This window comes from Nostoc foliaceum FACHB-393 (assembly GCF_014698505.1).
GTDB lineage: Bacteria > Cyanobacteriota > Cyanobacteriia > Cyanobacteriales > Nostocaceae > Nostoc > Nostoc foliaceum_A.
Window position 1 is genome coordinate 115,344 of the sequence record NZ_JACJTD010000007.1, and the last position, 56,889, is coordinate 172,232.

The 56,889-nt window shown below is 42.6% G+C and carries 62 protein-coding genes (2 of these 62 running past the window's edge); 25 read left to right on the plus strand and 37 right to left on the minus strand.

From position 1 onward, the window contains the following. Positions 1–78, plus strand: the final stretch of a protein-coding gene (locus H6G92_RS08770) for an LON peptidase substrate-binding domain-containing protein (RefSeq protein ID WP_190892871.1). The gene continues 570 nt to the left of window position 1, outside the view; only the last 78 of its 648 coding nucleotides appear in the window; the start codon falls outside the window, past its left edge; the stop codon is at positions 76–78. Between the two features lie 106 nt (positions 79–184). On the opposite strand, the gene pheA is transcribed toward H6G92_RS08770, so the two are convergent. Beyond that, a complete protein-coding gene (pheA, locus tag H6G92_RS08775) occupies positions 185–1,060 on the minus strand; it encodes a prephenate dehydratase (protein WP_190892873.1) in 876 nt (291 codons plus the stop codon). A 467-nt stretch (positions 1,061–1,527) separates the two neighbouring features. On the opposite strand from pheA, the gene H6G92_RS08780 reads away from it, so the two are divergent. Next, entirely contained in the window at positions 1,528–2,118 is a 591-nt protein-coding gene (locus H6G92_RS08780; protein ID WP_190892875.1) for a DUF1997 domain-containing protein, read from the plus strand. 8 nt (positions 2,119–2,126) lie between these two features. Here the strand turns inward: H6G92_RS08780 and H6G92_RS08785 are convergent, their stop codons facing one another. The 4 genes from H6G92_RS08785 to H6G92_RS08800 form a co-directional block, all read right to left on the minus strand. Then, positions 2,127–2,783: a ribonuclease HII gene (locus H6G92_RS08785; protein ID WP_190892876.1), complete on the minus strand. Its 657-nt coding sequence runs from the start codon at positions 2,781–2,783 to the stop codon at positions 2,127–2,129. A gap of 8 nt (positions 2,784–2,791) precedes the next feature. Further along, positions 2,792–4,915, minus strand: a complete 2,124-nt coding sequence (locus H6G92_RS08790; protein WP_190892877.1) for an Rne/Rng family ribonuclease — start codon at positions 4,913–4,915, stop codon at positions 2,792–2,794. Positions 4,916–5,765: 850 nt separating this feature from the next. After that, positions 5,766–8,468 (minus strand): TIGR03960 family B12-binding radical SAM protein, encoded by a 2,703-nt coding sequence (locus H6G92_RS08795; protein WP_190892878.1) that lies wholly within the window; start codon positions 8,466–8,468, stop codon positions 5,766–5,768. A gap of 148 nt (positions 8,469–8,616) precedes the next feature. Next, positions 8,617–8,946, minus strand: coding sequence for an STAS domain-containing protein (locus H6G92_RS08800; RefSeq protein ID WP_190892879.1), 330 nt, complete (start codon positions 8,944–8,946; stop codon positions 8,617–8,619). A 472-nt stretch (positions 8,947–9,418) separates the two neighbouring features. On the opposite strand from H6G92_RS08800, the gene H6G92_RS08805 reads away from it, so the two are divergent. Next, the gene (locus H6G92_RS08805) at positions 9,419–9,622 is read left to right on the plus strand and encodes a hypothetical protein (RefSeq protein WP_190892880.1); all 204 of its coding nucleotides are present in this window, start codon (positions 9,419–9,421) and stop codon (positions 9,620–9,622) included. A gap of 253 nt (positions 9,623–9,875) precedes the next feature. On the opposite strand, the gene H6G92_RS08810 is transcribed toward H6G92_RS08805, so the two are convergent. Then, complete coding sequence (locus tag H6G92_RS08810) at positions 9,876–10,235, minus strand: hypothetical protein (protein ID WP_190893040.1); 360 nt, start codon at positions 10,233–10,235, stop codon at positions 9,876–9,878. A 300-nt stretch (positions 10,236–10,535) separates the two neighbouring features. Here H6G92_RS08810 and clpS point away from each other — a divergent pair, with 300 nt between their 5' ends. From clpS to H6G92_RS40230, 3 genes are all read left to right on the plus strand, one after another. Then, on the plus strand, positions 10,536–10,817 hold the full coding sequence (clpS, locus tag H6G92_RS08815) for an ATP-dependent Clp protease adapter ClpS (protein ID WP_114081141.1): 282 nt from the start codon (positions 10,536–10,538) through the stop codon (positions 10,815–10,817). A 71-nt stretch (positions 10,818–10,888) separates the two neighbouring features. Continuing rightward, a complete protein-coding gene (locus tag H6G92_RS08820; RefSeq protein WP_190892881.1) occupies positions 10,889–11,713 on the plus strand; it encodes a CPBP family intramembrane glutamic endopeptidase in 825 nt (274 codons plus the stop codon). 16 nt (positions 11,714–11,729) lie between these two features. Then, a complete protein-coding gene (locus H6G92_RS40230) occupies positions 11,730–11,858 on the plus strand; it encodes a hypothetical protein (protein WP_277926729.1) in 129 nt (42 codons plus the stop codon). Positions 11,859–11,887: 29 nt separating this feature from the next. Here the strand turns inward: H6G92_RS40230 and H6G92_RS08825 are convergent, their stop codons facing one another. The 3 genes from H6G92_RS08825 to H6G92_RS08835 all read right to left on the minus strand — a co-directional run bounded on the left by H6G92_RS08825 (position 11,888) and on the right by H6G92_RS08835 (position 15,603). Beyond that, a complete protein-coding gene (locus tag H6G92_RS08825; protein ID WP_190892882.1) occupies positions 11,888–12,526 on the minus strand; it encodes a pentapeptide repeat-containing protein in 639 nt (212 codons plus the stop codon). After that, positions 12,523–13,920, minus strand: coding sequence for a DICT sensory domain-containing protein (locus tag H6G92_RS08830; RefSeq protein WP_190892884.1), 1,398 nt, complete (start codon positions 13,918–13,920; stop codon positions 12,523–12,525). The genes H6G92_RS08825 and H6G92_RS08830 overlap by 4 nt, the downstream gene beginning before the upstream one ends. Positions 13,921–14,013: 93 nt before the next feature. After that, on the minus strand, positions 14,014–15,603 hold the full coding sequence (locus H6G92_RS08835; RefSeq protein ID WP_190892887.1) for a photosystem II high light acclimation radical SAM protein: 1,590 nt from the start codon (positions 15,601–15,603) through the stop codon (positions 14,014–14,016). Positions 15,604–16,188: 585 nt separating this feature from the next. On the opposite strand from H6G92_RS08835, the gene H6G92_RS08840 reads away from it, so the two are divergent. From H6G92_RS08840 to H6G92_RS08855, 4 genes are all read left to right on the plus strand, one after another. Continuing rightward, positions 16,189–16,584, plus strand: coding sequence for a DUF1830 domain-containing protein (locus H6G92_RS08840; protein ID WP_190892889.1), 396 nt, complete (start codon positions 16,189–16,191; stop codon positions 16,582–16,584). Between the two features lie 125 nt (positions 16,585–16,709). Next, positions 16,710–17,171, plus strand: a complete 462-nt coding sequence (locus tag H6G92_RS08845; RefSeq protein WP_190892891.1) for a DUF4079 domain-containing protein — start codon at positions 16,710–16,712, stop codon at positions 17,169–17,171. A 103-nt stretch (positions 17,172–17,274) separates the two neighbouring features. Then, positions 17,275–17,841 carry a hypothetical protein gene (locus H6G92_RS08850; RefSeq protein WP_190892893.1) on the plus strand — a complete coding sequence of 189 codons (567 nt, stop codon included), beginning with the start codon at positions 17,275–17,277 and terminating at the stop codon, positions 17,839–17,841. 76 nt (positions 17,842–17,917) lie between these two features. Continuing rightward, positions 17,918–18,697 (plus strand): ABC transporter ATP-binding protein, encoded by a 780-nt coding sequence (locus H6G92_RS08855; RefSeq protein ID WP_190892894.1) that lies wholly within the window; start codon positions 17,918–17,920, stop codon positions 18,695–18,697. A gap of 60 nt (positions 18,698–18,757) precedes the next feature. On the opposite strand, the gene H6G92_RS08860 is transcribed toward H6G92_RS08855, so the two are convergent. Continuing rightward, positions 18,758–19,531, minus strand: a complete 774-nt coding sequence (locus H6G92_RS08860; protein ID WP_190892895.1) for a response regulator transcription factor — start codon at positions 19,529–19,531, stop codon at positions 18,758–18,760. Positions 19,532–20,114: 583 nt separating this feature from the next. On the opposite strand from H6G92_RS08860, the gene H6G92_RS08865 reads away from it, so the two are divergent. Next, entirely contained in the window at positions 20,115–20,363 is a 249-nt protein-coding gene (locus tag H6G92_RS08865) for a DUF6761 family protein (protein WP_104907495.1), read from the plus strand. 354 nt (positions 20,364–20,717) lie between these two features. On the opposite strand, the gene grxD is transcribed toward H6G92_RS08865, so the two are convergent. The 8 genes from grxD to H6G92_RS08905 form a co-directional block, all read right to left on the minus strand. After that, positions 20,718–21,041 (minus strand): Grx4 family monothiol glutaredoxin, encoded by a 324-nt coding sequence (gene grxD, locus H6G92_RS08870; protein ID WP_190893041.1) that lies wholly within the window; start codon positions 21,039–21,041, stop codon positions 20,718–20,720. Positions 21,042–21,121: 80 nt separating this feature from the next. Next, positions 21,122–21,379, minus strand: a complete 258-nt coding sequence (locus H6G92_RS08875) for a BolA family protein (RefSeq protein ID WP_162396946.1) — start codon at positions 21,377–21,379, stop codon at positions 21,122–21,124. Positions 21,380–21,608: 229 nt separating this feature from the next. Next, entirely contained in the window at positions 21,609–22,214 is a 606-nt protein-coding gene (locus tag H6G92_RS08880; RefSeq protein ID WP_190892896.1) for a hypothetical protein, read from the minus strand. Between the two features lie 152 nt (positions 22,215–22,366). Further along, a complete protein-coding gene (locus H6G92_RS08885) occupies positions 22,367–22,513 on the minus strand; it encodes a hypothetical protein (protein WP_190892897.1) in 147 nt (48 codons plus the stop codon). Between the two features lie 517 nt (positions 22,514–23,030). Next, complete coding sequence (locus H6G92_RS08890; RefSeq protein WP_190892899.1) at positions 23,031–23,789, minus strand: lysophospholipid acyltransferase family protein; 759 nt, start codon at positions 23,787–23,789, stop codon at positions 23,031–23,033. 112 nt (positions 23,790–23,901) lie between these two features. Next, the gene (gene tadA / locus H6G92_RS08895) at positions 23,902–24,387 is read right to left on the minus strand and encodes a tRNA adenosine(34) deaminase TadA (protein WP_190892901.1); all 486 of its coding nucleotides are present in this window, start codon (positions 24,385–24,387) and stop codon (positions 23,902–23,904) included. A gap of 330 nt (positions 24,388–24,717) precedes the next feature. Continuing rightward, entirely contained in the window at positions 24,718–25,032 is a 315-nt protein-coding gene (grxC, locus tag H6G92_RS08900) for a glutaredoxin 3 (protein ID WP_190892904.1), read from the minus strand. Positions 25,033–25,166: 134 nt separating this feature from the next. Next, entirely contained in the window at positions 25,167–25,739 is a 573-nt protein-coding gene (locus tag H6G92_RS08905; RefSeq protein WP_190892906.1) for a DUF981 family protein, read from the minus strand. 352 nt (positions 25,740–26,091) lie between these two features. On the opposite strand from H6G92_RS08905, the gene glpX reads away from it, so the two are divergent. The 4 genes from glpX to H6G92_RS08925 all read left to right on the plus strand — a co-directional run bounded on the left by glpX (position 26,092) and on the right by H6G92_RS08925 (position 29,954). Continuing rightward, positions 26,092–27,129: a class II fructose-bisphosphatase gene (gene glpX, locus H6G92_RS08910; protein WP_190728269.1), complete on the plus strand. Its 1,038-nt coding sequence runs from the start codon at positions 26,092–26,094 to the stop codon at positions 27,127–27,129. 240 nt (positions 27,130–27,369) lie between these two features. Then, complete coding sequence (locus H6G92_RS08915; protein WP_190892908.1) at positions 27,370–28,656, plus strand: glutamyl-tRNA reductase; 1,287 nt, start codon at positions 27,370–27,372, stop codon at positions 28,654–28,656. A 103-nt stretch (positions 28,657–28,759) separates the two neighbouring features. Continuing rightward, positions 28,760–29,320 carry a DUF2087 domain-containing protein gene (locus H6G92_RS08920; RefSeq protein ID WP_190892909.1) on the plus strand — a complete coding sequence of 187 codons (561 nt, stop codon included), beginning with the start codon at positions 28,760–28,762 and terminating at the stop codon, positions 29,318–29,320. A gap of 43 nt (positions 29,321–29,363) precedes the next feature. Beyond that, positions 29,364–29,954, plus strand: coding sequence for a Uma2 family endonuclease (locus tag H6G92_RS08925; protein WP_190892910.1), 591 nt, complete (start codon positions 29,364–29,366; stop codon positions 29,952–29,954). Positions 29,955–29,990: 36 nt separating this feature from the next. On the opposite strand, the gene H6G92_RS40795 is transcribed toward H6G92_RS08925, so the two are convergent. From H6G92_RS40795 to H6G92_RS08950, 4 genes are all read right to left on the minus strand, one after another. Then, a complete protein-coding gene (locus tag H6G92_RS40795) occupies positions 29,991–30,188 on the minus strand; it encodes an ATP-binding protein (protein ID WP_313889947.1) in 198 nt (65 codons plus the stop codon). A gap of 51 nt (positions 30,189–30,239) precedes the next feature. Continuing rightward, on the minus strand, positions 30,240–30,488 hold the full coding sequence (locus H6G92_RS41080) for a hypothetical protein (protein WP_190892911.1): 249 nt from the start codon (positions 30,486–30,488) through the stop codon (positions 30,240–30,242). Between the two features lie 516 nt (positions 30,489–31,004). After that, the gene (locus tag H6G92_RS08945; RefSeq protein ID WP_190892912.1) at positions 31,005–31,787 is read right to left on the minus strand and encodes an ABC transporter ATP-binding protein; all 783 of its coding nucleotides are present in this window, start codon (positions 31,785–31,787) and stop codon (positions 31,005–31,007) included. After that, positions 31,777–32,910 (minus strand): branched-chain amino acid ABC transporter permease, encoded by a 1,134-nt coding sequence (locus H6G92_RS08950; protein WP_190892913.1) that lies wholly within the window; start codon positions 32,908–32,910, stop codon positions 31,777–31,779. The genes H6G92_RS08945 and H6G92_RS08950 overlap by 11 nt, the downstream gene beginning before the upstream one ends. A 315-nt stretch (positions 32,911–33,225) precedes the next feature. Here H6G92_RS08950 and H6G92_RS08955 point away from each other — a divergent pair, with 315 nt between their 5' ends. The 6 genes from H6G92_RS08955 to H6G92_RS08980 all read left to right on the plus strand — a co-directional run bounded on the left by H6G92_RS08955 (position 33,226) and on the right by H6G92_RS08980 (position 38,245). Next, positions 33,226–33,423: a hypothetical protein gene (locus H6G92_RS08955; RefSeq protein ID WP_069073153.1), complete on the plus strand. Its 198-nt coding sequence runs from the start codon at positions 33,226–33,228 to the stop codon at positions 33,421–33,423. 61 nt (positions 33,424–33,484) lie between these two features. Continuing rightward, positions 33,485–33,742 carry a cytotoxic translational repressor of toxin-antitoxin stability system gene (locus H6G92_RS08960; protein WP_099102182.1) on the plus strand — a complete coding sequence of 86 codons (258 nt, stop codon included), beginning with the start codon at positions 33,485–33,487 and terminating at the stop codon, positions 33,740–33,742. 112 nt (positions 33,743–33,854) lie between these two features. Continuing rightward, positions 33,855–35,441 (plus strand): glucose-6-phosphate isomerase, encoded by a 1,587-nt coding sequence (locus H6G92_RS08965; RefSeq protein ID WP_190892916.1) that lies wholly within the window; start codon positions 33,855–33,857, stop codon positions 35,439–35,441. Between the two features lie 325 nt (positions 35,442–35,766). Next, positions 35,767–36,669, plus strand: coding sequence for a cell division protein FtsX (locus H6G92_RS08970; protein ID WP_190892918.1), 903 nt, complete (start codon positions 35,767–35,769; stop codon positions 36,667–36,669). Positions 36,670–36,707: 38 nt separating this feature from the next. Continuing rightward, the gene (locus H6G92_RS08975; RefSeq protein WP_190892920.1) at positions 36,708–37,517 is read left to right on the plus strand and encodes a DUF3598 family protein; all 810 of its coding nucleotides are present in this window, start codon (positions 36,708–36,710) and stop codon (positions 37,515–37,517) included. A gap of 164 nt (positions 37,518–37,681) precedes the next feature. Further along, positions 37,682–38,245: a Uma2 family endonuclease gene (locus H6G92_RS08980; RefSeq protein ID WP_190892922.1), complete on the plus strand. Its 564-nt coding sequence runs from the start codon at positions 37,682–37,684 to the stop codon at positions 38,243–38,245. A gap of 189 nt (positions 38,246–38,434) precedes the next feature. On the opposite strand, the gene aat is transcribed toward H6G92_RS08980, so the two are convergent. After that, complete coding sequence (gene aat / locus H6G92_RS08985; RefSeq protein WP_190893042.1) at positions 38,435–39,013, minus strand: leucyl/phenylalanyl-tRNA--protein transferase; 579 nt, start codon at positions 39,011–39,013, stop codon at positions 38,435–38,437. 106 nt (positions 39,014–39,119) lie between these two features. Between aat and H6G92_RS08990 the strand changes: the two genes are divergently transcribed. Continuing rightward, positions 39,120–39,449 (plus strand): hypothetical protein, encoded by a 330-nt coding sequence (locus H6G92_RS08990; protein ID WP_012410384.1) that lies wholly within the window; start codon positions 39,120–39,122, stop codon positions 39,447–39,449. 78 nt (positions 39,450–39,527) lie between these two features. On the opposite strand, the gene rpsN is transcribed toward H6G92_RS08990, so the two are convergent. The 6 genes from rpsN to H6G92_RS09020 form a co-directional block, all read right to left on the minus strand. Continuing rightward, on the minus strand, positions 39,528–39,830 hold the full coding sequence (gene rpsN, locus H6G92_RS08995; protein ID WP_190892923.1) for a 30S ribosomal protein S14: 303 nt from the start codon (positions 39,828–39,830) through the stop codon (positions 39,528–39,530). Positions 39,831–40,017: 187 nt separating this feature from the next. Continuing rightward, complete coding sequence (gene nth, locus H6G92_RS09000; RefSeq protein ID WP_190892924.1) at positions 40,018–40,707, minus strand: endonuclease III; 690 nt, start codon at positions 40,705–40,707, stop codon at positions 40,018–40,020. Then, positions 40,683–41,783 (minus strand): RIP metalloprotease RseP, encoded by a 1,101-nt coding sequence (rseP, locus tag H6G92_RS09005; RefSeq protein WP_190892925.1) that lies wholly within the window; start codon positions 41,781–41,783, stop codon positions 40,683–40,685. The genes nth and rseP overlap by 25 nt, the downstream gene beginning before the upstream one ends. 131 nt (positions 41,784–41,914) lie before the next feature. Further along, positions 41,915–43,195, minus strand: coding sequence for a serine--tRNA ligase (gene serS / locus H6G92_RS09010; protein WP_190892926.1), 1,281 nt, complete (start codon positions 43,193–43,195; stop codon positions 41,915–41,917). 163 nt (positions 43,196–43,358) lie between these two features. After that, entirely contained in the window at positions 43,359–43,559 is a 201-nt protein-coding gene (locus tag H6G92_RS09015) for a hypothetical protein (RefSeq protein WP_190892927.1), read from the minus strand. 246 nt (positions 43,560–43,805) lie between these two features. After that, on the minus strand, positions 43,806–44,384 hold the full coding sequence (locus H6G92_RS09020; protein WP_190892930.1) for a DUF3611 family protein: 579 nt from the start codon (positions 44,382–44,384) through the stop codon (positions 43,806–43,808). Between the two features lie 633 nt (positions 44,385–45,017). Here H6G92_RS09020 and H6G92_RS09025 point away from each other — a divergent pair. Beyond that, positions 45,018–45,365 (plus strand): PadR family transcriptional regulator, encoded by a 348-nt coding sequence (locus H6G92_RS09025; protein WP_190892932.1) that lies wholly within the window; start codon positions 45,018–45,020, stop codon positions 45,363–45,365. A 58-nt stretch (positions 45,366–45,423) separates the two neighbouring features. Continuing rightward, entirely contained in the window at positions 45,424–45,954 is a 531-nt protein-coding gene (locus tag H6G92_RS09030) for a cofactor assembly of complex C subunit B (protein ID WP_190892934.1), read from the plus strand. 450 nt (positions 45,955–46,404) lie between these two features. Here the strand turns inward: H6G92_RS09030 and H6G92_RS09035 are convergent, their stop codons facing one another. Continuing rightward, on the minus strand, positions 46,405–46,722 hold the full coding sequence (locus H6G92_RS09035; protein WP_041566316.1) for a DUF3155 domain-containing protein: 318 nt from the start codon (positions 46,720–46,722) through the stop codon (positions 46,405–46,407). Positions 46,723–47,007: 285 nt separating this feature from the next. Between H6G92_RS09035 and H6G92_RS09040 the strand changes: the two genes are divergently transcribed. Then, the gene (locus H6G92_RS09040; RefSeq protein WP_190892937.1) at positions 47,008–48,363 is read left to right on the plus strand and encodes a GAF domain-containing sensor histidine kinase; all 1,356 of its coding nucleotides are present in this window, start codon (positions 47,008–47,010) and stop codon (positions 48,361–48,363) included. Positions 48,364–48,390: 27 nt separating this feature from the next. Here the strand turns inward: H6G92_RS09040 and H6G92_RS09045 are convergent, their stop codons facing one another. The 7 genes from H6G92_RS09045 to H6G92_RS09075 form a co-directional block, all read right to left on the minus strand. After that, on the minus strand, positions 48,391–49,632 hold the full coding sequence (locus tag H6G92_RS09045) for an S-layer homology domain-containing protein (protein WP_190892939.1): 1,242 nt from the start codon (positions 49,630–49,632) through the stop codon (positions 48,391–48,393). 373 nt (positions 49,633–50,005) lie between these two features. Continuing rightward, positions 50,006–50,719 carry a conjugal transfer protein TrbI gene (locus tag H6G92_RS09050; protein WP_190892941.1) on the minus strand — a complete coding sequence of 238 codons (714 nt, stop codon included), beginning with the start codon at positions 50,717–50,719 and terminating at the stop codon, positions 50,006–50,008. Between the two features lie 515 nt (positions 50,720–51,234). Beyond that, positions 51,235–53,448: a tetratricopeptide repeat protein gene (locus H6G92_RS09055; protein WP_190892943.1), complete on the minus strand. Its 2,214-nt coding sequence runs from the start codon at positions 53,446–53,448 to the stop codon at positions 51,235–51,237. A gap of 263 nt (positions 53,449–53,711) precedes the next feature. Continuing rightward, positions 53,712–53,891, minus strand: coding sequence for a photosystem II assembly protein Psb34 (psb34, locus tag H6G92_RS09060; RefSeq protein ID WP_190892946.1), 180 nt, complete (start codon positions 53,889–53,891; stop codon positions 53,712–53,714). A gap of 157 nt (positions 53,892–54,048) precedes the next feature. Further along, positions 54,049–56,067, minus strand: a complete 2,019-nt coding sequence (thiO, locus tag H6G92_RS09065; RefSeq protein ID WP_190892948.1) for a glycine oxidase ThiO — start codon at positions 56,065–56,067, stop codon at positions 54,049–54,051. A 119-nt stretch (positions 56,068–56,186) separates the two neighbouring features. Continuing rightward, complete coding sequence (locus H6G92_RS09070) at positions 56,187–56,561, minus strand: hypothetical protein (RefSeq protein WP_190892950.1); 375 nt, start codon at positions 56,559–56,561, stop codon at positions 56,187–56,189. Positions 56,562–56,577: 16 nt separating this feature from the next. Continuing rightward, on the minus strand, positions 56,578–56,889 hold the 3' portion of the coding sequence (locus tag H6G92_RS09075; protein ID WP_190892953.1) for a 2Fe-2S iron-sulfur cluster-binding protein. 27 nt of this gene lie beyond the right edge of the window; the window shows 312 of its 339 coding nt (coding positions 28–339); the start codon falls outside the window, past its right edge — the gene reads right to left on this strand; its stop codon occupies positions 56,578–56,580.

The window sequence follows — 56,889 nt, forward strand, 5'->3', positions numbered from 1 at the left end:
GAAGCAGAAATTTTAACTTCTACTCGAAATCACTTGGCAGCTCGCGCTGTTCTTAAAGACACGTTTAATGAAAAGTGATCAGTTAGGAGTGAGGAGTTAGGAGTTAGGAAGAAATAACAAAAAATAAAAGATTGACAACTTATAATTTATAGTCCCTAACTGATAACTGATAACTCCTAACTTCTCAAGTAACAGCGCTGATTGGCAAAACATTGTAAGCGCCAAGAATTTTTAAAACTTCTGTGTGGATAGTTAATTCTGCTAAAGCAGATTGCATTTGTGCTTCCTTAGCATCAGCTTCTAAATCCATAAAAAACAAGTATTCGCCTAGCGATCGCTTTGTCGGACGAGATTCAATCCGGCTAAGGTTGATTCCTAACTGAGCAAATATTTGCAAAGGCTTTACCAATGCTCCTGGTGTATTGGTAGGCATACTAAAAGCTAGCGATGTGTGGCTGGCAGACGCTTTTAATGTCTGGTATCCATCGTCTGCTTCACCCTGACTTACTACCCAAAAACGAGTAAAGTTTTCTGGATAGTCGTTGATGCCACTGGCAAGTATCGGCAATTTGTAGAGTTGAGCTGCTCTACTAGAAGCGATCGCTGCTGTTGTTGTCTCTTGCTCCAATCGCTGTAGTGCTTCGGTTGTAGAATTACTCGGAATAATCTGTACAGTCGGGAGAAACCGCTCTAACCATCCTTGACATTGTGCCAAAGCTTGCGGGTGAGAGTAAACAGTTTTAATTCTATCTAAGCTAGACGCACAAGAAATTAACATATGGGCAATGGGTAATACCAAAGCCAACTGAATTCGCAAACTGTCTAACTGCCAGAGTGTATCCAGTGTTGTAGTCACACTCCCTTCAATAGAATTTTCCACTGGCACAACAGCTAACTGGGCTTGACCATCAGCGACGGCGTGCAGTGATTGAGAAATGCTGGTATAAGGGCATAATATAGCTTCAATTCCTGTACTTTTGCTTAACCAGTTGACATAAAAAAAAGTTGCTTGTTCTGCGTAAGTGCCAGGAGGCCCTAAATGTGCGATCGATAAAGTCATACCTTTAGCCTTGAGTTGCGAGTTTAATCGTTAAACAGAGATTATGATATTTTGGTCTTGGCAAATATATCCAAATCTACTCTTACTAGATACTGTTATCTCTAAAATTTACGCACTAAACGAATAGACCGAAATATGTATCCAGGAAAACAAATTATGAAAAACAGCACTTCTACCAGATAGATTTCCTGGTAGTTTTATTGCTAAATTCCTCTGAAGATTTAAGAGCAATTATATTGGTTTCCGTCCATAGATAGATGCATATTATCATTTTTATGTCAATAGGTAAATCATTATCTATATTTCTTGAACTAAAGATAGTAATGAGCGTACCAACTTTTTGCTAATCATGTATAGCTGATAAGCAACAATCATTTTTATAGTCAATAAATTTTGTACTTTTCTAATAATCAGAACTAAGTTGTTAAAAAATATTAAAATTAAGAAACAGATATTTTTATCCGCTCATGGCTACCCGGTTTACTGCCTTCCAATCGGTTGAAATCGCTGTTCCAGAGCAGCCTATTCCCATTCAGCACTACTTACGTCAGCCTCAACGTCTAGTTAAGGCGTTGGTTGACAATAGCCGGATTCAGCAACTTTCTGAGGAAGTATTTCGCTTGAAAATGCGTCCGCTAACTTTTATGTCACTGAGTATTCAACCTACCGTAGACATGAGAGTTTGGGCAGAATCAAATGGAATAATTTATTTGCGATCGCTAGGCTGTGAAATCTTGGGTTTCGAGTATATTAACCAGCGCTTTACTCTCAATTTAAAAGGGCATTTATCTCCCAAAGAATTAAGCACTGGCACTCACCTCCAAGGAAAGGCTGATTTAGAAGTGTTGGTGGATTTACCACCACCATTTTCCTTCACTCCTAAGCCGATTTTAGAAGCTACTGGCAATGCTTTGCTCAAAAGCGTGCTGTTATCGGTCAAGCAACGATTATTAAATCAACTTTTGGCGGATTATCGCTACTGGGTGATATCACAAACCAAAGATAATAGAGGACTTGACGGTGACAGTGCTGAATTACCAATCCTGAATGCTGAGTAATTTTGTAATCACTCAACACTCAGTAATTTGATTTGGCAAGGACGAAAAGACAGACGATGTAGGGGTGAGGGTCCGTATTGTTGCAAAGCCAGCAAATGCCGCTGGCTACCATAACCCTTGTTACGCTCCAGGTTGTACATAGGGTATTTTAATGCTAGACGCATTACCAGATCGTCACGCCAGACCTTAGCGACAATACTAGCAGAGGCAATAACCAGTGATCGCTCGTCCCCCTTAACTATTGTTTGTTGTGGCAGTAGCAAGTCTTTGATTGACTGATTCCCATCAACCAAGCAGAGTGCAGGCTGTACTTTTAACTTCAGCACAGCCCGCTTCATAGCTAACAGTGTCGCTTGCAAAATATTTATCTTGTCAATTTCGGCAGTAGAAGCAAACCCAATTTTCCAGTCTATAGCCAGTCCACAAATTTGCTGTGCTAGCTGAGTTCTACGAAAACTAGACAACTTTTTACTGTCTTTAATTTTAGCTGCCATCAGTATTGGCAAGGCATGATTTGGTAGGATCACTGCCGCCGCTACCACAGGGCCAAATAGAGCACCTCGCCCTACTTCATCCACACCTGCAACCAATCCTGGAATCCCTGACAAGGTAGAAAACTCCAGCCAATTGGATTGTTCCAAGGGTGTTGGCGACGTTTCTACCATAAAGCAAATTAATTATCCTCGATCGCTGAGGAACGACGGCGGCGACGGCGGCTGGCAGTGGCGGCACTGTTTGCATCACTTTCGTCTGCGATCGCGTTTACCGCGGGAGGGGTCGTAGACAAGTGTCCCGAAGGGTTTGCAGTCAACTCTACTGGTTCAGTTGTCTCTTCTATCAAAGATTTTTGTTCTGGCTCAATAACTTTTGGTATTGGTAACTTGGTTGTAATTACTTCAGGTGTTACTTTTTGGGCAATACTTGATTCTGAGGTTGATTCAGTTGGGTTCGTTGGCAGCTGACCAGGCTGAATCACGTTAATAATCACAGACTTGGTATTTTTAACCTCTTGCTCTAACTTCACCAATGGAGAGATTCCCATCAAGGCAAACATGTCCTGTTCTTGGAGGCTCATTTCTACAGTTCTAATCTCCGGCGGTTCTACCACTGGTTTGACTGGCTCTGCCTTAGTAATTTTAGTGCGCTCTACAGTGCGCTCTACTCTTTCACTCCAACCTGGTTTACCAAGGGTGGGTGAGGGAATCTCTGGTGCAACTCCTAGTTCTGGTTCCACATCAAGGTCTAGGTCTGGCTCGTTGACAAAAGCCAGTGGATTGGGAACAATCCGAGCTTCATCTTTCCCATTTAACCCATTGATGCCAATTCGACTGCGGCGAGTGCGGGTACGACGCTTATTATCATTAAGTTCTTGATAACTAGGATGATTGATCAGATTTAGGTTACTCAATTCCGAGTCGCCGTCAAATGCTTCCCCAAACCCATCATAGGTTTCTCGTGGTTCCGGGACGCGGGCAGATGGCTGACGTGGTTCTCGGTGAGGTAGGGATACAAAACGTTCACGCTCTGGTGTTTCTGCCGGTATTGGTAATCGGTTTTCGATTTCTCCAGGCAGACGCACAGTATGTCCTAAACCGCCACAGGTGGGACAAGTTTCACCAAACAATTCGTAAATGTTTTGACCCTGACGTTTGCGGGTCAGTTCTACTAAACCCAGTTCGGTTAGTTGGGCAATTTGGGGACGAGCTTTGTCTGCTTTAAGTGCTTTATTAAAGTGTTCGAGAACTTGCAGTTGGTCACGTCGCGATTCCATATCAATAAAATCAACAACGATCACTCCAGCGATATTCCGCAGACGCAACTGGCGAGCAATTTCTGTTGCAGCTTCGCAGTTTGTCCACAAAACTGTTTCTCTAGCTGTTGCCGATCGCGTAAAGGAACCTGAGTTAACATCAATTACGGTTAATGCCTCCGTCGGCTCAATGATGATGTAACCTCCAGAAGGTAGGTCTACTCTGGGTTTGAGGGCTTCTCTGATGGCAGCACTGATGCGGAAGTACTCTAAAATTGGGGAGCGATCGCGATGATGGTCAATCAACAATCCCTGCGGTGTTTGACCTCCACTCCAGTTCTGTAAGTACTGCTTCACGCGCTTCAAACCAGTACTGGAATCCACGACAATCCGATTTACATCCGCGCCGTACATATCCCGCAATACGCGCTGGATGAAGTCATCGTCCCGATTGAGCAGTGCTGGCGCACGTGTGGAATGCGCTTCCTGCTGGATCGCCTCCCATTGCTTTTGCAGCACCTCCAAATCTTCCATAATCGCTTCTTCTGGTTTACCTTCGGCTTCTGTACGCACGAGCAAACCCATTCCCGCGGGTTTGACCAAAATTGCCAGTGCTCGCAAGCGGTTGCGTTCACTTTCACTTTTAATCCGTCGGGATAAATTTACGCCCCTACCATAGGGCATCAGTACTACATAGCGCCCGGGTAACGTGATATTACCCGTGAGCCTAGGCCCTTTTGTCCCCGTTGGCTCTTTCATTACTTGCACCAAAACTTTCTGCTGTGGTGCTAATAGTTCTGTAATTGCCGCTGCGGTACGCTTTAGCTTTAATGGTCCCAAGTCGGTAACGTGAATAAAACCGTTGCGCTCTGGGTCTCCGATATTGACAAAAGCCGCATCTATCCCAGGTAATACGTTTTCTACTACTCCTAAGTAGATATCACCTATTTGGTGATGACCGGTAGCAACAACGAGTTCCTGTATTTGATCTTCAGAAAAGACAGCAGCAATTTGGTGCTGCTCCGCGATGATAATTTGTTTTGGCATTCAATTTCCTCAAAAATTGGCAGCACCAATAGGTCTGGAGGTTTGTTATACCTTTGTTGCCCCTGCAACCCTCAAAAGGCGCTACTGATGATAAAAATCGCAAACCTGATGTTCTAAGTTAAATAGCTATTGGCGCTCTTAAGAGCGTTTTTACGGCGGATTATTCCAGAACGGCTGCATGTTTAAGCAATTAAATCAACCACGGATGGTTGATTTTTGATGCAATACTCTCAATAAAGAGAGTTCTGAGTTGAAAGTTCTGAATCCTGAGTGAGTTTTTAACTCAGGAAGCTTCATTTGAGAGTAATCTACTGAAGTCGTTAAGAAAAAGAAACTATTTCTATTTTCCATTCCCTGGATTTATCCTTAGGGTTATATTCAGCAATACCAGCTGCTACCCTACCTTAAGCCACGCTTTGCGCGTCTGTGAACGTTTGCAAATCGGCCTAACCGACGGCATTTGTTTACCCTACGGGAACGCCAAGGGCGAACAACTCTAGAAGAGTAACTCACTAGCTCTTGGACACTACTGTGGATTAGACATTCAGCAGTTGTTTAAAAAGCATGAATTTGGAGAAGCTAACCGAGCCTGCTGTTAGTTACTGATTCACAAGGTAGCTATAGAGAGAGTGTGTGTTCTTTAATCTGCCTCAGTTTGTCTGGGATAAAATCCTAGAATTTGCACTCTAATATCTTTGCTTTCGCCCCCTGAACACCAGGGTAGTGAACCAGCTAATTCAATGCAGCGCCAGAAAATTTCTCTTCACCCCATTCTAACGCAACCTTGCTAAAAATCAATTCCGACGATATGCCATGTTAGGACAACTACTAGCAAGTTGCCCTACAGGGATTATACCCCTAAAATTAGCCGATTGCGGTGGATGCGCAGGAGTTGAAATTCTCCACTAGCCACTGTTGCTAGCATAAATAGGATTTGTTCAGGACGCAATAGAAAACCATCTTGGCGATAGCTACCTACATAACGGATAACAGATATAGATTCTGCAATGCAATTGTAGTTTTCTACTAATTCCAGTTCAAATAAGCGCTCGCGCAGATTTATGAACTGGCTCTTGCCTGACTTTGTTGTATGCTCGTACCATAGCTCGTCTTTTGCTTTGATGGTATCAATCCATTCTTGCCATTGTATAGGTGTTACTTCTTCCAGTGCTGCTACGGTAATTAAATATTCTGCTGTTTCTAGCAGTTGAGTAGCTGCCGGAGTTTTTAAATCTATCTGCTCCACATTATATATAGGTATGTCTGTGGGCATTTCCTGAATCAACTGTTCTCGAAAAGTATCTACTGCCACTGGTGCAGTTAACTCAAAATCCGCAATTTCACCACTACTAGTGGCTCCTAAAGCCAAAGCAGTTGCTACAGAAATCCGCGGCATTGGATGAAATCCACCAGTAAAAGCGATTGGTAAGCTTGCTCGCCGTACAACTCGGTCAAACAGACGGATTAAATCCAGGTGGCTTACCAAAGCCATATTACCCTGTTTTCCAAACCAAACTCGCAGTCGTTGTGCCTTAGTTGTGTTGGGGACAAATTCGCCAGCGAACTTCGGGATAGCAGGTGATTCAATCACAATGTTATGGCCAAAGTCGGTTCCACATACGCCACAGTGAGAACAACCTTCAAAAGAGCAGTCGGGTACAATTGCAGCTTCTAAGGCACGTTGCAAGTCTTCTTTGAGCCAGTTTTTGTCAATCCCGGTATCAATATGATCCCAAGGGAGGGGAGTATCGAGGGAGTGGGGAGTTGGGAGTGGAGAGTTAGGAGTTAGGAGTTGGGTATTTTCCCTATCTCCCGATCTCTTCTGATCTTGTGCGTAAAACAAATTCCATTCGCCATTTTCTACTTGGCGGTATTTCCAATCTAGATCGGCTTGGGCGATCGCAGACCCCCAAGCGCTAAAAGCTTGATCTAAATTTTCATACCAGGAATCCATACCTGCACCCAATTCCCAGGCACGGCGGACTACTTTGCCCAAATTGCGATCGCCTCGTCCCACAAAATCTTCCATTGCCGAAATGCGGACATCGGTAAAATTTACCTTTACTCCCTTTATCCGGCGGAATTCTTGCCGCAACAGGTTTTGTTTGCGCTTAAATTCTGTGGTAGAAACTGAGTGCCACTGGAATGGAGTATGGGGCTTCGGCGTAAAGTTAGAAATTGTCAAGTTAAAGTTTAGGGCTTTTCTGCCCTTGCCCCGACATTCTCGCTGTAGCCAGCTGACTGTTTCCGCAATGCCCAAAACGTCAGCATCCGTTTCACCTGGTAAACCAATCATAAAATACAACTTGATTTTATCCCAGCCTTGCTCCCAAGCGGTTTTCACCCCCCGCAACAATTCTTCATTGGTCAAACCCTTATTCACGATGTCTCGCATCCGCTGAGTTCCAGCTTCTGGAGCAAAAGTCAGTCCACCTTGCCGTGTACCTCCAAGGATATTGGCAATATTCTCATCAAATCTGTCTACCCGTTGGCTTGGTAGAGTCAGAGAAATATTTTCATTTTTTAAGCGATTTTTGATTTCCATCCCCACTGCTGGTAGGGACAAATAATCAGAACAACTCAGAGATAGTAGGGAAAACTCATTGTAACCAGTTGCCCGCATCCCCTGTTCAATTGCTTCTACAACCTTATCGGGTTCTACATCCCGTGCTGGCCGAGTCAGCATTCCTGGTTGACAGAAACGACACCCACGAGTGCAACCACGCCGAATCTCAATCGTCAAGCGGTCATGTACCGTTTCTACGTAGGGAACTAACCCAATGGAATATGCTGGTATAGGAGTTGCAACCCGTCGCAGAATTCGTTTTGGTACGTCAGAGCGACGAGGATGAACTGAGCCATCCTCTGCCATGTCATAAAACTGAGGGACATATACGCCTGGTATCTGTGCCAAATCCAGTAATATCTCTTCCCTACTCAATCCTGCTTGTTTGCCTTCTTCTAATACCAAACCAATTTCTGGCAGCAGTTCCTCTCCATCCCCAAGGGCGATAAAGTCGAAAAAGTCAGCGTAAGGCTCAGGATTCGATGTTGCTGTTTGCCCACCAGCAAAAATCAACGGAAACTGGGACTGGAGATTAGTAATTTCTCCTTTGCCCACCTGCTGCTCTGCTGCTCTGCTTCTCTGCCTCTCTCGCCACGTCAATGGTATTCCAGCCAAATCCAACATTTCTAGGATATTAGTTGCACCCAGTTCGTAACTGAGGCTAAAACCTAAAATATCGAATTCAGTGAGCGATCGCTTTGACTCTACCGCAAACAATGGCGTATTAGTTTCGCGTAGTTTGGCTGCCAGGTCTTTTCCTGGGAGGTAGGCGCGATCGCACAATTGACGCGGTTGGGCATTCAAGATGTTATAGAGGATGATGTGCCCTAAATTAGATGCACCGACTTCATACACTTCTGGGTAAGTTAAAACCCAGCGTATTGCTGTCGTATCCCAGGCTTTATGTACTGCTAAACGCTCATTACCCAGGTAACGCCCTGGTTTTAAAATATCCGATGTTATTAATTTTTCAACTGCAACAGCCACTGTGCTATCTTCTAGCTACCTTAATTACAGCTACTCAAATCAAACCTTAGCATTGAATTCGGTCTTCTAACAAATTTTATCGTTGCAACTTATAACTCCTTTACATAAAGCCCACTCTTGACCCGAATATTTGTGCTTTTACATAAAGTTATGTTGCAGCTAACTCGGCTTCACTGTTTAATATTTCAAATACGCTATCTAGTTGCGTTAGTTCAAAAATCATTCTAATTGACGGAGCAACAGCGCAAAGTCGGAAACTTCGTCCTAAACTAAGAGCCAGCTTGTGTGTAGATAACAATGCCATCAACCCCGCGCTGTCTAACGATTCTACCGCTGCTAGGTCTACTACCAAGATGGAAATACCATTTTGTGCCAACGCTGTCGTCATATCTCGTTCAAATTCTAAGGCGTTTACAGCATTCAAACAGCCTTGGGGGCGAATAACTGCAATTTTGGGATAGTTAAGCACTGCTTGCATAGTTACATCCTATTGAGAATTGTTGAAGCGTCAAGCTAAGGATTATTTGAACATAAACTCTTTTTTGTTGCATCGACCATATGTCTTAGGTCTCTTTGCTGAATCTTTATGGCTTTAGTATCTCTGTTTAAAGATTGTCATAATTCCAGTTTAAAGTGTGTTTATATATACTTTTTTTTTATCCCAGTTCAAAAACAATCAACTATAGACAGCCCTAAAAAAGACAAATTATCAGTAACTATGCTGAGAAAATTTGCTTAGTCTATAACTAAAGCTAATTTAGCCAAGCCTTAACGGTAAGTTAAATCTCACTCTTTAGCGTTGCTGATGGCATAGGCCATAGTCATAGCAAATTTTCTATTTAACTAATTAAAAAGGTGATCTATATCACTAGTAAATTAGTACTTAGATCACTTTTTATACTTAGATAAATCTGGGAGAATTAGTATCATATAAAGTTTGGTTATTACTTATGAAAACTCAGTACGCTATTCGGAAACTAGTAGAAAAAGCTCTTGACATTAAAAAACTAACTCCTGAGATAGAAAATGAAATCAACTCAGAATTGACAGAACTGGGTTACATTTCTGATGTTGATTACGAAGCTCTGGAATTATTAATGTCAGAGATGGATGCTGGTAGAATTCAGTTAGTTCCTAGCTTGGGATATTTCTAATTGCTTAGGTCTAGAGGTTTATTGCCTATATCAAGTGAATCTGATGGTAAATGAAGAAATAAAACTTTAAAATAGGTAAAACAAGTATTAGTAAAGGCAGGGCTGAATAAAAAGATTGCTTTAACTATCCCTGATGAACGGTTACGAGAAGAGATTGAACGCATGAAAGATGGTGGTATATACTAAAATTAGTGCTGAGTAAAAAAATAACCCAATACTCTAAACGCCTCACTACTGTGCACTCACTCGTTACTCAGCACTCGGTACTATTTTGGTATGCTTGCCACAGTTGGTGAATAAACTGATTAAGTTGCTGCTTGGCGGCTGAGTCAGGTTCAGTTTTTGGTTCTTTTGCTAAAACTTGGCTCAAGAAGGTAATTACTTCTGTGTCTAATGCTGGCCGAAACAAATTGGCAGGCCAAAGCAAGTCAGACACATCTCGCAAATCGGTAATTAGCGGCGATTCCTGAATCAAAGTAACCATTAATAAAGGACGTACCCAGCACAACTGTCGGGAAACTACAAATTGAATGACTTCTGCATACAGATTCCTGTCGCCATGCTCTAAAGACACAATTTGTCCTGGTTGAAGAAAATCTAGGCTAATGTTCATCATTATGCAGTTTGGGCAGGGGCAAGAATTATTTTGTAACTTCCTTATTCTTAAAAATGGAAATGCGCTACGTTTAACGGAAGGTTATGTAACATTAGGTTAGCACTCTCACGGCAACGATGTCTAAGACATATGCCTCACAAGTGGCTACGCAAAACTAATAAAACCAATCCCTGAAAGCAAAGGGTTTTCCTAGCATAGTATCTCAACAGAAATACTATAGAATAGGTAAATAACTGTTAAGCGATCGCTACACAGACACTTTGTAGTAGTGAATCAACAAGAAAAGAGCAAAGAGCCGTGTCAGTTGAAACTATTGAAAAGCCTTCCACAATTCGTAAGCTAGCGCCTCGGTATCGCGTTTTGCTCCATAACGATGACTACAACTCTATGGAGCATGTTGTGCAGTCACTAATAGCCACTGTACCAAGCCTTACCCAACCCCAGGCTGTTAGCATCATGATGGAAGCCCATACTAACGGGCTAGCTTTAGTCATTACTTGCGCTCTGGAACACGCTGAATTCTATTGCGAAACCTTGATAAGTCATGGTTTAAGTAGCACGATTGAACCTGATGAATAGTTATTGGTCATTTGTCATTGGTCATTTGTCGAAATATAGAGTATTGACTAGTGATTGGTGACTTACTTGGTATGAAACAAAACTTTGTCCGTCTAGCTGAACGCCCTGCCCCTATCAGGCTGGGTTGTTTTATTTTGACTTTATTGCTGCTATGGTTGCCATTGGCTGCACCAATATACTTACTAGTGCATGATTCAAACTTAGAAAGTATATTGACATTGGTGTTGTTATATGCAATATTTATTTTTCTCCTGAGACTATGGGGTCAATATGTCTACCAACAGCCCCAAATTCTGCGGCATTATGGCTTAGAATTCACGCGGCAAAACGGAGTGGATTTATTGCGTGGCTTGGCTATGGGCATAATTAATACTCTGATACTTTTTGGATTACAAGGTGTTTTGGGTTGGCTAGTGTGGCAACAACCGAAAGTTTTTTTGCTGAAAATAATTGTAGAGGGTTTACTTGTTGGCTTAGGTATTGGATTTGCTGAGGAATTGTTATTCCGAGGCTGGTTGCTAGATGAATTACAACGAGATTACAGTCCTCGTGTGGCACTGTGGACAGATGCAACTGCGTTTGCTGCATTGCACTTTATTAAACCCTTAGAGGCAATTATTCATACACTGCCGCAATTTCCAGCTTTAGTACTACTGGGGTTAACGCAAGTATGGGGAAAGCGTTGGCGGAGGGGACGCTTGGGTTTACCAATTGGTCTGCATGGTGGTTTAGTCTGGGGCTACTACATTATTAATGTTGGGGAATTAGTGAAGTATTCTGGTCAAGTTCCTGATTGGGTAACTGGTGTGAATAATAATCCCCTACAAGGAGTGATGGGGGTGTTGTTAATGAGTGTACTAGCTTTGTGGATACGAGGGCGAACAGTGAAAAATTAAAAATGGGTAACATATTTTGAAGATAACTAATTTCTTTTTATCTAATTGCCGATTTGCGATCGCGGTCAATATGGGAATGATGGCGGTGATTGAGACTTGTGCAGCGACGGGTGTCATTCTGGGTAGTCCTCAAAAATACAAATAATCGGTATAGGTGGTTTTTTGGTGCAATCTTTACGCAAGCGTCTCAACCACTGTCCCCACCAAACACGCTTTATTCAAATTAACGCCGCTCAAATTTGCACCTTCTAACTCTGCACAAAGTAAATTTGCTCCTGAAAAATTCGCCCCCGCCAAATTCGCCCCCCGCAAGTCCGCTTCTTCCAGGTTTGCTTCACTCAATAAAGCCCCTTGCAAATCGGCGCGACTCAAGTCTGCACCTTTGAGATTTGCCCCAGTCAGGTTTGCACCGCGCAAGTCAGCACCGCGCAAGTCTACGCCTTGCAAGTTCACATTCATCAAATTGGCACCACTCAAGAAAGCACCTACCAATGAGACATCACTGAGTCTTGCTCCCATCAAGTTAGCACCACGCAAATTGCTACCCCGCAAGTCAGCACCCGTTAAATCTGCTTGCATGAGGTTCGCTCCCATCAAATTCGCCCGCAAGTCAGTTTCTTGGAGGTTGGCTCCCATCAAATTTGCCCCCTCCAAATGCCCACCTTCGAGTTTGGAAGCAGCGAAATTAGTGCCGACAAGGGTAGCGCCAGCAAGATTAATCCGGCTTAAATCTAGTCGGGAGAGTTCCTCGTCTTCTAAATTTGCCCCTGGGAGTTGTTTGAGTTTTCCTAATCTAATAGCTTCAATATTCATGTAAAGTAACTACCAATCTGCTCACTTATCTTGCTGTGGCTATCCCATTGGGAATCGAGTATCCAGATGCCGGCGCTGACTTTGGGTGTCATCAAGGGTAAGTCGAGTCCCTGTTGTAAACCCATAACTAATAAAGCTAGGGTATCTACAAGTTTAGGGTCAAAGCGGGTAGATTGTTGCTGTCTGCACTCATCTAAAGCTTGAGTAAATATCTGTTCCCGGCTTTGATTTGACGATTTTCGCTGATTAACTCGCCACTGAAAGTCTGCCAATAATGCCAAAATTCTTGACTCTAGGGGAATTTCATCTCCAGCTAAACCTGCTGGTTCTCCTGTGCCATTCCACCACTCGGTTTGGTGAGTGATAATTTGGGCAACTGCTCGCAGTCTTGGCATTGTTCGCAATACTTGCGCCCCCGGTACTAAGGGACAAGTTAAAGGACAACTGGGAGCATCTTCTTGGTAGCGTGTGGATATACCACCTGTGAGAACGCTTTCTGCTTTCTGTAATGGATCTATGCGATGTAACAAAGCCGCTAGCCGCAACCTTTTAATCTGCCATGCGGGAAGATCCAAAAGCTGGGCGATCGCTTCAGCAAGAACGACTATTTCCGCAGCTGCCATTGGATTGTTGACATCTGCCATATCCATCAGTTGCGCCATTCGCAAAAAGGCTTGGATTTCGTTAGAAACCAAGTTGCGATCTAGGGTTTGTTTTTGAAGGGCTGTGGGTATAGATAAATTCTCTTGCCCATTCTGGAGGTAATCTACTACACGGGAGACAACTGCACCTAAATTTTGGGATCTGTCCATTGACGGTACAATTTGCTGTTTATCGGCTGTGAGTTTTTCTGCCAGTTCTGGGTTGTATTTTTTGATGTGAGCGATCGCTATTTCTGCTGTATCTTGCACTAACTCTGGCTCAAATGTCCACAAGCCATAAAATTTACGCTCTAAGTCTGATGTCGGTACTCCAGCGCTGCCATAATCAGCCTCTGATAACTCTTGACAAATTACCATCGCCGTGTACTTTGGCGATAAAATAATTAAGTGCCACTCCTGCGCTACTGGATCAACTGGAGCTAATGCCACTAAGTCTACATTGGGTAGCTGGCTGGTAGGATGTTCAGCAAAGCCGGATTCAGAGGCAGCCATAATGGCAATTTGGCGACTGCGCTGGGCTATGTCTGCATATCGTTGAGCTTCTTGTAGATACCATTTACCCTGTTGGAAGGCTGTGATAACTAGGGGTGTACCGTCGTCGGTTAAGATATGGTCTTCAAGAGCATGGCACAGGGCAACCAAGGTATTCTTGTAGTAAACACCGAATCGAATTGGCCTAGTAGTGTGGCGATGGGCTGTTTCTAGCTGTTGTAGAATTGAACCTTCTAACATGGGATTGGGTGAAAATAACCGCAGAGGGTAAGTAGGGGGACAGGCGAGAGACAAGGAGATGAAATTTGCTCTTGTCTGATTCTGGGAAGTTTATCAAACAGCTGCTAACTGTTTGTCTTTTGTATCTATTGGGGCAGAAAGTGCTGCTTCTAAGTCGGCACAACCCAGCTTTTCTTCTAAAATTTTCATGACTTCGCGTCCGAAATCGTTAGGGTTTTGTTGCCAAGCTTGCAAGCAGACTTCTCCAAAGAATGAACCAAGAGGTTCGGGATTCCAGAGGAGTTTTTTGGCTGTCCACGGCATCAAGCTCATTGGATCATACCCTGGTTTAAGGATGCCTTCTTTGAATGCGTATTCTTCTAAATGGGTATGGGGTTGCAGCCCAATAAAGAAAATGGCAGGTTCGACTTTATCAGCACCAAAGATCCGTTCTAATTCCCGGTGGTACGCGATGGTTTGGCGGATGGTTTCGGGACGTTCGTCAATGACGTTAAAGGAGTAATTAACGGAAACTAAATCGTTAAAACCAGCTGCTTTTAAATCGCGGCAGTTTTGCAACACGGTTCGTAAGTTATACCCCATCCGCATTTTCCGCACAAGTTCTTGAGAACCACTGGTAATACCTATTTCAAAATAGTTCATCCCGGTTTTAGCCATCAAGTCGCACAACTCTGGTGTCAAATTGTCGGCTCTAATATATGCTGCCCAGTGGATATCTGTCATACCAGAATCGACGATTTTTTGCAACAGTTCTACTGCATCGTCGATAAATTTTCTTGCTGGGATGAATTGGGCATCGGTAAACCAGAAGTTGCGAATGCCGCGATTATACAATTGGCGCATCTCAGCAACTACTTCATCTGCTGGGTTGATGCGTACTTGTTTCCCTTCGACAACAGTGTAGACGCAATAGCAGCAGTTGTGAGGACAACCACGCTTAGTTTGTACACCTATATAAAAGTCTTCTTCTTGCAGGTAAAAGTTAAATTCCGGCCAGATGCTTTCGATATAGTCGTAGTTACAAGCTGTTTTTTCTAGCGGCGTGGGTTGTTCGTGAATTAGCCGTTCCCGTGGTTGAGTTTCTCCCGCAACGTAACAGCGTTCATCTCGAAAATCTCTGCCACTTAAAAGTTTTTCCAGCAGGGTTTCGCCTTCACCTACAGAAATAATTGTCCCTTGAGGTAAGCTTTTGCCCAACTGTTCGTAAAATACACTGACTGCACCACCACCTACAACTACACGGGCATTAGAATTATATTTTTGGGCACGCTTTAAACCGCGTTTGATTAAGCCCTGATTGCGCCATAATTCTACATAGTAAGCGATGAAGATTCGCAAACCGCCCAATCCTCCACGCAGTTTCAATAGAGGATTCTTTGCGTAATAAAATTCAAAAGCATTTTGTAGTGGGTTACCACCACGCCCGCCAACTGGAGCATAAATTTGAATATCCCGCCAGGAAAATACTAGTAGTGTCGGTTTAAAATCATCGATACAGCGATCCAGAGCAGAACTGTAGTCTAAAGGTGGCACTGTTCCCAAATCAAAAATGCGCTGTTCGATATCAGGAAACTGTTTGTGGACATGATCGCTCAAGTAGACAACCCCAATGGGAAAGATAGGGTTACAAGGAAGGCGAACGTAAAGAATTCGATTTTCCATCATGGGTGTTTTGACTTCCATCTTGCCAATCTTTGGGGAAAGCGAGATAAATTCCAGTTTTAAAGCGTGTTTTTGTTTTGGCTGCTCTTAATTTATGACAATCTTGCTTGACATTGAAGCTGATTATTGATACGTGTGAAACTTTTGCTCACAGATGTAGGAATCAATAAATTGCTTTGCATACCAAACGCAGGGGATCAAGAGAGGGTTTATGAAGACATTTTTCATATAGCTTTACGATAACATCGAGTTCATTCATTAAGCGATGATCCCAGGCTTTTAATCCTGCGATCGCTAAAACACAAAAATACACTTCTGAACTAGCTCAAGCTAAGGGGTTCTTCGCCATAGCTACCCTGTAATTATCCGCCTTCAGAAAGTTAAAGATTTTTTGCGGTAAATTAAGAACTTAAAAATGTTCACATAGTGTAAAATTACAAATAAAGCATAAATTTTTACAAAATTTTTACAACCTGGGTATATCTTTAGGTAGAAATAATCTACAAAGATTTAAGTTGGTAGTCGGAGCTACAGCAACTGGGGATCAGGCAATGCTAGGCTTGGCTGGTGTAATGTAAAATTGTGGCGTAAAGCTCCTCAGCAGTTATGGCTCAAATATTAGATCCTCTACCACCTGAGCAATCGGGAAAAATTCTCTGCTGCTACATTAATGCCACCAGCAAAATACAGGTAGCTCGCATCTCCAATATTCCCAACTGGTACTTTGAAAGGGTTGTTTTCCCTGGACAACGTTTAGTGTTTGAAGCTCCGCGAAAAGGTCAAATGGAGATTCATACAGGCATGATGGCAAGTGCAATTTTATCCGATAAAATTCCGTGCGATCGCCTGATGCTCGAAGAATCCAGCGCTTATGAGTTTGATACAGACTCATCAGATGGAAAAGACCTTATTAATACCAGACCTATGGTGCAGCAAATTAATACAAAAATCGGAGATACTACAAAACCCTTACAGATCGTTGGTTTAGCATCGGTTGATTAAAAAAAAATTTTACTAAATTTAAGGGTTGCTAATTCAGCAGCCTTTTTTGTTTATTATTTATTGGGCATTGAGCATGGGCATGGATTATTCTCCTCATCTCCCCCATCTCATCTACAATCATTCTTATGAATCTGCCTTCATTTCTTTGGTTGTGGAAAATAGCCGCTTGGTCAATGGGGTTGTCCCTGCTGGCATATCTGATGCTAGCAGTAACCGGCGTTTGGATGTTTCGGGCGAGAACTTCGCAGCAATTCCCTTTTATTACCCCATTTATGGGAGGGAATAGGACAGTGCGATCGCTCCACTATACAATGGGCATCAGCATGGTAAGTTTAGTGCTACTACTGCTAGCGATCGGCATTGTTGGTACTTTAGGGCACTTTGGTTCCTTGGGTCACTCATCACATTTAGTTGCTGGATTGATAGTGGTAGCATTAGTTTTACTATCTGCTTTCAGTGCAACGCAAATTAGTGCTAGACGACCTTGGGCTAGACCCTTACACATCGGCATAAATATTATTTTATTTCTAGGATTTGCCTGGGTATCCCTTACTGGTTGGATTGTGGTGCAAAAGTATTTACCCTAAAGAATTACGAATTATGAATTATTAAAGTGGTATAGCTTCTGTGTGACAGGCGAGGTAGGTCTATGTCCTACCTTACAATGAAGAAAAGCATTGTAATTTAGCCGTGACAGCAAACTCAGCCAATATTTCAGCTTCTGTTTTTCGTCTGTCTCCTTTGATTCGGATGACGCTGCTGAGTCTATATATAGCACTGACAGTTCCATTACCCTTCTTATCACAGGTAACTGCTGCACCCGTACCCCCAGGATTATTGTGGGTAGGCATTAGCATCGGCTTAGTTGCCTTGTATGCTGTATTGACTGAACGAGTAACGGTAGATGACCAGGGAATTCAGGTTACTTACCCCGCCTGGGTACCTAGCTTTTTTCGTAAAGGCTGGTTTTTACCTTGGTCAGAGGTGAAAGAGTTAAAACCCCGCACCACTGGTCAAGGAGGGCTAGTTTATTACTTCCTCAGCCAGGATGGGAAAGCTTATTTACTACCGATGCGTGTAGCTGGATTTGCCCGTTTCGTGCAAATTGTCCAAACAAAGACGGGCATTGATACCACAGATGTTCGCCCTTTAGCACAGCCGTGGATGTACTTGATTTTACTAGTATTCACACTGCTGTTACTATTAGTCGATGGCTGGGCGATCGCTACAGCGTTAACTACTACACAATTAACTTAAAATTGGCAATGGGGCATGGGGTATTGGTTATTTCTTCCCCATTTCCCTACTCTCTACTCCCTATTTTTCATTCACCTTGAATAATGTCACAGCAAAAGCCACACTCAGGCTAGAGCAAGTTAATCTATTTACAAGGCTGAAAACCCAACTTTCAGGCAATCAGCAAGGATACCCCATATTGCAAGATATTTCCTTAGAGGTATTCCAGGGCGAACGACTTGCGATTGTAGGCCCAGTAGGCGCTGGGAAAACTTCGTTATTACGTCTCCTTAACCGCCTCATAGAACCCACGAGTGGTAAACTCTATCTAGAAAACCAAGAATATCGCCAAATTCCCGTCATCCAGCTACGCCAGATGTTTGTACTTGTATTGCAAGAATCAAAACTATTGGGGATGACAGTTCAGCAAGCCTTGGCTTATCCTTTAGTTTTGCGCGGTTTGCCCAAACAGACTATTCAGCAACGAGTCAATCACTGGACAGAACAACTGCACATTCCCAATGAATGGTTGGGGCGAACAGAGGTGCAACTTTCTGCTGGACAACGACAACTAATAGCGATCGCACGTGCCTTAGTCATCCAGCCTAAAATATTATTATTAGACGAGCCAACCTCTGCCCTAGATGCTGGTACTGCTTCTCATCTAATGCAAGTCTTAACCCAGTTGAGTCAAACTCATCAAACTACGATTTTGATGGTAAATCACCAACTAGAACTAGCCCAGATGTTTTGTACTCGGTTGTTACATCTACAGCAAGGTCATTTATTGGCAAATCAAAGAGTCTCTGAAATAAACTGGGTTAAATTACGAGAAAGCTTAATTCAAGCAGAAGCTCAAGACGATTTTGGATTTTAAATTGCTCAGGAGACAGAAATCAGGAGTCGTTATCTTACTCCTTCTCTCACAAATGCCCCATCACACTGGACTACTACTAAGCGTTGAACGTTGATTATTAAATCTCTCTCTAGCTAACTTTGTTGTTTGTGACTGTGAAATATTGGTATTCAAAATTTCCATATTAAAACGGTATCCTACATTGCGGATAGTTTGAATCAAATTGGGTTGGCGGGGATCAAGTTCAACCTTTTTCCGCAGCGATAAAACGTGAGTATCAATAGTACGAGGGTTATCGATAGCGTCAGGCCAAGCACGACGCAGCAATTCTGATCTACTCAGAGGTACGCCCCCAGCTTGTGCTAAAACATACAGTAAACTGAATTCTTGGGGTGTTAAGTCGATGAACTCCCCCTGAAAGCGGACACGACGCTGAACTAAATCAATTTGCAAAGTGCCATAATCCAAATAAGCTGGTGCAGTCGGTGTGCGCTTCCGGCGAATCAGCGCCTCTACCCGTGCCAAAAACTCTTGCATTCCAAAAGGTTTGCTCAGATAATCATCTGCACCCGCTTTTAAACCTGCGACGATATCACCTTCACTATTACGGGCAGATAGCATTAAGATTAGAGGTTGCTGCTGACGATGCAACCAACGACAAAACTCGATGCCATCACCATCAGGTAGGTCTGCATCCAAGACCACCAGTGTTGGTTGATGACTTAAAAATACTTCCCTTGCTTGATAAATACTGGCAGCTTGATGCACACGGTATTCCAGTTGTTGCAAGTGCCAACCCAACAACGACCTCAGATGGGGATTCCCCTCAATGATTTCTATACAAACCGAACCCACGGTGGCAAGACCCCTTAGCGTCGATGACTTTCAAAGTAACAAGCCCATCTCTAAGGTTTTGTAGCCTTTGTTACTTCAATTGCTATTAACTTTACATTCCCTAATAAAAAGCGTGGCAATATCTTTAATTTTTGCTTTGCCGATAGGCGATTAGAAATATTCTTAAATTTTTATTAAATTTATCGAAAGTATTGTTAGACTTATCAAAAGTTCTTTTAGCTTAACATTCTGTTTTTAGAGGGGCGTAATATGGCAAAAATCTACAACCCAAGCAGCTAATAGCTACTACAACAGCTTTTCAACCTGATGGTGAAAGTGGATTTTTTCGCAAAATTTAGTGTCCCCATCCAGGAATATAACACCAATATAATTACGCTGTTGACCATGAAAATCAAAAAAATAACTTAGCAGCTAACTAGAATCGATGTTTTCTGGAATAGGATTAAAGTAGCTTGTAGCTGCTATGAAGGTATTGCCCAAAGTAGATGTGTTTACTTTGAGTTGATGCCAAAGTGAAATTACACTTCACATTTGAGCGTGAATCATTTACAATTCTCATTCCAAAGAGTTTAATACAGCAGTTATGCTCCAAGACACACAAACCATCCGCTATTACCAAAGACTCACCGACGCCTTCGTCGAGTTATGGAATCGCGGTTATCGCACGGATGATATGCGGATGTATTTGGATGGATATTTAGCCGCACTGCGACATAGCAACGTCATTGAACCTTTTCTAATTCATCGCCTAGAAGAGGAAGCCAGCCGCTACTTGTACGATGGATCAAACTTTGCGGTGCCGCAACCACAGCCACAACCCGATTACTACTAAGTACCATTTTCGTGGTCATTGATAGTAACCGTTAATTACCGCAGATAATTATAGCATATTATCTGTATTGGTCAACGGGTTGCCGTGGTGTGAAATTTTGGAGATATTGTATTGATTAAACGCATCCCCTCAGCCTTATATTGGTCTTGCCAATAAATACGACTGAGGGGATTGTTGACTACCTATAAAATCAAGCCCAACATAGGTAAAGTATTTTTGTCAAAAATACATTAAAAAACCCTTGAAAGGCGAGACACTATTTCTCTACCCTTTCAAGGAAATTTAAAATGGCACATTGCCTTAATTGGGAAGCGCAAATTCAGCAGCATACCCTTTAGTTTACGTAAAGAAAGATTAAGAAGCTAGTGCTACTTCTACCTTTTCCTGCAATTCACCTTTTTGGTACAGTTCAATCAAGATGTCAGAACCGCCAACGAATTCACCATTGATATACACTTGGGGAATTGTCGGCCAGTTAGAGTATTCTTTAATTCCTTGACGGATTTCAGAGTCTGATAGAACATCAACCGTCTCGAAGGGAACTCCCAAAGTATTGAGAATCTGCACAACGTTGTTGGAGAAACCACATTGGGGCATTAATTTGTTTCCCTTCATGAAAACTAAAATCTTGTTCTGTTGTAGCAAGTTATCAATTTTGTCTTTGAGTTCTGGTGTCATGGTTTTTGTGTTTCCTATGTTGGATTCAACAGTGAGGAGTGAGGAGTCAAAATTCATAACTCCTAACTTCTAACTCTTATTTACGAAGCTGCTGTTGCTTGCCAAGCTTCGGGAGTGTATGTTTTTACCGCCAAGGCATGAATCGCTTCAGTTGACATAGCTTGACCCAACGCACCATAAACCAACTGGTGCTGTTGCACTAGTCCTTTACCTGCAAAGTGCGATGAAACTACTGTCACCTGATAGTGGTCACCGCCACCAGTCAAGTCTTGCACCTGAACCTGGGCGTCTGGCAGTTCCGCCTTGATCATTGCCTCAACCTGCTGCGGACTAATCATCGCAATTCCTGAAAAAACTTACTTTTCTATTATTAACAGATATAGAGCAAATGACCGTGCCAACTTCAGGTTTTGGCAAGGCTGTAGATAAACGTGCCTCTGAGGTGTATTTTTGAGAACGCTCAGGTTTTGGCTACGGCGGATAGCTCTATCCTAGCACTGGGGCGTTCCCAAGCGAATCGTTAGGGAGATGGGGGAGATAGGGAAAAAGAGGCAACAAAAATTTAATTTATTTTTTTGGGGATGAGGAAGATGAACTACCACCTTCTCTAGGATAGGGAGAATCTACAAAACCTAATTCAAACAACTGTTTATAGGCTTTCTTGCCTAAATCCCGCGTCGGGTTTTGACTCTTAATAATTTGAACCAACAATGGCACAGCTAATTCTGGCTGATTTTGGGCCCGATGTACCAATGCTAGCTGAAAGGTGGCTTCATCTCTTTTTTGGGCTGTTAATAGAGCTTTTTGACGCTGAGAGTCAGAAACTCTATTGTCAATTCCCGAAAAGCTAGAATTTAACTCTTGATAAAAATTAGATAGCTGATTATAAACCTGACGTGCTTCTTGCAGTTTCTTAGCAGCTAAGGGGTAGTTTTGAGCAGAAACAGCTTGTTCTGCATCTTTCACAAGGCGATCGCCACCTTGAATACTCAAAAGACTGTTACTTTGGGTTATGGGGCGTAAATTATTGGGATCGTTGGGATCAATAGGTTGTGGGCTAGTAGTGCCTGGTGCCTGTGATACCTGAGCATTCACAGGTGATAGCAGGCTGAGGACTGCTATGACTGATAAAAGAGTACGGTGCATCAAGGTAACAGCGGCAGCAGTGTTCATGGGATCAATTAGTGCAATGACTATACAGAAAAGTTATGGAAACTTCGGGTATCTTAACTCTGTTTTGGTTTTGGACAAAGCAAAGCCGCATCCTAAGTTTCTTTGATTTAGACTGAAAATTGGTTTAATAGAGTTCCCATTGCTCCTGTATACTAATTAACTAAAATCGTTCCTATGAGCGATCGCATTAATTCCTCTGATTTTACAATCATCGGTTTACTAGCAAGCAGCTTGGGAGTAGTTTGACAAGGCGCTGGCGAAAAGTTGATTTGAGAAAAGAATTTAAACTGCTCCACCATCTATCTTGCTACCTACTTTCCTCCCCAATAATTATCTCAGGTTAAGTGGGATATTTGGCACGAGAATCTTACCAAAGCACTGCTTGAACTATTCGCGATCGCTTCCAGCGGGCGTGAAACGCCATCGCACCAACCAACCATTGAAACATGGCGATGTCCCTAGTCCGCGCTCCTCAAAATTTTGTTTTTACCAGTCGTGTTTACAAAATCATGGAAAATCTAAAGACTTTTATTTAACTATTTGACCAAATATAAGAATATTTATCATCAACCAATTCAGTAGTTCCGAAACAATTATTAGCTATTCGCTCAAAAAATGCCAATTTGGCTAAATATCCTGTTAATAGAGGGTAATCTATATATATACATCCTCAAAGGTTGCAAAATACCACTAATTCAGGATGAACATAGCACTTACAACTGGTGTCAAACCTTGACAATGTGCAGTTTCTTAATCATGCACGGTTAATGGTCAATAGCTAAGAGCCAGTCTTGGGACTCTTGACGGATGACAAGATTAAGAATTAGTAATTTCTGCAAATGCGTGATTAGTAATTTTTGTTTCTTGATGGCTTAATTGTTGCAGTGCCTTTGCTAAATCAGCTGTGATGCTTTTGGCATCTTGTTTTATACAGCCACTCATGTAATCCATTACTCTAATTGGGGAGCCAATGTCAATACTCACATCTGTACCCCAATTTGGATAAGGTTGGCTGTAATTAATAGCTATAGGTATAATTTTCACTCCCAGCCCCGAATGACTAGATTCAGCACTCAAAGCAAGACGAGCAATTCCGGGTTTCAACTGGTGAACTTGGCCATCACGAAAAATGTTACCTTCTGGAAAGATGACCAGGGTTTTTTTGTGCTGAAGTAGCTCAACTCCATGTCGCAGCGTGCGGATTGACGGATGCTTAGAATTTACAGGAAACCCCCCCAAACGTCTGACAAACCAGCCTTGCAAGCCTTGGCATTCGTCAATAGTCACCATAAACCGCAGGTCTTGTTCTCTCCGACAATCAGCGGTAGCGTAGGGTACGAGCAATGCATCCCAACGCGCCCGATGAGTAGGCGCGAAGATCACAGGCCCAGTTGTAGGGATATTTTTTTGTCCGGTTATTCTAATTTGCCCAAAGAATAATGGTAATAGGCAGTGACGCCCTAATAAATATGCCAGAGGACTTAACCAAGGAGAAACCCTTGAGGTAGTACGAGCCACCTGAGGATTTGCTGCTGTGTGCTGGCAGGTATCGGATGAAGAGTAAAATTCCATCATGACGGATGCAGCTGATTGACGGGTAAAAATTTAACGAAAAGCTGATTAGTTACACCGTAGATTCTCTTGCGTGACTTGTGTCGTAGTAGATGGACAGTTTTACCTCTGTCCGTTAGTTTACTGTACGCCGTCTAAGAGCAAACCAAGCCTGTAGTTGTTCACGACAAGCTGACTCTAGAACGCCTCCGATTACTTGTAAGCGGTGATTAGAAGCAGCGCTATGGGGTATGTTAATAGCTGTACGAATTGCGCCAGTTTTTGTATCGTCTACTCCATATACGAGTAGTCCTAGTCGCGCTTGGACGATCGCACCTGCACACATTGGGCAAGGTTCAAGAGTTACGTAGAGGGTACATTCATTAAGATGCCAATTTTGTAAAGTTGTTGCAGCTCTCTTGAGAGCCACAATTTCCGCATGAGCGGTAGGGTCTTTGTCGCGCTCCTTTCTGTTTTCTCCTTGTGCTAGCAATTTGCCTGTTGAATCAATGATAACAGCACCTACAGGGACTTCACCTGCATCACCTGCTGTTTGTGCTAATTCTAGAGCATAACTCATCCATTGTTTATGTATAAGATAATCTGCATACTTACTTAGCATATACTTATCAATACAAAAATTTTAAAATTCTAATCGCCTTTGGACGAGCTAGACACCGATCCTACAAAAAAGAAAAAGTATATAGCCCACAAACTATAAGTCTTGTGATTACCTACATTTGACAATCCCCGCTTCGTTGTTATCCCGCCTCGGAATAAATTCCAAGGCTAATAGCTAAAGTCTTCTTAAGAGGACTAAACAAGAATTTCAGTCCACTTGAGTGGACAGTAGCTCTTAGCCTAGAACTTAAGTTCTAGGCGGGATGTGCGTCACTGCAATAGTTTAACTGTTACAAAAATGGGGGTAATGACAAGGACTAGAAATCTGAAGCTAAATAGCAGCTTGGGCTAAAAGGGAATCGAGTTGATTTTGTGTGTCTAGTTGATAAAGATCATCGCAGCCGCCAATGTGCTGGTTATTGATAAATATTTGTGGTACGGTACGGCGTCCGTTAGCGCGTTCTGCCATTTTCGCTCTAGCTGCTTCGTCGCCGTCGATTTTATATTCAGTAAAATTTACACCTTTCCACCACAGCAGCATTTTGGCACGGATGCAGTAAGGACAAGTTTGCCACGTGTAAAGCTCGACGTTGGCTTTGACTCGCTCTGGATGGCGATTTAAGAGGGGATTAAGAAAGTCCAGCATATTTTCTTAAACAAGGTTCTAACTATGTCTCTAGCCTATAGCAATCCTATTTGAGTTGCGAAATTAGTCGTGGAGGTAGGGAATAGGGAACAGATTTTTTTCACGAATGATTTGAGATTGCTATAGATTATTGCTTACCGCATTGGCGCTGGAACCCACTTTTGAAAACCCTCTAAATGATTCCAGTAAGCTAAATATCCAATCAATGCCCAAATTAGAGCGGCTACTATCAGCACTGCTACGCCAATTAGCCGCCAGGTTCGGTTGGTTTTCCAATAGAGAGTTGGGGCTGCAAAAACACCACCTAATCCAGTTAAAATAAAGCCGATTCCTGATAAAAGTGGCTGGCGCGTCAAATTCAAGTTGATGATGCGAATACCGACTATGATCGCAACTACGCCAGCAAAGAAGCCGTAAATTGCTATTGTCAATAAATCCCAACCTTGAGCAAGAGCGATCGCAGCCGCAACAAACAAGATTCCAAATAAGACACTTGTCTCACCGAAGGCAATGTTAAAGCTACCAGTAACTGGCCAGGTGAAGCTCATGTGTAAACCAGTTGTAAGTGCGATCGCACCTGTAATTCCAAAACCTGGAATCCACTGTCTTTGATTAGAGCTATCTATACCACGATACACATAGTCAGCTAGTAGAAATAACCCAGCTACCATATTGATTAACATGAGCGTGATGTAGTCGATAAACACGATTAACCTCTGAATTTGACAAGCTTTTTACTCTGCGCCTCGTTTTTCAGTTTTTAGTGAATTCACCAGCTTTTTTTCTTTATTATTTTATACCTAAAGATAAACACTTAATAAAAGCAATGTTCTTATACACTGCTACCCATTTGTGCTAGTTCTTAACTTAATTGCTTTTGAACACGCTTTATACTGGAGTTGTAGGAGTGAAAAATTAGGATGTGTTAACTGGCACTTTTCTAACCAGTTAGCAGTAAAACTTAACTTTCTTCCACGTGTATCCGCCCTTTGGTAGACTTGAAAACTGAAATAGCCAGATGAAACGACGGAAATTCAAGCAGCTGAGAGGGCAGACTCTGTGGAAAATACACTTGGTTTAGAGATTATTGAAGTAGTAGAGCAAGCCGCGATCGCATCCGCAAAGTGGATGGGTAAAGGCGAAAAAAACATCGCTGACCAAGTAGCTGTGGAAGCTATGCGGGAGCGGATGAATAAAATCTATATGCGGGGTCGCATTGTGATTGGGGAAGGCGAACGCGATGACGCGCCTATGTTATACATCGGGGAAGAAGTTGGTATCTGTACCCAACCAAATGCCGAAGCTCTTTGTAACCCTGATGAACTAGTTGAAATTGATATCGCCGTTGACCCCTGTGAAGGTACGAACTTAGTAGCTTATGGACAACCTGGTTCGATGGCTGTCTTGGCAATTTCTGAAAAGGGTGGATTATTTGCTGCTCCTGACTTTTACATGAAGAAGTTAGCAGCACCTCCCGCAGCGAAGGGCAAGGTAGACATCAACAAGTCAGCAACAGAAAACCTCAAGATTCTCTCTGAGTGTCTAGAGCGCTCGATTGAAGAACTTGTAATCGTGGTCATGAAGCGCGAACGCCACAACGATTTAATTAAAGAAATCCGTGAGGCTGGAGCAAGAGTCGCCCTAATTTCAGACGGTGATGTGGGTGCAGCTATAAGCTGCGGTTTTGCTGGAACTAATATCCACGCGCTGATGGGTATCGGTGCGGCTCCTGAAGGTGTAATCTCAGCAGCAGCCATGCGTGCTTTAGGTGGACACTTCCAAGGTCAACTGATTTACGATCCAGCAGTCGTAAAAACAGGTCTGATTGGAGAAAGCAGAGAAGCCAACATCGATCGCTTAAAGTCTATGAATATCAATGACCCCGATAAGGTCTATGATGCTCATGAACTGGCATCTGGTAAAACTGTTCTGTTCGCTGCTTGCGGTATTACCAGTGGTAATCTGATGAATGGTGTACGTTTCTTCAACGGCGGAGCAAGAACTCAAAGCTTGGTAATTTCTAACCAGTCGAAAACTGCTCGATTTGTTGATACAATTCACATGTTTGGTGAACCCAAGACTCTCCAATTGAACTAATTTTTAGGGAATGGGGAATGGTAAAAGTAAGGGCGAAGCTTTTGGAAATAAATCTTTCTATAAAACGGAAAAATAGTCACCAAAATGCTTTACCCTTACAGTAGTTAGTAGTTAGTAGTTAGTGATTAATAGTTGTTTGTTGCTGGGAATAACTACCAACCAATAAACAAAAACTCCCCATTCCCTATTCTCACTCAATGCCCTATTTTCAACTACCAACTAGTAACTACGATTTAGCAAATGAATATAGCAGTGGTGGGGTTAAGCCATAAAACAGCCCCTGTAGAAGTCCGGGAAAAACTGAGCATTCCAGAACCACAAATTGAAAGTGCGATCGCTCAACTGACCAGCTATCCCCATATTGACGAAGTTGCAATTCTTAGTACTTGTAACCGCCTAGAAATTTACATTGTTACCAGTGAAGCAGACCAAGGTATTCGGGAAGTAACTCAGTTTCTCGCGGAATACAGTAAATTACCTGTGCTTTCTCTGCGACAACATTTATTTATGTTGCTACATGATGATGCAGTGATGCACGTTATGCGGGTAGCAGGTGGTTTAGATAGTCTGGTACTTGGAGAAGGTCAAATTCTGGCTCAGGTGAAGACTACTCACAAACTGGGGCAGCAATATAACGGTATAAAAACCATTTTGAATCGATTATTTAAACAAGCGCTGACAGCTGGTAAGCGGGTTCGTACTGAAACTAGTATTGGTACTGGCGCTGTCTCTATCAGTTCGGCAGCTGTAGAGTTAGCACAGATAAAAGTAGCAAATTTAGCAGCTTGCCGAGTGGTAATTTTGGGTGCTGGTAAAATGTCGCGCCTGCTGGTGCAACACCTACTTTCTAAAGGTGCTGTGCAAATTAGTATTGTAAATCGATCTCGTGAACGTGCCCTAGAATTAACAAAGCAGTTCCCTCAGCAACCTATCGAAATTCATCCGCTATCGGAAATGATGACTGTAATTGCCGATAGCGATTTAGTGTTTACAAGTACTTCAGCAACAGAGCCAATACTTGATCGTGCCAAATTGGAAATGGTGTTAGAAGTTCAGCGCTCTTTAATGTTATTTGATATTTCTGTGCCGCGTAATGTTCATGCGGATGTAAATGAATTGGAAAATGTGCAAGCATTTAATGTGGATGATTTGAAGGCAGTAGTAGCGCAAAACTACGAAAGCCGTCGCAAGATTGCACAGGAAGCAGAAAGACTTTTAGAGGAAGAAGTGGAAGCTTTTGATATTTGGTGGCGCAGTCTGGAGACTGTGACTACTATTAGCTGTCTGCGAAATAAAGTCGAAACCATCCGCGAACAAGAGTTAGAAAAAGCTTTGTCGAGATTGGGTTCGGAATTCGCCGAAAAACATCAAGAGGTAATTGAAGCATTAACGCGGGGAATTGTCAATAAAATTTTACATGACCCGATGGTGCAGTTGCGATCGCAGCAAGATGTGGAAGCCAGACGGCGCTGTATGCAAACTCTGCAAATGCTTTTCAACCTGGATGCAGAGGAACAATTTAGTTAAATTTAACAACAAGTAAGATCCCCGACTTCTTAAAGAAGTCAGGGATCTGAGCTTTCAATTAGATATACTTCTAATTAGATAGATGTCTAATTAGAAGTTAGTTATGCAACCAGAGCAATTTAACATCTTACTCCGCTTTTTCAAGGCATTAGCGGATGATAGCCGATTGAAGATTGTAGGTATCCTGGCAAATCAGGAGTGCAGCGTCGAAGAATTAGCAGCGCTCCTGCAACTCAAAGAACCGACGGTATCTCATCATTTAGCGAAACTTAAAGAGCTAAATTTGGTGACAATGCGTCCCGAAGGCAATAGCCGTCTATATCAATTGGATAGCGAGGCTTTGCAAAGCATTAGCAAGGAAATTTTCACACCTGAGAAGATAGCATCTTTAATTCAAGATGTGGATACTGAAGCTTGGGAAAGCAAAGTGTTGAAAAACTATTTCGAGGACAATCGCCTCAAAGAAATTCCTGCTAGTCGCAAAAAGCGTCTAGTTATTCTCAAGTGGTTAGCAAACCAGTTTGATGTAAGAGTCAACTACCCTGAACGTTTGGTAAATGATATTCTCAAACGCTACCATATTGACTGCGCCACCCTGCGACGAGAGTTAATTGCTTGCCAGTTAATGCAGCGAGAAAATGGGATTTATTGGCGTACAAAATAGATATAAAAGATGAGCAAATCACACAATCATAGGTTGTATTTTTATGCAGTTAGAAACCAAAAAATTCTATTACACACCTGAAGAGTATTTAGAACTTGAAGAAAAAGCGGAATATAAAAGCGAATACCGTGATGGAGAAATTGTACCGATGACGGGTGGTACTACAAATCATAATAAAATTTCTTTAAATTTAGCTGCATCCTTAAAAATTGCTTTAAGGCGTAAAAATTATGATGTTTATATTGGTGATGTGCGTTTGTGGATACCCCGTTATCGGCAGCATACATATCCCGATGTGATGGTGATTAAGGGACAACCTATTTATACAGGAACCAGTACAACAACCGTTATGAATCCGATGTTAATTGCTGAAGTTTTATCTAAATCGACCAAAAATTACGACCAAGGTGATAAGTTTCTTTATTATCGCTCTATTCCAGAATTCAAGGAATATATTTTAATCGATCAATATCAGTATCATGTGATGCAGTATGTAAAAACTGCGGAAAGTCAATGGTCATTCATTGAACTTGAACATGAATCTGCAATTTTATCACTGCAAACGGTTGATTTTCAAATTGAATTGCGCGACCTTTACGAACAAGTCAATTTTGCAGAAAATAACGAAGATTGAAAAAATAAATTTTATAGAACTATTGTCAAAAATCATCTATCGAATCGGGATTGTAATTATAAACTCTGCACCCTGTCCCGGTAATGAAACGCACTGTAACGAGCCACCATGTTTTTCAGTAATAATCTGGTAGCTAATTGATAATCCCATACCATAACCACAATAACTGTTGAGTATAATCATCAGTGTGCTTAAGAATGCCATAGATGAAATTAACTGGGTTATTGATTTCATGAGCAATACCAGCAACCAAGTGTCCCAAAGAAGACATTTTTTCTTTCTGAATTAATTGGGACTGAGTAACCCTGAGTTCTTGTAAAGTTTGCTTGAGAACAATATTTTTTGTCGCAATGCTTGCGTTCGCTCTTCTATTTTTTCTTCTAGTATTTGGCTATAAACTTCTAGCTTTTGATTCGCTTCATATTGTTCTGCTAGTAGTACCTTTACCTGTTGAATTAACTTGTTCCCGATATTAAATTTTACCGTTATCTTCTTCTGGTTTGAGTTGTTTACTACTACCAGCGATATCAACAATATCGTTTTTTAGAGATGCGATCGCACCTTTAGATTGGCTACTTAATATTCCCGAATACTTATAAAATATAACGGGTAAATGAAATAATTCATCATAAATATAAATCCCCGCTTTATTTGATAATTCGGAGATATAGCAATCCTATTTGAGTTGCGAAAATTATCGAACCGCCAAGCCGCCAAGAGCGCCAAGAAAACAAACAGAGAATTTTATAAATGATTTAGTACTGCTATATGTGACTTTCATTAGCAAATATATTTTTTACTTCACAAAATTATTTTCCTAAATAAGCTTCTAAAACTTTTGGAGGTCATGCCATCTTGACGTTTCCAAGTGATAATGCTGTTCAGTTGCTACCAATGAGATATACAACTCGATTTTAACAAGAGCCAAATTTCCGAAGATTTGACAACGTGTGCGGCTTTCTCTCAAACCGTTTCCTACCAGCGAATCAGAGCAAGAATAAAAGCCTCTCCCTGTGTGGGAGAGTTTTGGAACAGAAAGCTAATCGCACTTTATTTTCCCAAGTAAGCTTCTAGAACTTTGGGATTAGTTTGAATTTCTGCGGGTGTGCCATCAGCTAAATTTTGCCCTTCAGCAAGCACCCAAACACGATCGCACAAGGACATAACCACATCCATATTGTGTTCAATAATCAGAAAAGTCATGCCATCTTGACGGTTCCAAGTGATAATGCGATCGCAAATATCATCAATCAGTTTTGGATTCACCCCAGCAGCCGGTTCATCCAACAAAATTAGCTTGGGATTAGTCATCAGCGCCCGTCCCATTTCCAGCAGCTTGCGTTGTCCACCAGACAAGCAACCAGCATAATCGTGTGCTTTTTTTTCCAAGCCCACTGATTCTAATAGGTACATCGCTCGCTCTTGCAGTTGCTTTTCTTCCTTAGCAACGATGTGCGGTTGCAATTGTACTTGCCAAAAATTTTCACCCGTTTGTTTTTGCGCCGCCAGCAGCATATTTTCTAACACCGACAACCGCGAGAGAGTCCGTGCAACCTGAAAGGTGCGGATTACTCCCTGCTGGGCGATTTGATATGGTTGCAAATTGTGAATCGGTTCGCCATCAAAAATCACTCGTCCCTTATCTGGGCGGATAAAGTTCGAGAGTAAGTTAAATAAAGTGGTTTTACCAGCACCATTGGGGCCAATCAAGCCCGTAATGCTGCCTTTAGCAACTTCGATTCTCGCCTCATTAACTGCTTTGACACCACCAAAGCTTTTAGAAAGTCCAGTGGCTACTAAAAGGGGAAGTGGCGATGACTGGTTATTTACCAAGAGTGAGTTCCTCCTTTTTCCCTAGAATACCTTGAGGTCGCCAAATCATCAGTACCATCAGAATTAGTCCGATTACCATGATCCGAAATGCACCCAAACGGGCTTCATCAAGGGTAACGATTCTGGGTAAGACTTCCCGCGTCAGCGCATCGTAAGCAAAGAAAATTACCGCACCTAAGATTGTGCCAACGTTATTTCCAGAACCACCTAAAATCACCATGATCCAAGTGTCAAAGGTAATCTGCGGTTGAAAATTATCCGGGTAAATGGCGCTGAGTTGCCAAGCAAAGAAAGCACCAGCGATACCTGCGATCGCACCTCCAAGCATGAGAGATTGTAATTTATACCAAAAGACATTTTTTCCCAGCGCCTTGGGAATTTCTTCATCTTCGCGGATGGCTTTGAGAATTCTACCCCAAGGCGATCGCACCAAAATTTCTAAACGCCAGTATACAAATGCTAAAACCAAAAGCAACACCAGCATTAAACCCGCTTTTGGGTTGTAGTTATACAGTCCAATCACCCCGGAAACATAAATCGCTGCCGCCAAAGCTGCTAACACAATTCCCACAGCCAAGCGGGATATAAATTCTTGTTTGCTAGTTGTCCTTTTACCTAAATCAGTAGTCCGAGATATTTGGGTGGTGCGAATCCATCGCCACAACGTAAAGAAAGTTATAGCAGCTAACACCGTTAAAAGCCCAATCATCAAAAATCTGACAAACAAATTCGGCTCTGCGGATAGGGGTATGGGATAACTTTGCACACCAAACGCCCCAGAAATCCAGGTGTCACCCACAGGTAATTCCTGATTATTGACCACCAAACGAATTAATTCGCCCGTACCAATGGTGACAATCCCTAAATAATCTTCCCGCAAGCGTAGAGTTGCAAAACCAATTATCAAACCCAACAAGGCGGCGACAATTGCCCCAGCGACTGCCGATATCAGTAGGGGTACGCCCTTTAAGCTTAACAATACCGTTGTATATGCTCCCAGGGTCATGAAAGCAATATGACCAAAGTTAATTAACCCCGTAAAACCCCACTGTAAATTGAGTCCCAGACCGAATAGAGCAAAAAGTGCTGTAGAAATTGCTAAGAAAATGAGATAGTCAACCATATTAAATTATTTGGGAATTGGGTACTGGGAATTGGGAATGGGGAATTGGGCATTGAGTATGGTTATTTTCCTTGTCTCCTTTGTCTCCTCGTATTGCCCTGAAGTCCACAAAAAACCTAACCCCCTAACCCCCAACACATCGCGGGAAGGGGGAAAATTCAAAGTCTCTCTCCTTTTAGAAGAGAGATTTAGAGAGAGGTTTTCCGCCCTTACTCCCTCTTCACCGGGCGAATAAATTTTAGCGTAGCTTGAGCGTAGCTAATTTTATGGGAATACTATTTATTGTTAGTGTTTTGGTATGGGAATAGTTGACGTATGAATTTGCTGCGACTGAGAATGCATCACTTAATCGAGCAGTTAGCCGATGACGATTTGCAAGACATTTGGGACGTTCTCGAAGCTTTACATTGTGACTTTTATATGCTCAAAGCGATACAACAAGTTAAGCGATCGCAGCAACCGTGGGATATCTTAACCCATGAAGAAGCGGTACGACTGTTGATGTTCTTCTGATTCAGCAGCGCTTTCTTTTCTTGTGCCAGTGGCCCTGAAGTTTTGGTTAAGGTAACGCCTAGTGAGTCTGGAAATGCGCTATGCAAGGTCTTTTTTGTTAGACCTGAAGAATTTAGAACCTGCCGCCTACGAGCGGGTGCATGATTTTGTCTTTATTGAGTTAGCCCAAAAGTGGCAACTGACTGATTTAAAAGAACTGCGACAGCTTGATAGTGAAGGGATTTTTCACCGCTTCACCCTGGACAATTACCTGATTGGTATAGAAATTAGGGGTGAGATTGTGAAATTTCTGCGTGTCATCCCTATGCCAGATGTTTAAAGTGAAGAGTCAAGCGAACACTTAAAACTGTAAACTGTATAAGGCTAGGCAGGGATCGCTATAACCTTCCATTAAACTGGTTTTTGAAAAACACTTTATTTGAGATTTCCCTATGGATGCTAGGGCACTTTGGCAACGATACCAAAACTGGTTATATTTCCACGAGGGATTGGGATTGTACTTAGACGTAAGTCGAATGCGATTCGATGATGCCTTTGTGGATTCGTTGCGGCCGAAGTTTGACAAGGCGTTTGCGGATATGGCTCAACTGGAGAAGGGTGCGATCGCAAATCCCGATGAGAACCGCATGGTTGGACATTACTGGCTGCGAAATCCTGATTTAGCGCCAACTCCAGAACTTACACAAGAAATTGTCCAAACCCTAGAACAAATCGAAGCCTTTGCGGAAAAAGTCCAAACAGGTGCTATTCATCCTCCCAGAGCAAGCCGCTTCACGGATATTATCTCCATTGGCATTGGTGGTTCCGCGCTCGGCCCCCAATTCGTCGCTGAAGCTCTCGCTCCTGATTTCCCGCCCCTGAAACTTCACTTTATCGATAACAACGATCCAGCAGGTATCGATCGCGTGATCAATCATCTGCGAAACAGCCTCGCCAGCACTTTGGTATTGGTGATCTCCAAATCTGGGGGAACACCGGAACCTCGCAACGGCATGATTGAAGTTAAAAAAGCTTACGCTGGACACAATTTAGAATTTGCTCAATATGCGGTAGCAATTACCAGCGTTGACAGCAACCTCGATAAACTGGCTAAAGACGAAGGTTGGCTGGCCAGATTTCCTATGTATGACTGGGTAGGAGGACGCACCTCAGAAATGTCTGCTGTGGGGCTAGTACCAGCCGCATTGCAGGGCATTGATGTTCGTGCCATGCTAGATGGTGCAAAAGAAATGGATGACGCGACCCGCGTCCCAGATGTGAAAAATAACCCCGCAGCCTTACTTGCTTTGTCTTGGTACTTTGGTGGTAACGGAAAGGGTGAAAAAGATATGGTTGTCCTACCTTACAAGGACAGCTTATTTTTATTCAGTCGCTATTTGCAACAGCTGGTGATGGAATCCTTGGGCAAGGAAAAAGACTTAGACGGCAATGTCGTCCATCAAGGCATCGCCGTTTATGGCAACAAAGGCTCAACAGATCAACACGCTTATGTCCAGCAGTTGCGTGAGGGTGTAGCGAATTTCTTTGCTACTTTCATCGAAGTGTTGGAAGATCGTCAGGGCCCATCCACTGAAATAGATCCGGGAGTAACATCAGGCGATTATCTTTCCGGTTTTCTTCAAGGAACCCGACAAGCGCTTTATGAAAATCACCGCGATTCGATTACAGTCACGATTCCCCAAGTTAATCCCCGAACTGTAGGGGCATTAATTGCTTTGTATGAACGTGCTGTTGGTTTATATGCTAGTTTGGTTAACGTCAACGCCTACCATCAACCAGGCGTAGAAGCTGGCAAAAAAGCAGCCGCTTCCATTCTCGATTTGCAAACACGAGTGTTAGCAGTCCTACAAAAAGAAAAAACTCCCATTTCTCTTGACGAACTCGCAAAGAAGGCAGGCGCATCAGAGCAAGTTGAGGCAATTTACAAGATTTTGCGTCATATCCATGCCAATCAGCGAGGTGTAGTTTTGCAAGGTGATCTTCAGAAACCCGGCAGTTTAACCGTTTCTGCTAGCTGATAACTCTAGTCTACATATCACATTTTGTCCATAATTGTTGTATCAGCAACAAGTCTTTATGGTGAAGCATCCTAGATAGAAGATATATCTTCAGTCTAGGATGTTTCACTATATCTGTATCCAATTCATAATTCATTATTGATGCCACAGAGCAACTAAATTTATTTATCCACCGCTATTTCTGAATTGCAATGAGCCAAAAGTCCCAGCTGTTGTTTTGTTCTAAAAATAAATAGTTTTGGTAAATTCTGTGCTGTCGAGTATAAATAGTGGTGTTATCTGACGCATAGACGCAAAACTGTTCAAATTTTAGGGTGGGTGATGTGTGTTTAAATCTTTCACGAAACTTGACTACCTGCTGAAAGAAACTTTCCTCGGGTTACTACGGGGAGGTTGGATGAATTGGGCAGCAGTAAGTACTGTTACGGTGTTACTGTTTTTATTTGGCTTGAGTTTGCAAACCTCTTGGCAAGTCGAAAAACTCCTCTATCAGTTCGGTAGCCAGCTAGAAGTTTCAGTTTATCTCGAACCAGATACGCAAGCCGAAAGCATTGAGCCACTGATCGTAAAAATGCCAGAGGTAGCGGCGATGCAAACCATTACCAAAGAACAAGCTTGGACTAAGTTAGTTAAGGAAATGAGAATTTCTGATATTGAGGGTGCTACCCAGCAGCTAGGCGAGAATCCTCTGGTTGATGAGATGAAGGTAAAAGCGCGTAATTCCCAAGTTGTACCAACTTTAGCAACGCAACTGGCCAAGTTACCGGGAGTTGATACAGTACAGTATGTTGATGAAGCAGTTAAACGCATTGCCCAATTGCACCAAGGTTTGAACTGGATTACTTTAACAATTACGATTATTTTGACCTTAACAGCGATCGCAGTGACTACTACGACAATTCGCCTGATTGTCATGGCGCGACGCCAGGAAATTGAAATTATGCAACTAGTGGGAGCAACGTCTGCTTGGATTTACCTGCCATTTATTTTACAAGGAATTGCTTTTGGTTTAGTTGGTGGTGCGATCGCTTGGAGTTTCATTTCAGTAATTCAACAGTTTCTCGGTAAGTTGCTAGCCAATCAACCTGAGTTTATTCAAGCTATCACCAACGGTGTGCAACTCACTCCAACCCAAATTTTATTATTACCCCTGATTCTTTTAAGTTTCGGTGCAGGTGTAGGATTAATGGGAAGCTTATTTGCTGTCCGACGTTTTGCTAAAGGTTAGTCATTGGGCATGGGGAAATGACAAAGGACGAAATCGCTATGAAATCGCAATGGGAATGTTTTCTGCAAAATCTCGGTGTATGGGAAGGTTCATTCACCAATTTTTCTCCCGAAGGTACACTTCTGAACGATACTCCTAGCCGTCTTTCCCTAGAAGGTTTGAACAATAACCAGACAGTGCGCCTAACTCTGAGCCGTTCGGGACAAGATGATCTGATTAGAGAATATAGTTCTGTGGGAGGGGGTCTCCTATTTTTTGAAAATGGTTCATTTTCTGAAGGTTTAATTCAGCTAGGCCCATTTTCCGAATTTGGGGCAGAACTTGCTTTTGTTCATGAAAATCGCCGCTTACGTCTGGTGCAAGTATTTGATAAGACCAGTCAGCTAAGTAGACTAGTTCTAATTCGAGAACATCTAGCTGGAACCACAGCAGCAGAACGTCCACCCTTGCAGATAAATGACTTGTTGGGAGAATGGCAAGGAAAAGCAGTGACAATATATCGAGATTTGCGTTCGCCTGATATTTACTCTACAACTTTGAAAATACAACTTGATGATACTGGGCGATTAATTCAAAGTACCTCTTTTGGGGAACGCACAATTACCTCAACTGCTACCATCAAAGGTTCCATCATTCTCTTCGACCAAGATCCCCAAAAGCAAGTACAAGTATTATTGTTACCTGATGGCGCTTCTGCAACTTCTCCTCTAAAGGTGCAATTACGTCAACCCTTATTTTTGGAAGCGGGTTGGTTAATCGAGCCAAATCTTCGCCAGAGAATGATTCGCAGCTATAACGATAAAGGTGAATGGGTTAATCTGACATTAGTTACTGAAGACAAAGTGTAAGGGATTTTTAGCTTGCGATCGCTTATCCCCGGTAATTCAGAGTAAATCTTCGCAAAAAAAACTTAAACAGGTTAATGGCACAGTTCGACCGCGCCAACTGATTGATCCATCTGTAAAATAACAAATAGCAGTAGTACAACTTACCCCTAGTAAGAAAACCTTAAATGGTACAGACCCCTGCTAAACCCCTGACTCTAAGTGAATTCCTGGATCTGCCAGAGACAGAACCTGCTAGTGAATACATTGATGGGCGTATCATCCAAAAACCGATGCCGCAAGGAGAACACAGCGCAATTCAGACCGAGTTAGCACCTGCAATTAACTTGGTGGTAAAACCCAAACAAATTGCGCGGGCTTTCTGTGAGCTTCGCTGTAGCTTTGGCAATCGCTCAATTGTGCCTGACATTTCTGTGTTTATGTGGGACAGAATTCCCCGCAAAGAAAATGGTGGGGTTGCTAACGTCTTCTCTATTGCCCCAGATTGGACAATTGAAATTCTATCTCCTGATCAAAGTCAAACTAAAGTTACCAAGAATATTCTGCATTGCCTGAAGCATGGAACTCAGATGGGATGGCTGATTGATCCTGAAGAACAATCTGTGTTTGTCTACTTGCCAGATCAACCAACCAGTTTTTACGAAGAACTAGGAGCACATTTACCAGTGCCAGAATTTGCTAAAGATTTCAGCCTGACAGTAGAAGGTTTATTTAGCTGGTTGCTGGAGTGATTGTAGTTTCGCCATTTCTTCACGAAGAATCTCAAGGTATCGTCTCACAGATAACCTAGCGATCGCACTTCTCATGCTGGAAGTGTTTAAGATCGTGAGTGGAAAAACATGTTGGGTTTCCTAGCGTTAACCGAACCTACAATATTAGCGATCGCACTAACGCTTCAGCAGATATTGCAAAAGCTCTAATTAATATACTAAGGAACAACGGCGTTCCAACGCTTGCTTAAGTAGCATTTGATATTCTTTATCCCCAACCCGATAAGCACCAAACCTTTCCAAATGCGGATTCATCATTTGGGCATCGAAAAACACAAATTCCCTCTGGCGCAATCTTTCCACCAACTTTACCATCGCTACCTTCGAGCCTTCAGGAATGCGGTAAAACATCGACTCGCCAATGAAAGCGCCGCCAATAACAATCCCTAAAATTCCCCCAGCTAATTCGTCACCCTGCCAAGTTTCAAAACTATAAGCATAACCACTCTGGTAAAGTAGCCAATAAATCTTTTGCAATTCCGGTGAAATCCAAGTTGTCTCTCTGTCAGCACACCCAGCCACCACAGCTTGGAAGTCCCGATTAATGTCCACTGTAAAACGCTCTTGATTCAGGACACGCTGCAAAGACTTGGGGTAGCGAAACCGTTCATCCAAAGGAATAAAAGTTCGATCGCGACTTCCGTACCAACTCAGGCGATCGCGCTCATCAGCCATGAGAAAATAGCCTTGTGCATAACCCTCAACAATAGCGGCGATATCATATTGCATAAATAAACATAAAAAAACACTAGAGAAACGCGATTTGATGCTATCAGTCATTCTCTGCGTTCCTCTGTGTTTCCCTCCGCGTCCCTCTGCGTTTAAGATAAAAAAGATGACTCAACCAATTCCACCTATCACCTTACCACCACCTGAAAATCCGCTGCTCGAAGGTGAATGGTTACGAGAGCGTTTACAACGGTGGCTAGATACAGAATTTATCCCCGAAGCAGTAAACCAAAATATTGCCCAACGAGCAGCACAGATTTTTGTGCGTCAACGGATGGAAGGAGAAAACGACCTTGGTTCTCTGGTAATTGCCATTGTCACAGAGATGCAGTCGTATGATTTTTCCAATAGTTTCTATGGAGAGTTTGCGATCGCTAACGCCGTCAGCGATCTACTCTTAGAAAGTCTGGGAATTGATAAGTGTTGTGGTCAATAATAGTTAGGAGTCAGGAGTTAGGAGTTAGGTTTGTCTCAATTAATAACTCATCACTCATAACTCATCACTCATAACTTTTTACCAGCTAGACTTAACAACTCCAGGCAACAGACCTTCATGCGCCCATTCTCGCAGCACGTTCCGAGACAGTCCAAAATCGCGGTAAACACCTCTAGAACGACCAGTCAACCAGCAACGATTGCGGTGGCGGGTGGGCGCACTATTCCGGGGTAGTTGTTGAATCTTCCGGTGGATTTCCAACTTATCTAGGGGAGATTCTGCACTTCTGAACTCTTCCAGAAGGGCTTCCCGCTTGTCAGCATACTTTTCTATCAACCTGGTGCGCTTTTTCTCGCGCTCAATCATGCTCTTTTTTGCCATACATTTTTTAATTTGTTTAAAGACAGCATTTTCTATTCTACAGTCTCGCCATCAATTCTAGGGTTACTCGTAGCGCTTACTGGTCTGTCAAGTTGAAATTGATCGATACAGGTTAAGGCTGACAAGGGGACGCAGAGAGTTCTTTCTTTGCGTCTCCTCGTATTTGCATCGATCTTCTTGATCAAAACTACCCTACAACCACTGGCTTATTCGCAGCAGGGCACAAATCGGCAAGCTCACAAGCGACGCAGGCAGGAGAGCGGGCTTTACAAATAGCACGACCGTGATAAATGAGTCGAATAGACCAATTTTCCCAATCAGGTTGCGGCAATAAACCCATTAAATCTTGCTCAATCCGAACGGGGTCTTTTGCTTCAGTTAAACCCAAACGCTCGCTGAGGCGCTTGACATGAGTATCTACTGTCACCCCAACATTAATGCCATAACCATGACCCAAGACGACATTTGCTGTCTTCCGCGCCACACCTGGAAGCTTTAACAACTGTTCCATTTGGTTGGGGACAACAGAGTTAAATTCGGTAACAATCATCCGACAGGCGGCTTGAATGTTTTTGGCTTTATTGCGATAAAATCCAGTTGAACGCACCAAGTTTTCTAATTCTACTAAGTCAGCGATCGCTAAACTAGCAGCATCAGGAAACCGCTCAAATAAAGCTGGTGTCACTTTATTCACCCGCTCATCAGTACACTGAGCAGAGAGAATCGTTGCCACCAGCAATTGTACTGGTGTTGAGTAGTTCAAAGAGCAAGTAGCATCTGGATAAAGACGCTTCAGGCGAGCTAAAATTTCTATTGCCCGTTGCTTTTTAGATAACGACTTGCGGGTAATACTCACTGGAACAATTTTTGTACCCACTCCAATTGGCTAGTTAATTGAGTAGTTTCTTTGACTATCAGAAAAATTCCTAACCCTAAGAGTAACACCAAGCCGGTTTGCATTACACCTTCTTGAATCCTTGCAGGCACAGGCTTACCGCGCAAACCTTCTATCAGAAGAAAAGCAAGTTGTCCGCCATCCAAAGCTGGCAAAGGCAAAATGTTAATAATAGCCAAGTTAATGCTGATAATTGCGGCAAAAGACAACAAGTTTACGGTATTGTCCTCAGCTAATTTGGCACCGATTTTGACAATATTAACTGGCCCAGAAACTTGTCCAGCAGTTTGTTGAAAGTTGGTAATCAACTGGCCAAAACCGCTGAGTGTACCAACAAATAATTGTTGAAACCTGTTAGCAGCAATGCCAAAAATTTCAAAAGGACTATTAGGACGGCGATAAGTTGCTGTAGCATTTGGACTAAGTGCTACACCAATTACACCTTTGCCGTCGGCTCCCAGTTTTGGCGTTAATTTCAGGGATTCTTGTTGGTTTTCACGCTGAATTTTCAGTTCGATTTGCTGATTGGGATGAGTTTGAATTTCTTTTGTCAGCAAGGGAGTTGATTTATCAGAAGCCGGGAGTTCCTGACCGTTAACAGCCAGAATAATATCTCCTTCCCGAATTCCTGCTTGATAGGCAACAGATTCCTGATTAACAGGCTGTACGGCGACACCAGCTTTATAGTTTAATTCCTTGGGAATACCAACAATACCCAATTGCAGAGCCAGCACCAAATAAGCAAATATTAAATTTGCTATCACTCCGGCACTGATGACGATCGCCCGGTCTAAAATTGGACGGTTACGCAGCAGATTTGGGTCATTGGGTGGAATATCGCTATCGGGGTCATCATCGGGAAAGCCCACAAAGCCGCCTAAGGGAAAAGCACGGACAGCATATTCGGTTTGTGAACCTTGGTACTTAAAAAGAACTGGGCCAAAACCCAAAGAAAAACGGTTAACGAGAATGCCTTGAGAACGTGCTGCAACAAAATGTCCCAACTCGTGTACTAAGATCAAAACAGCCAAGACTGCGATCGCTGCTAAAACTGACATAGAGCAAATTAGTGAAAATATTAAGCTATAGTTATCTCCATTCTAATTGGGCATTGGGTATTGGGTATGGAGTATTGGGCATTAGTCATTAGTAAAAGACAAAGTACTAATGACTACTTGCTAATAACTAATTACAAAATTTCACGTCCCAAATAAGGTTGCAACACTTCTGGTATCTTCACCGTCCCATCAGGTTGTTGATAATTCTCCAAAATTGCTGCCATCGTTCTTCCCACCGCCAAACCCGAACCATTCAGAGTATGTACAAACTGAGTACCTTTCTTCCCAGCCTCTTTGAAGCGAATATCAGCCCGTCGCGCCTGGAAATCTATAGTATTGGAACAGCTAGAAATTTCGCGGTATTTGCCAGAAGAGGGCAACCAAACCTCTAAATCATAAGTTTTGGTAGAGGCAAATCCCAAATCTCCAGTACTTAAATTTACTACTCGGTAAGGCAACCGCAACGCCTGTAAAATTGCTTCTGCATTCCCCACTAATTTCTCCAGTTCATCAAAAGAGGTACTGGGTTCGACAAACTTCACCATTTCTACCTTGTTAAATTGATGCAGGCGAATTAATCCCCGCATATCGCGCCCATAACTACCAGCTTCGCGGCGAAAACAGGGAGTAAAGGCACAGTGGTAAATAGGTAAGTCTTCAGCAGCGAGAATTTCACCACGGTAGAGATTTGTAACTGGAACTTCAGCCGTAGGAATCAGCCATAAGTCATCCTCAGCACATTTAAAGCTTTCTTCAGCAAACTTAGGTAACTGACCGGTCGCCGTCAAAGACTCGGTATTCACTAACAGCGGCGGACTGACTTCCACATACCCAGCTTGAGTATGAAGAGCCAGCATAAATTGAATTAATGCCCTTTCCAATGCCGCACCAGCGCCTATCAATGTCACAAAGCGACTTTGGGAAACTTTCACAGCCCGCTCAACATTGAGAATACCTAGCTTTTCGCCAATTTCCCAGTGAGGGAGAATATTGGGATTTTGAGGAATGTAATCATCACCCCAACGGCGCACTTCTACGTTATCTTCCTCATTCTTTCCAAGGGGTGTAGAGTCGCTTGGTAAGTTGGGAAGTGCCAACACAAGTTGGGCAATTTCAGCTTTGAGTTCTTTTTCTTGGGGTTCCAGTTCACTCAATGTAGTTTTAACAGAGTTACCTTCGTCCCGCAAAGCTTGAATTTCTGGATCTTGAGGATTAACCCCAGATTTAATCTTCTGCCCGACAATTTTGCCGATTTCGTTGCTCCGGGCTTGGAGTTGACTGCGCGTTCCCTCAAGTTCCCGTTGTTGCCGATCTAACTGTAATATCGGTTCGATGTCGTATTTACCACTACGACTATTCAATCGTTCTTGAACTAATTGCGGATTTTCCCGTATTTGCTTGATATCCAGCACAGATTTTTCTCAGTTTTTAGCCTATTATCTACCTGCCAACACATCAGCATATACTGATTTTGGCTTGCCATGAGCAGAAAAGCAAACATAAAAATTTTGATCTGCCAATCTTGGTAGGGCTAGAAAAATTTAAAATCCAAAATCCAAAATTCAAAATTTGCTATTACTCCTCTGATTTTCCAGACCCCTGAGTATTCGCAGGTGAGGGTAGCCAGTAGGCAAGTACGCCTGATAAACCACTCCAGTAAACTGCCTGGTTTTGGCTATTATCACGTTCCATAAAGATTAAGGAACTACACAATCCAATCATTAATGTACTAAAAAGCACTTGTATGCCAAATTTCCAGATTTCTAGTTTTTTCATAGTGTAAGACCTCCAATAAAGATTAATTCACCCTTGTAACGGTTCTAATATCACTCTGTAGATGGGTGCTAATAATAAGTAACTGGTTTAGTCTTCACACTGTAATTTGATAATTTCGGAAAAGTACAATGAACATATTTGAATTATTCGCTATACGGACTCTGAAAACAAAAAAAAAGTAAGCAAGAAAAGAAGTCAAAAGAATCGCTGATTTTTGACTTTTACCTTTTCTTCCGACTCCGCTTTCTAAGGTCGGTTAATGCGATTGAGCAACCAGAGAGATGCCACAAGCCCTGCAAAGTGCGCTGAGACAGTGTTGGTGTTTGCCTGTACCACAAGCATATCTAGACCGCTGATAATTCGGGTGGGGTCAAAAAATTGGGTAGTTATAGCTTGAGGAGATATGGATCTTGCTACTAATGTTCCAACGATCGCTTGCGCCCCCAAAAGAGTCACTAGCGTCCCCCCTAAATTCACCCAAAGTCCTAAGCGTAATACTTGCACTGTCTCGCTTTTCCGAGGGCGGTTGCTGGGATTAGAGGATTCCAATTGCTTGCCAATTCTAGTGTAACGGTAAGCTAAATAAATGCCTACGGCTAAAACAACCAGTCCACAAATTGCTAAAAATACGCCAAAGCCAGTCCCAGGATTATTACTAGGACTGCCAGTTCTTTGATTAAAGATGGCGAAAAGTAGCACAATTATGCTAGAAACAACGCCTAGTACTAGCTGAATCCAGAAACTAATCCAACCTGTAAGGCGAAAGGTTTGGGCAATTGCCCGGAGAGTTGAGGAAGATGATGGAGCATCGGGAGTCTGTGACATAATTGATCACCAATGTGCTGGGTGCTTTCAAAAGACATGGAAAACCTTGTTGAGAGGTATCGCACTTTGCGTCTCTCCCTTTCCTAGTCTTTGCGTCTTCTTTGATAAATTTACTATCACACTTGCCAAATGGGGCAAGAGATTCTCTTATCCAGAAAATTAGTAATGGTTACTACTTAGGTGTGTCTACAGGCGTAGCAGCTTTAACCCAGACATATCCCTTAGCTTAAGGTTTGAGAATCGGCATTGGGAAAATCACTGTAAAACAAAGTGTTTATTAAGTTTTACAGACAAAATTGCATTTTACCTGTAAAATTTCTTCGATAGCATTTTATTGCTTAAGCAGTTCTAACCAGCTCGGCATCACTTAACACCAAGATAGTGACGTCGCCACGCTCTGTTCGCTCCTCACCACACCGTATCGAGCTTGGATAGGGGTACAGTATTTTGTGCCCCTAAAACTCGCAAACTCGTCCCACAACTTCACAGGCGTGGGTAATTATTTGGTATTTACGCAATGGATATCTAGTCTAAGTAGCTTTATATACATTACTCACTTAGTGGTAGCACTGTATACTGACTACAAGGATTGTAGACCGTACCCTAAGGCATTTTTTTAGCCATTCACTAACCATGAAACTTGAGGATATATATCAATTCTTTGAGAATCCTCCGCCAACTTACCTTTGTCAGGAAGTAGCAGTTTGTTACATACTGTCTGTTTTGTTACAAGGTGAATCTTACGGAACCGAGTTGATTGAGCAATTAGAAACTGAATATCCCACCTCTAGGCTTTCGGATACCGTACTTTATAGTGCAATCAAATTTCTGGAAGACCAAAAGGCAATCACTGGATATTGGAAGAAACTGGAAGGACGAGGACGCCCCAGGCGGATGTACCAAGTTTCTCCAGAGTGGCAAGTTCAAGCGCAGGATTTAGCTTTTCTTTGGCAAGATTACATCAACAGGAGGACAAAGTAACGAATAATTGATATTGATAATGAATAAGTCTCCTCCAGTCAAACAGTAACAATTAGTTATGGATACTGCTATTCTGCCATCTACGTTCCTGCTAACCTTGTTGTTATCGGTTGGGCTGTTTTTCTTTATTCGTGCCTCGACTAAAGACCGCATAGAAACAGCGCAAATGGTATCTGAGCAAGACGAAGCTGCTTTAATGTCTCAATTAAAAGATTATTTTCGCTCGCGGTCTTACCGAGTGGCAGCGGTAGACCGAGAACAAAACAAAGTGACTTTTGAAGGTAATGTTCGCCCCAGTTGGTTCTTAGCTATATTTTTAACTCTGCTGGCAGCTACTGGTATTATTTGTCTATCTCTGGTCGTATACCTGCTTTTTCCTAAGCTCAGTAGCTTTGTTTTGGCTATGGTACTGCTGTCGCCTTTAAGTGGTCTATTTTATTGGAAAAAATCTGGAAGACTTGAGAAGGTGTCGCTCAAAGTAGAAACAACTCAGAGCGAACAAACCTCCTCAAGTAAGATCACTGTAGTTGGCCATCGAGATGAACTTAGTGAGTTACAGAAGACTCTACATCTCAAGGCTGTTGAATAATTGTTGGTTTTTATGACCATCTATTAACTATGATATGCAGACTTCTGACCTGACCTACTCTTTAGGCAATGGAAAGTAGGAAGGAGGAAATCAAGACTTCTGCTTTGTCAGTTTTCCCCACAACTTTTGTCGTGGGGAAAAATTTAAATTCATTAACTTAAATTCGTTGACAGAGCTTGGTTAACAATTTACGGCATAAGAGCGCAACTTCACTAGCGCTTTTGGATGCGCTTGGCTCTATACCCACTCCCTTCTGCATCATCAAAATAGTATCAACCCATGCAACATAGCGTGGTTTGAGACAAGTTGACTTTCCAACTACCTGGACTAGCCTTAAAAAGCAAATCAGCTCCAAACTAAAAAAAAATTAAATTCTGCATAAACTTAGCAATTTTGCCAGTTAATGTTAGTCAGGAGCCACATTCAATGCGTAAGATGAGCATTTATAGTTCACCGACTAGCTAAAGCAAGAGGTTCTTGACCTGGCGAAGGTTCTAACACCCTCAAGCTAGGAAACAAGAAATGGTTTTCCTCTACGTATTGAGCACCAAACAGTCCCTTTTCTGCCCAGAAATAACGGTCTGTGGTGTGTTCGTTTCGCTTTACGAGTAGCAAAGCCGGTGGCAAAATACCTTCAGCTTGAATGAATCTTCTCGCTGCTGTCACAGGCTTTTCTTCGCCACTTTCGATGCTATATTGAGGCACATGTTCCAAAATGCGTCGTCCTTCCTGACGACGACGACTCTTCCTTTTGCGTCTCCTTGCCAATCTATTGTCCTCCTCTTTCAAGCTATAGATTGTAGTGATAGCTACAAAATCCGTCGTCATTATATAAGTTCTAGTTCAAAATATCAATAGTTTTTAACCTTTTAATGTAAGAAAATTAATATCTTTGGAGATAGGGAAAACAAAATCACCAAAGGATATAATCCCTTGGTACAAACCATCGCTAAGAAAATTTTAGTTAAGCTTTATTAAATGAGTGAGGTAAAAATTAAGTATCCTCTCTTACATCATGCCTCAAAATCTGTAATCTTGAGCAAGAGCTAAAAAATGTTAATGTCTGCCAGTTCCGATTTTCTTGCTCTATGTCGAGAGCAAATAGCGCTGCTAACCCAAGGGCTGGGAGCAACTTTAAGTATTGTGTACCTGACACAAGAATTGGTAGAGACTCCCTCAGGTGAGGCAAAACTGATTCCTGTAGTGATTTACCCGGAAACAGCATTATTACCGCCAGGGAAGGAGACTGCTGAAGCGACTGTACACAATCAACTTCAAGTTGGAAATGTGTTTATATTACCTAATCATCAGAGAAGGTTATTGACAACAGGATCAGAATCTCCAACCTCGTCACCAGAGTCTGAGATCCCAAATGCATCTCAACCCCATCTAAAAGAAGAATACTTACTTAGTGGTAATCAAATTGTTTTACCTCTGATTTATGAGGGTGTGATGATGGGGTTACTGGTGACAGGTAGGGAAGACCGGGCATGGAATGAACATGAGGAAAGTCAGATTCAACGGATAGCCCAAACATTAGCGATCGCTTGTATTTTAGATCAGCGGCGAGCATGGTTTGAGCAGCAGTTGCATGAACAACAAATTCTCCAAGAAAAACAACGGGATTTGCTGGATAACCTGTTGCATCAGTTTCGTAACCCATTAACAGCGTTGCGGACTTTTGGCAAACTGCTATTGAAACGACTCAGCCCAGCAGACGCTAACCGGGATGTGGCAACTAGTATTGTGCGGGAAAGCGATCGCCTCCAAGAATTGCTGCAACAATTTGATCAAGTAATTGACTTGACAGAGGCAGATTTAGCACCACTACATCTCCCTGAACATGAAGTATTTGTGGAAGCAACTATCCAAAAAGACGCTAAACCGCCCCTATTATTGCCGGGAACGGGAGATAAAGCAGTTGACTGCTCGTTAGCAGATATATTAGAACCATTATTAATATCAGCCAAAGCGATCGCCCAAGAGCGAAAGCTAAAACTAATAACTGAAATTCAACAGAATTCACCCCTAGTACGTGCCAACGTCAAAGCATTACGAGAGGTCTTAACTAACATCATCGATAATGCTTTGAAATACACTCCCACTGGGGGCAAAATTTTGATTCAGGCGGGGCAAGAAAAAGCTAATTTTCAGGGAATTGTTATTAGTGACAACGGGCCTGGCATTCCACCCCAGGATTTAGAGCATCTTGGAGAACGGCATTATCGGGGTGTACAAGCGCAAACAGAAATCCCTGGTACTGGTTTGGGGTTAGCGATCGCAAAACAATTAATAGAGCAAATGCAGGGCGAAATCGAGGTTTTCAGCCCTGCAATCAACTCTAAGCTAACTTCACCCGATGGGCCGGGAACTACGTTTATTATTTGGTTACCGGAAGTTGAGAATTAGTCATTAGTATTTACAAATGACCAATGACTATCTTACTGAAACCAACAAGTTTTGATTGATTGTCATTTGCAAATCGGTATCTGGGTCAATTGCTACTAAATCAACACTATTTCTGCCGAAGAACAGACCAATTAACGCACCGATACCAGCGCCACCCAAGACCTCTTCTGTGGCAATGGCGCGATCGCCTGTGACAGCAGATACCGCAGCGGCTGCACCTGCGCCCAATACAGTATTCTTGATAATTGAACCAGTACTAGTACCTTTGTTGACGGTTTCAGTTTTGGTAATCACTTCAGAGCTAGCGTTAAGCTGATACTCTTGACCACTCGTCAAAACTAGTTTCTCGGCAACGAATTGAGAACCGCCTGTAGCAGGTTTGAGTTGACCAATAACTTGACTACCAGCAGGAATCACTACAGATCCTTCTTGCGTAACCACGTTTTGGGATACTGTCAATGTCAAGGGCGCTGTTTCATCCTTTGTAACCAGAATTTTTTCTGCCTTGTCATACTTCACAGGGATAGCAGTCCCTTGGGGAATTGTCACAGCTACAGGTATTGGGGTAGTAGACCCAACAGCCACGACATAGGGCGAGTTAATTGCTGAGGCTTGATTAGAACTAACCAATGCTTGGTAGATAAAAGCTGCTACCTGGGCGCGAGTGGCGGTTGCAGTTGGATTCAGGAACTTCACATTAGGATAGTTCACCACAATTTGCTTCTCAGTTGCTGCTGCGATCGGGCTACGGGCATAGCTAGCGATGTTAGAGGCATCGTTGAAGTATTGCAGAGTGCTTTCGGTATTACCGCTAGGACTATATTCCAGACCGTTAGCGAGAGAAACTAAAACCTGCTGGCGAGGAATAGCCTGGTTAGGCTCAAAGCGATTACCAGGATAACCAGATAAGAAACCAATGGTATAGGCTTGTTGAATAGCGCTGGATGCCCAATAGTTGCTTGGCACATCAGTAAAATTGATTGCCTGCCTTTGCTGTGCTTTTTGGAAAGCTTTGTTTACCATAGCGGCAAATTGAGCGCGTGTCACCGCTTCTTCAGGGCGGAAAGTACCATCAGGAAATCCGGCAATTACACCTCGCTCTGACAATTGTTGAATAAATTGTGCTGCCCAATAGTTAGATGAAACATCAGAAAAAGTAGTTTGAGCAAAAGATGGTGAAGCTGTAATGAAAGGCGCTACAGTACCTACTGTGACGCTTAAAGCCATGAGTGCAGCTGTTCCAGATTGCAAACGATTTAAGTTAAACATTATTTTTACTCCAGTACAATTATTTTTTTTACTGTTAATTAATTAGACCTCTTCTGAAGTATGAGGTTCCCATTAATTCATGTTTTTTGTAAAAACCATTACTTTAGTCATACAGTCAAATGAGATAAACAAAATTAGAAATTACTTGTCAACAGAGCTAGCAATAGGTAAATAGTATAATCAGTCTCTTCCCGATTAATGCTATTAAATAAGTATTGAAAAAATATGAGTACTGAGTAAGACGATACAAAGATAGGATAGTTGCTGAAAAATAGATTTTTAGGGTTAAAAAATGAAGGCGATCGCTCACTATAGTTAAAGTGGCGATCGCCTATCAGAAGTGATTAAAGTCACGACTTGAATTCAGTTAAATCTAGTAGCGGGATGGTGGTACTAAATTCAAGTTAGAATTCAGTGTAAGCCTCAAATCCTGTGCAGGCCTGAGAACAAAAACATTTGCTTCTTTTTTCCGCAACAGCACACTTGCTCCTGCACCCGCAGCCCCACCAATAACAGGTTTTAAATCATCAATTCTGCGGTTACCAGTAACTAGTGAACCTAAAAGACCAGCACCCGCACCGATAGCTGCATCAGTTAAAACCTGACCTGTGCTGGGCCCCTGTGAAACTTTTTGAGTTGTGGTGTATGTCCGAGAAGTTGCATTAATGGATTGACGCCGACCATTAGAAAATTCTAATTCTTGAGCTACAAACCGCACACCTTTTCCTTTATTATCATCTGTATCTCTTGAATAACTATCTAGGTCAACAGATTCTAGTCGTCCATTTACTTTAGTACCGGCGGGAATCAAGACATTTCTATTCCTGTCGATAATGTCATTCGCTATTCTCAGCGTTAAAGATTGACTTTCCCCAGGAGCAATAGTAATTGTCTCTTTATCATAGGTAACAGGAAAAGCAACCCCAGAAGGAATGGTAACGTTTCCATATTGCCCAGTTCTGTCTTGCCCAATTCTGTATTGTGCATTAGCAGGAGCTAAAGTTAACAGTGGGGCAGTGACGCTTGCGGTAACGGCTATTGCCATGAGTGCAGCAGTTCCAGATTTCCATTGATGTAGGCGAGTCATAAGTGGGTAAACCTTTGTGTATGTTATGTATCTAATGACGTGGATTCACTGAGTTTGTTTCTGAAATTTATAAAACCTGTTTATAGGCGCATTCCAAATATTAAGGTGCTTATATAACGTGGAGTTTGTGTTGCAGCTACGCCTATCGAAGATATCGCTCCTCAGAATTTGTATCCTGCTAATGTGCGTTACCAAATAGGAAGTGAGATACTCTCAACATGACGCAAAATAGGTCTAATTGTTTCCTGAGTTGTTTCATTGTTTACGTCCACATATCTACACCACTGAATAGAGGCGAATGGGCTGACTGCGAACTCTTACTTCCATTCTAGATTTATTTGCTAGGACTTGGGAAAGATTTTCGCTTTCTTTGTCAGTCAGAAGCAAAGCTAGAAACGCTCCGCCTTTGCTCAGAAGACCTCAGCACGGCTATCCAATAATGAAATGTATCATTAGCTATTTTTCTTTTCATAAGTTAATATTTCGGATAATTCTAATAGTTTTCGGCATATGCTTTATAACTTTGACAAAATCTCTGGCAATAATTGACTAGGAACTTTAGATAAAGCCAAATTTTGTCCTTGTATCCCTAATTCATCATGAAAAGCACGAATAGTTTTTACCACATAAGTGAAAGTTGTTTGATAAGCCTCTGGTTGTTTGCTCAATCCGTTTAAGGCTTGCAAATGGTTATCTAATGCTACTTCTAGGTGTTGAGAACGTGTTGCTTTGTCACCATTAAACGACTTATCTATTACTAGCTGGTAATGTGCTAGTCCCAGGTTATTATAAGAGGCAAGCAAATCAAAACTTAAAGCAGTACCGCTAAGTGAGTGAGCCAAAGCTATAGCTTCTTCATAAGCACTGATGCATAGTTGCAGATACTTTTGCCGTGCTTCTTTAGTTGTCTGAGATAGGTTTGCGAGATGCCAGTAGGCAGTACCCAGATTATTTTGTGTAGCGGCACAGGCACTGGGAACATTAGCTGGAGTGCGATACTTAAGAGCTTCGCTGTAGACATCTATAGCTAACTGGAGATTTTGGGCAGGTTGTTCGTATTGTGCCAGATTCCAATAGGCAGTGCCGATGTTGTTTTGAATCATGCCATATTTGAGCGGTTCCTGTTTGGGGTTGTAGTGGACAAGTGCTTCGTTGTAAGCTGCGATCGCTTTCTTTAAATGCACAATTGGTTGATTATATTGCCCTAGATGCCAGTAAGCAGTACCTAAATTGTTCTGGCAAGCCGCATACTTTAATGAGTCCATATCGGCTGTACGGTAGCTGAGTGCTTGACTGTAAGCTAAGATTGCTTGCTGCCAATTTTCAGATGGGTGAGAAAAACGAGCCAAATCACCATAAGCCGTCCCCAAGTTATTTTGTACACGAGCGTAAGTTTCTGGATGTTTCTGGGGCAAGATCATCTTTAACGCCAACTGATAAAATTCTATTGCCTGCTCTATATAAGTTTGTCCTTCCTCAGAATTGGGTGGTGTGCGGTATAGCATCCAGTAGAGTGTACCCAAATCATTCAAGATATCTGGGAGTTGCGGTGAGGTTTCGTCATAGCTAATTGCCTCCTGATAGGCAATAATTGCCACCATCAGATTTTCTAGAGTTGACTCTCCTTGCTCAATGCGAAGTCGGTATAAGGTACCCAAGCGATGATAAGCTTCTGCCAGTATCTCCCCTGAAACTTGCTTTTCGTGTAATTCTTCAATATCCAACAAAATCTGCTGGGGTTGTAAGAAATTCTCTGTATCTTCAGCAATGTTTGTATTGATTGTTGCTATTACTAGCTCCGTTAACTCATTACTAATATGAGATAAAGACGACAGCGATTGATTATTACTCCTACTCGCATATCTAGTAGTAGATTCCTGCTGTTGTGGCGCAGCCTTCAATAAATCCGCTGTTGACGGCGAAACTTCTTGGGTTTTATGTACGCCATTCCCTTGTGTTTCTGACGGAAAATCGGAATTATTCTGAAAATTTAACTCGGTTGCTGCGGTTCTGAGTTCTGCTTGGTGAGCTGATTCATCTAAAATCGACTGCTCAAGATTCCCTAAATCCAAGCTTCTAGAACTAGAAAAACGTTCTGGATAACCCGAATTCTGAGTTGCTGGCGTGGGTTCTCCAGCAAAAACAAATACGCCAGTCCGACAACGCCAAAACTGTGGCGCGGATTGCTTGATAGCAGATAACCAAGGACGCGGTATCCACAACAGCAAGTTAGATTCTAGGAATCGGCTGGATTCTTGTGTAGAAAAATATTGTTCGCTTAAGCGGAGATAGTGCAAAAATAACCGTTGTGTAGCGACTGGTTGCTTGGTGAGATGCTCCACGCCGACAATCTGAAATGCTGGTACTGGAAAAGGTCTTCCAGGGGTATCTTTTGATGCCCCAACAATTGGCGGTGGATAATTGGCCAACCATTGATTTATCTGAACTATGGGATTAGGATCGTTTAAATTTAAACGCAACGTAACTAATCGCGGATAAGCTGGAGTGCTATTCTCCGGGGCATTTGATGGCTGATATAGCACTTGTCCAATAGGATAAGCCAATGTAGAGTGTAAACGGGCGGCTACTTGATTTCTTAAGTGTAAATCATCACATACTGCTAAAAAAAGTTGTCGTCGTAAACCAAGACTTAGGGCAAGTTTCAGGCGATGGTATACTTGCCGATTCCAACTAGAATTATCGTTGTGTGCAGTATCATTCACGCTCATGGCGGCTAAAGAGCCAAAAAACAGTACATATCAGCTTTCTGGGCGCATCCAAGTGGACTAATCTCATAATGGAAATGATTTTTAAGCTAAGTTGTGATGCTCAGTATAAATCGAGCTTTTCAGGTATAGTAGAATAAAATAGTATATAATTATACTTCTCATTGTTAACTCAATTTTAACAAAAAATAAAAAAGCAGGTCCCTCTTAAAATCGGAACCTGAAAAACTATAAAGAAGATGAAATTTTATTAAAGTCTTTTATGATCAACTGCTGTGAGAAACAAAGAAGGCGACTAAAATCAAACCGCCAACCAAAACTGTAGCGGCGATTCCTAGGAAGAGATAAGTTCGCTTTTGCCCTTCCGTGGGAGGTTCTGCTTGATAAATCTTTGGTTCGCGGGCAAAATTATTCAGAAGACCGCCTTCTTCGTTTGTATAGGGCATGAATCAATTCCTTTATCTTTATTCTTCATTTAATGTTACATAAATGCTAGATCCGCTCTGAAACTGCTAGACAAATCGTTACATTAGGGATGAAATATTGAGTATTGGGGACTGGGTATTGGGTATAAAATACTTAAAACTCCCTAGCCCCCATTCCCTAACTAGTAATCGTCCCAGTTAGAGGTGAACTAGGACTGGCGTAGTCTTTGATAGGCATTCTGCCAGCAAGGTATGCTAGACGACCGGCAACTGTTGCTAAATTCATAGCACGAGCCATTGCTCCTGGGTTTGGAGAAAGTGCGATCGCACTATTAATCAACAAGGCATCGGCTCCCAATTCCATTGCCTGGGCAGCTTCTGAAGGTGAACCAATACCAGCATCTACCACCACTGGCACACCTGCATTTTCGATGATGATTTGGATGTTGGCGGTTGTTTTTAGCCCTTGTCCAGAACCAATCGGCGATGCTAAAGGCATCACCGTGGCACAGCCTACTTCTTCTAAACGCTTGGCTAACATGGGGTCAGCGTTAATATAGGGCAATACTGCAAAACCTTCTTTAACTAATTGTTCTGCGGCTTGCAGCGTCCCAATTGGATCTGGAAGTAAATACTTAAGATCAGGTATTACTTCTAACTTTACAAAATTATTATCTTCCTGCCCTAACAATTTCGCCATTTCTCGCCCCAAACGCGCCACCCGAATCGCCTCTTCAGCAGTTTGGCAACCTGCGGTATTGGGTAACATCCAGATTTTCGTCCAATCCAAGGCTTCAGCTAAACCTTCATGTCCTGGAGCCTTGGTTTGTACCCGTCGTACTGCCACGGTGACAATTTGGCAATCGCTGGCGGCGATGCTTTGCTGCATTTCCTCAATGCTGCGATACTTACCAGTTCCTGTCATCAATCGGGATTTGAAGGTTTTTCCAGCAATAATGAGGGGTGAATCTTCAATGGGGAGAGACGCGATTAATCGCGTCTCTACTGGGGAGTGCTGTGGCGATATGGCAGAGCGATGCCCGTTGGAGAAATTGGCAGAGTGAGTCAGCATTGGCGTGGAGGTAGATGGCTTGGACTGGAAGCGCGAATAGTGAAAATCAGCAAGTAGAGGGTCAGACTTTTGTTCCAAGATTAAATCGGCAATTAATGCAGCTGTTACGGGTGCAAGTAGAATCCCGTTGCGGTAATGACCGGTAGCAAGGGTTAAATTTTGACAGTAGCTAGTGCCAAGAATGGGCAATTCATCAGGGGTAGCTGGACGAAATCCCCACCAAAACTCTTGGATGGGATAATGCTTTAGTTGGGGATACAGCCGGATGGCAGCTTGTAGTAACTTTTGAATGCCTTCTGGGGTATTGTCAGGGATGAAGCCAACGTCTTCGCTCGTTGCCCCAATAACGAGGCGATCGCGCCTTGGTACGATGTAAATATCCTGCCCAAACAAAACCCGCTTCAAGGGCAATTCCGGCGCAAATTCTGGTATCCGCACACTCAGCATTTGTCCTTTTCTGGGGCGCACGGGTAGTGGTAACAATTCATTTGACCAAGCACCTGAAGCTAAAACATAGTGCGCGGCGCTAATCATTCCAGCGTTGGTTTGCACGCCAACCACTTTTCCTTGCTGCTGTAAAAATGCTTCTACTGTAATACCGTCTTTGAGTTCAACACCAACAGACTCAGCCGCCGTCCACAATACGTGAGCTAGAGCTTTATTATCAACTTGTGCGTCTTCAGGATACCACCAGCCACCAATTACCTCTGCTCCCAATCCTGGCTGATATTGATGAATTGCCTCTCTGTTTAACCAGTAAGCCGGGGATGAGGGGGATGAAAAAATTAATTTCTCTCCCCCTGCTCCCCTACCCTCCTGCCCTTCTGCCTCTTCAAAGACGGGTGCAAGGATACCGCAGGGACGGTAGCCAGTATTTAAGCCGGTCAGTTCTTCTAATTTGCGCGTCCAGTCGGCATATAAAGCACGCGATCGCCAGCATAAGGAGCGCATTGCCTCATTCGGGATGTTTTCTGCATCTGGTGCTAACATCCCGGCGGCGGCGTGGGTAGCAGCAGCCTGAAAGTCACGACAAAGCACGGTGACACGTGTCCCGCGCAGTTTTAGTTCAATGGCGATCGCTAAACCAATAACGCCGCCACCAATAATTACAGTCTCACTAGTCATTAGTCATTAGTCATTAGTCATTTATCATTAGCCATTTATCATTAGTACATAACTAATAACTCATAACTAATAACTCATACCTTATAACTTATAACTCGTAACTAAAGACGGATCTATCGTTACCACAAGGCGCGAATTGGTTCGTTGCCTTGATTAACATCGGTGGATGGGGTGTCTGTCTCTGAAGTATCTGTATTACTGTCTATTGTACTGTCAGGATTCTGGGCAACGCTGCTCCTGTTGTCAGGTCTTGGGGCTACAATACCGCGTCTGTTTTCGTTTGTTTCAGTTGTTTCAGTTCCTTCTGTTGCAGTTTCTTCATTCTTGCTGCCAGCACTGCTATTAACATTGATATTAGCTGGGAGGACTTGTGATTTCTTGTCACTGGGATTGTTGGCGCTTTGTACGCCCATAGGAAAGTTGATGCCCAATAATGTACCAAGCAGAATGGCCAAACCTCCAGCCATTAAAATTAAGGGTGTCCATCTACCCATCTTGTCTTACTCCTTTTTAACCTTTTGGTGTCCACACTATTCGAGAACCTTGTCCCCAAAATCCATCAAACTTTGTCACTTTCACATCGCCTAAAACCAGAGTTTGACAGGCTAAACGCAAGTCTGTTGTAGGAGAATGGGGAGGAAGCGAACGCCGTGCTCGATCACGCCAATTCGCTGCTGATACTTCACCTTCTACCTTAACCGCGCAGGTTCCACAACTGCCAATGCCCCGACAGTTTATTACCTTAGCACCGTCATTGTAGAGGTCAATACCATTTTGCAACAAAATTTTTCGGAGATTGCTTCCCTGCTCGCACTCAATTGT

What these genes read in the sequence shown, in the direction of transcription:
- pheA (WP_190892873.1), bottom strand. Translation starts at nt 1,060, where the DNA reads ATGACTTTATCGATCGCACATTTAGGGCCTCCTGGCACTTACGCAGAA.
- H6G92_RS08780 (WP_190892875.1), top strand. Translation starts at nt 1,528, where the DNA reads ATGGCTACCCGGTTTACTGCCTTCCAATCGGTTGAAATCGCTGTTCCA.
- H6G92_RS08785 (WP_190892876.1), bottom strand. Translation starts at nt 2,783, where the DNA reads ATGGTAGAAACGTCGCCAACACCCTTGGAACAATCCAATTGGCTGGAG.
- H6G92_RS08790 (WP_190892877.1), bottom strand. Translation starts at nt 4,915, where the DNA reads ATGCCAAAACAAATTATCATCGCGGAGCAGCACCAAATTGCTGCTGTC.
- H6G92_RS08800 (WP_190892879.1), bottom strand. Translation starts at nt 8,946, where the DNA reads ATGCAAGCAGTGCTTAACTATCCCAAAATTGCAGTTATTCGCCCCCAA.
- H6G92_RS08805 (WP_190892880.1), top strand. Translation starts at nt 9,419, where the DNA reads ATGAAAACTCAGTACGCTATTCGGAAACTAGTAGAAAAAGCTCTTGAC.
- H6G92_RS08810 (WP_190893040.1), bottom strand. Translation starts at nt 10,235, where the DNA reads ATGAACATTAGCCTAGATTTTCTTCAACCAGGACAAATTGTGTCTTTA.
- H6G92_RS08820 (WP_190892881.1), top strand. Translation starts at nt 10,889, where the DNA reads ATGAAACAAAACTTTGTCCGTCTAGCTGAACGCCCTGCCCCTATCAGG.
- H6G92_RS08825 (WP_190892882.1), bottom strand. Translation starts at nt 12,526, where the DNA reads ATGAATATTGAAGCTATTAGATTAGGAAAACTCAAACAACTCCCAGGG.
- H6G92_RS08830 (WP_190892884.1), bottom strand. Translation starts at nt 13,920, where the DNA reads ATGTTAGAAGGTTCAATTCTACAACAGCTAGAAACAGCCCATCGCCAC.
- H6G92_RS08835 (WP_190892887.1), bottom strand. Translation starts at nt 15,603, where the DNA reads ATGGAAGTCAAAACACCCATGATGGAAAATCGAATTCTTTACGTTCGC.
- H6G92_RS08840 (WP_190892889.1), top strand. Translation starts at nt 16,189, where the DNA reads ATGGCTCAAATATTAGATCCTCTACCACCTGAGCAATCGGGAAAAATT.
- H6G92_RS08845 (WP_190892891.1), top strand. Translation starts at nt 16,710, where the DNA reads ATGAATCTGCCTTCATTTCTTTGGTTGTGGAAAATAGCCGCTTGGTCA.
- H6G92_RS08865 (WP_104907495.1), top strand. Translation starts at nt 20,115, where the DNA reads ATGCTCCAAGACACACAAACCATCCGCTATTACCAAAGACTCACCGAC.
- grxD (WP_190893041.1), bottom strand. Translation starts at nt 21,041, where the DNA reads ATGACACCAGAACTCAAAGACAAAATTGATAACTTGCTACAACAGAAC.
- H6G92_RS08875 (WP_162396946.1), bottom strand. Translation starts at nt 21,379, where the DNA reads ATGATTAGTCCGCAGCAGGTTGAGGCAATGATCAAGGCGGAACTGCCA.
- H6G92_RS08880 (WP_190892896.1), bottom strand. Translation starts at nt 22,214, where the DNA reads ATGAACACTGCTGCCGCTGTTACCTTGATGCACCGTACTCTTTTATCA.
- H6G92_RS08885 (WP_190892897.1), bottom strand. Translation starts at nt 22,513, where the DNA reads ATGGTGGAGCAGTTTAAATTCTTTTCTCAAATCAACTTTTCGCCAGCG.
- H6G92_RS08890 (WP_190892899.1), bottom strand. Translation starts at nt 23,789, where the DNA reads ATGATGGAATTTTACTCTTCATCCGATACCTGCCAGCACACAGCAGCA.
- tadA (WP_190892901.1), bottom strand. Translation starts at nt 24,387, where the DNA reads ATGCTAAGTAAGTATGCAGATTATCTTATACATAAACAATGGATGAGT.
- grxC (WP_190892904.1), bottom strand. Translation starts at nt 25,032, where the DNA reads ATGCTGGACTTTCTTAATCCCCTCTTAAATCGCCATCCAGAGCGAGTC.
- H6G92_RS08915 (WP_190892908.1), top strand. Translation starts at nt 27,370, where the DNA reads ATGAATATAGCAGTGGTGGGGTTAAGCCATAAAACAGCCCCTGTAGAA.
- H6G92_RS08920 (WP_190892909.1), top strand. Translation starts at nt 28,760, where the DNA reads ATGCAACCAGAGCAATTTAACATCTTACTCCGCTTTTTCAAGGCATTA.
- H6G92_RS08925 (WP_190892910.1), top strand. Translation starts at nt 29,364, where the DNA reads ATGCAGTTAGAAACCAAAAAATTCTATTACACACCTGAAGAGTATTTA.
- H6G92_RS40795 (WP_313889947.1), bottom strand. Translation starts at nt 30,188, where the DNA reads ATGAAATCAATAACCCAGTTAATTTCATCTATGGCATTCTTAAGCACA.
- H6G92_RS08950 (WP_190892913.1), bottom strand. Translation starts at nt 32,910, where the DNA reads ATGGTTGACTATCTCATTTTCTTAGCAATTTCTACAGCACTTTTTGCT.
- H6G92_RS08955 (WP_069073153.1), top strand. Translation starts at nt 33,226, where the DNA reads ATGAATTTGCTGCGACTGAGAATGCATCACTTAATCGAGCAGTTAGCC.
- H6G92_RS08965 (WP_190892916.1), top strand. Translation starts at nt 33,855, where the DNA reads ATGGATGCTAGGGCACTTTGGCAACGATACCAAAACTGGTTATATTTC.
- H6G92_RS08975 (WP_190892920.1), top strand. Translation starts at nt 36,708, where the DNA reads ATGAAATCGCAATGGGAATGTTTTCTGCAAAATCTCGGTGTATGGGAA.
- H6G92_RS08980 (WP_190892922.1), top strand. Translation starts at nt 37,682, where the DNA reads ATGGTACAGACCCCTGCTAAACCCCTGACTCTAAGTGAATTCCTGGAT.
- aat (WP_190893042.1), bottom strand. Translation starts at nt 39,013, where the DNA reads ATGCAATATGATATCGCCGCTATTGTTGAGGGTTATGCACAAGGCTAT.
- H6G92_RS08990 (WP_012410384.1), top strand. Translation starts at nt 39,120, where the DNA reads ATGACTCAACCAATTCCACCTATCACCTTACCACCACCTGAAAATCCG.
- rpsN (WP_190892923.1), bottom strand. Translation starts at nt 39,830, where the DNA reads ATGGCAAAAAAGAGCATGATTGAGCGCGAGAAAAAGCGCACCAGGTTG.
- rseP (WP_190892925.1), bottom strand. Translation starts at nt 41,783, where the DNA reads ATGTCAGTTTTAGCAGCGATCGCAGTCTTGGCTGTTTTGATCTTAGTA.
- H6G92_RS09015 (WP_190892927.1), bottom strand. Translation starts at nt 43,559, where the DNA reads ATGAAAAAACTAGAAATCTGGAAATTTGGCATACAAGTGCTTTTTAGT.
- H6G92_RS09020 (WP_190892930.1), bottom strand. Translation starts at nt 44,384, where the DNA reads ATGTCACAGACTCCCGATGCTCCATCATCTTCCTCAACTCTCCGGGCA.
- H6G92_RS09025 (WP_190892932.1), top strand. Translation starts at nt 45,018, where the DNA reads ATGAAACTTGAGGATATATATCAATTCTTTGAGAATCCTCCGCCAACT.
- H6G92_RS09030 (WP_190892934.1), top strand. Translation starts at nt 45,424, where the DNA reads ATGGATACTGCTATTCTGCCATCTACGTTCCTGCTAACCTTGTTGTTA.
- H6G92_RS09040 (WP_190892937.1), top strand. Translation starts at nt 47,008, where the DNA reads ATGTTAATGTCTGCCAGTTCCGATTTTCTTGCTCTATGTCGAGAGCAA.
- H6G92_RS09045 (WP_190892939.1), bottom strand. Translation starts at nt 49,632, where the DNA reads ATGTTTAACTTAAATCGTTTGCAATCTGGAACAGCTGCACTCATGGCT.
- H6G92_RS09050 (WP_190892941.1), bottom strand. Translation starts at nt 50,719, where the DNA reads ATGACTCGCCTACATCAATGGAAATCTGGAACTGCTGCACTCATGGCA.
- H6G92_RS09055 (WP_190892943.1), bottom strand. Translation starts at nt 53,448, where the DNA reads ATGAGCGTGAATGATACTGCACACAACGATAATTCTAGTTGGAATCGG.
- psb34 (WP_190892946.1), bottom strand. Translation starts at nt 53,891, where the DNA reads ATGCCCTATACAAACGAAGAAGGCGGTCTTCTGAATAATTTTGCCCGC.
- thiO (WP_190892948.1), bottom strand. Translation starts at nt 56,067, where the DNA reads ATGACTAGTGAGACTGTAATTATTGGTGGCGGCGTTATTGGTTTAGCG.
- H6G92_RS09070 (WP_190892950.1), bottom strand. Translation starts at nt 56,561, where the DNA reads ATGGGTAGATGGACACCCTTAATTTTAATGGCTGGAGGTTTGGCCATT.